This is a genomic window from Hymenobacter sp. BT559 (assembly GCF_017571525.1).
Lineage (GTDB): Bacteria > Bacteroidota > Bacteroidia > Cytophagales > Hymenobacteraceae > Hymenobacter > Hymenobacter ginsengisoli.
The window spans coordinates 114,649-170,403 of sequence record NZ_JAGETY010000004.1; the positions used below are offsets into that span (position 1 = coordinate 114,649).

The window sequence follows — 55,755 nt, forward strand, 5'->3', positions numbered from 1 at the left end:
ATTGAGCGGTTTATGGACATACGCCCCACCTTGCTCACGCGCTAGGTAACTTGTAGCGCGGACTTTGTAGTCCGCGTTTGCGCCTTCATGACCTAACCAAACGCGGACTACAAAGTCCGCGCTACAGTCTGCTGCGACCCTACCTCTACCCTGGCGCCGGCCAAAAACTCACCGTACCAGCGGCCCGAGTCTTTCACAATGCGCTCCTGGGTTTCGTAATCGACGTGCACCAGGCCGAAGCGCGGGCGGTAACCCTCGGCCCACTCGAAGTTGTCGGTGAAGCTCCAGGGGAAGTAGCCGTTGACCCGGATGCCCTCGCGGCGCGCGCGCAGCACCTGCCCAATGGCCGCCTGAAAGTAGGCTAGCCGCGCCGCATCGGGCACGCGGCTGCCCACCGGCTGGTCGGCAAAGGCCGCGCCCGACTCCGTTATATAGAGCTCGGGCGCGCCGGGGTAGGCGGCGTACTGTTTCAACATTTGGTAAACCGACTCCGGGAATACCTCCCACCCCATTTCGGTGGTGGGTGCACCGCGCTTGGCCGCCGGCACCAGCGCCGCCCCGATGAGCGGCAGCCAAGGCGCGGCGCGCACCACCTCGCGGGTATAGTTCTGGATGCCCCAGAAGTCAAAGTCGAATTTTAGGCGCTCCGCATCGCCCGGTTTTTGGTAGCGGCGCAGCAGCCAGCCGAGCGTGGGCAGCTCGGCCGTGGGGTAGCCTAGCCCCAGCGTAGGCTCTACAAAAAGCCGGTTGAGCACGGCATCGACGCGGCGAGCGGCGGCTTCGCTAGGGCCATGGCCCGGCCGAGCGGGCGTGACGTACGAACACGAAAACGTAGTGCCGATGCGCGCCGTGCCCGGCAACGCGGCCCGCAACGCCCTGCCGCCCTCGGCCTGAGCCAGCGTGGCGTGGTGGGCCGCCGCCAGAAACGCCGGCAGACTACGACGGCCCGGCGCGTGAATGCCCAATAGGTGCCCGGCGCCCACAAATACCATGGGCTCGTTGAGCACCATCCAGTGCTGCACGCGGTCGCCGAGGCGACGGGCTAGCACCTGGGCGTAGTCGGCTAGCCAGTCGGCCACGGCGCGGTTGGTCCAGCCGCCGCGCTGCTGCAGGGCTAGCGGCAAATCCCAGTGGTATACCGTGAGCCAGGGGCGCAGGTCGCGTTCCAGGCAGGCGTCTACGAGGCGGTCGTAGAAGTCGAGCCCCCGCCGATTGATGGCACCCACGCCCTCGGGCAGCACCCGCGGCCACGACACCGAAAAGCGAAAATCCGTCAGCCCCAGGCCCTGGGCCAGGTCTAAATCCTGCTCGTAGCGCGTGAAAAAATCGGTACTCACCCGCGCGTGCTCGCCCCGCGCAATGGCCCGCGGCCGGCGCGTAAACTCATCCCAGATGCTTGGCCCCTTGCCTTGCTGCTGCCAGGCGCCCTCCACCTGATAGGCCGCGCAGGCGGCGCCCCAGTGAAAATCAGGCCCAAAATCGGCCCGCGAATAGCTGCTGGGCGTGGTAGCAGGGAAAAAAGCCGGGGGCAGTGCTAGCGGGCGCTGAATAGTGAGGATAGTGTCGTCGGGCATCAAAGCAGAACCAGCCAGCGGCCGGAATAAGTCACAAGAATACAGAAATATGCGGCCGCCGGCTAGCCGGAGCGACACGGCTAGCCACTGGGGCTAGCCTATAATGCGCGCCGCCTGCCGTGGCCGCGACACCCCTAGCTGCTCGGCCAACAGCTGGTCGAGGATGGCGCCGGTGCGGTCGGGGTAGTCTACGGGCACGGGGCGGCCACGGTGCAGCCAGTCGTCGATGTGGTCGAGGTGCTTGTCTTTGAGGCCGCGCACCACGGGCACGCCCATGTCGGCCAGGGCAGCGGCGTTGCACTGCTGCTCGTACTGCTGCTTCATCGGGATGACAAGCAGTTTTTTGCCCAAGTACAGCGCTTCGGCAGGCGTTTCGAAGCCCGCGCCGCACAGCACCCCCCTAGCCCGGGCCAGGCTCTGCAGAAAGTCGCCACCGCTTACCGGCCACACGCGCACGTTGCCGTAGTCGGCGGGCTGCTGGCTATGCTTCGAAAATACCTCCCACTGCACCGTGCGGCTGAGGTAGCGCAGGCGCTTAACCAGCGTTTCTTCGTCGAAGGCCGGCAGGTACACCGTGTAGTGTCCTTCATCGGTGGGCGCCAGCTCGCGCACCTGCCGCCGAATGACGGGCGTGCTGATGCCGGGCGCATATTCCTGAAAGTGAAAGCCATACTGCGCCGTGCTAGGGGCGTAGTGCCGCAGCACGGCCCGGCCGGCCGGGTCCTCGTCCTTGGGCCGGGGCGCGGCGGGGTGCAGCACGGCGCTTTGGTGGCTCAGGGCCACGCAGGGGCGGTGGCGCAGCCGGCAGGCCCAGGCCGACACGGGTTCAAAGTCGTTGAGTACCAAGTCGTAGCTTTCCACCGGCAGGTGCCGAATATCGTGCACAAACCCCGCCGAGTTGAACTGCCGGAAGGTCTTCACGAAGTTGATGCCGCCCTTCTTGCCAAACAGAAAGCCCATGCCGCCCACCCGGTAGCGGATGGGAAAAGGCAGCGGCAGGTCGGCGGGGGGGCCGCTCACCAGCAGGTCGAGCTGGCCGCCCAGGGCCGCCACGCGGGCTTGCAGCAGCGGTACTATATCGAGGGCGCGCATCAGGTGGCCGTTGCCGGTGCCCTGAATGGCGTAGAGAATGTTCATGCGCTATTTCAACTTAAACTCGGCCAGCAGGCTTTCGAGCAGCGCGGCGGGCGCGGCGTCGGCGGCAAGGTCTTCAGCCTCAGGCAGGTCGCTCGCCTCGCCGGGCTGGGGCAGCATGCGCGGGTCGTCGGCGTAGCGGTAGAGGGCCCAGCCGGCGGTGTCGGTGTATTCGAGGGCGGTCAGGTTTTCGACCCAATCGCCCGAATTTAAATACGTTATATCGCCCTGCACCGTGGCTAGGGTCTTGATTTCGGGCTGGTGAATGTGGCCGCACGCCACGTAGCGGTAGCCCTGGTCGGCGGCGATGGTGGCAGCCGTTTGCTCAAAGTCGCTAATGAGGCTCACGGCGCTTTTCACCCGGTCCTTCACGGCCTTGGACAGCGCCACTTTGGGCCGGCCCAGCTTATGCAAGCCAAAATTCACCACCCGATTGAGCAGGATGAGCAGGTCGTAACCCTTGCCGCCGAGGCGGGCTAGCCAGCGCGAATGCCGCATGGTCACGTCAAACACGTCGCCGTGAAACAGCCAGGTGCGGCCGTGGGGCAGGTCGAGCACCAGCTTATTATCGAGTTGAAAGTGCCCGAGCTTAAGGCCCGCAAACTTGCGCAGCAGCTCGTCGTGGTTGCCGGTGAGATAGTAGATGCGGGTGCCCTTGGCCGCTAGCCCCGCCAGGTAGCGCACCACCCGCATGTGCGACGGCGGCCAGTAATTTTTAGAAAACTGCCAGATATCGACAATGTCGCCATTCAGCACCAGCACCTGCGGCCGGATGCTTTTGAGGTAGCGCAGCAGCTCGGGGGCGTGGCAGCCGTAGGTGCCCAAGTGCACATCGCTGACCACGGCCACGCCGAGGTGACGCTTTTTGAGCCGGCGCGGAGTGGCCGGCAGGGCGGGCTCAGTAAGCTCCCTCATGCGGCCGATGGATACGAGAGGCCCGGGAAGCTGGCGCGCAGGCGAGCCTTGGGGCGCCGGGGCTTCGTGGGCGGCCCAACCGGAAAGGCGCCGGCCGCGCTGCCCAGCGCCGAGCGCAGGCTGCGCCGCAGCGGCCACCCGAGCACCAGCCACCAGCCCATGGCTAGCAGCCACACCAGCCCCGCGCCGGAGGGCTGCCAGTCCAATAACAAGCGCTTGACTTCCGCGAGTTTTAGCATACCCCAAAGCTCCTTCGGGCATATAAAGTCAGCGTTACGAGCGCGTTACACTTACGTCACTATTTAACTCTGGGGCGGGTATTTGCGGCATAGCGCGGTAGGTTTGGCGTGCATTGCCGTTCTTTGTATCGTCGCTATTTGATTTCCATTCAGGATTATTTATCTTCTCCGCAAAATGCAATTTACTTCTACGCTACGTACTGGGTTGGTCTTGGCTCTGCTAGGGGCTGCTACCGCGGCCCACGCCCAAAGCCCTAATGGCCCCGCCCGCAAGCGCTACCTCTTTGCCCAAAAAAATCCCGAGTGCCCGGTGGTAGCCAACGTCACGAAGAATACCGACGAGGACGCCGACATCACCGGCACCTATACCCACGTCTGCTATCGCTCGAATGAAGAGATGCAAGCCGAAATAACCGAGCTGCGCAAGATTCACGATTGGGCCGACTCAACCTACCAGCGCCGGCTAGGGGCCCTGCCGGCCGGCGGAGCGCTCGTGCTCGACATTCGCCGCCAAGGTGCCAAAAACGCCGACCCTTCGCTGCTCACGCTATCGGCGCGCACCAAGGATGGCAAGGAGGTTTTCACGGGCACACCCAAGGCGGGTACCGGCCGCTTCTACGGCCGCGACCTCTACCAAAACCACCAGGTAGTGCCCTTCATCAAGCTCGACCCGGCCGCTGGCCCGCTCACGCTCATCATCACGGATACGCGCCTGCGCCAGCAATTCGAGTACCAGCTCACGCCGCAGTAACACGACGCTCCTGTTATAAAAACCGGGTCATGCTGACGAAGGAAGCATCTCATTCGCATCGTTGGGGCAACTACCCTAGCGGCACGAGCGAGATGCTTCCTTCGTCAGCATGACCCGGTTTTTGCTACGGCTTATACAGCTACGATTTATGCAGCTGCGCCCACTGCACGGCCAGCATCGTTTTGGCATCTTGAATTTTCTCCTTAGCCAATTCTTCGCGCGAAAGCCGCACGATTTCGATTTGCTCGTGCTCGGCGGCTAGCCCCCCGCCCTGGCCGGTTTGGCGGCTTACCTCGGCGTAGTACACGGCGATGGTTTCGGCACTGGTGCCGGGCGAAGGCCACATGGTCACAATTTCGGTGAGTTTGTCAACGTCATAGCCCAGTTCCTCGTGCAGTTCGCGGCGCACGGCCGTTTCGGGGCTCTCGCCTTTGTCAATCATGCCGGCGGCTATTTCGAGCAGCTCGCGCTCGGCGCCCACCCGAAACTGCCGGGTAAGCACGTACTGCTGGCGCTCGGTATCGAAGACTAGGGCCGCCACGGCGTGGCCGGGGGCAAACTGCTCGCGGAGCAATTCTTCGCCGCCCTGCGTTTTAAGGGTGAGCTTGTTGAGCTTAAAATGGCCGTCGTAGGCGCGCTCGCGGTGAACTATCTGCATGGCTTGGAGATTTAAGCGGTACCTTTGCCGCCGAAGGCAGCCTGGCAATCGGACCAGCTGCCCGCCGTAAGTATACGGCCGCTAGCCCGCCGCGTCGTGGTTTGTGCGTGAGGCGCGGGTTTTTCCCTCCTATTTTCTTAGTACTTGCGCAGGCAGCCGATGGCCTCCGCCCCGGCCACCACCCACCGGGCGGGTGGCTCCCACCTTCATGACCTTTAACGACCTCAACCTGATTGAGCCCATCCTGCGCGCCCTAAGCGAGGAAGGCTACACCACCCCCACGCCCATCCAGCAGCAAGCCATTCCGCAGGTGCTCGAAGGCCACGACCTGCTCGGCGTAGCCCAAACCGGCACCGGCAAAACGGCCGCCTTCTCGGTGCCGATTCTGCAGATTCTGCACCAGACCGCCCAAACGCAGAAAGCCGCCCAAGGCCCCCGCGGCCGCGTGCGTTGCCTCGTGCTCACCCCCACCCGCGAGCTAGCCATCCAGATTGGCGAGAGCTTTAAGGCCTACGGCCGCCACCTGCCGCAGCTGCGCTCGACCGTCATCTTCGGCGGCGTGGGCCAAAACCCGCAGGTGCAGGCGCTGCAGCGCGGCGTCGAAATCTTGGTAGCCACGCCCGGCCGCCTGCTCGACCTCATGAACCAGGGCTACGTGAACCTGCAGCACCTCGAAGTATTCGTGCTCGACGAGGCCGACCGCATGCTCGACATGGGCTTCATCCACGACATCAAGCGCATTCTGCCCAAGCTGCCTGCTGGCCGCCAGAGCCTGTTCTTCTCGGCTACCATGCCGAACGTTATCAAGGAGCTTTCGGCCACCATCCTGCGCCCCAACCCGGTGCAGGTAGCTGTGACGCCCGTATCGAGCACCGCCGACACGGTGACCCAGTCGGTGTTCCTGGTCGATAAAAACGACAAGCCCGCCCTGCTTCGCCACGTGCTCAAGGACCCCGCCATCAAGCGTGTGCTGGTCTTTACCCGCACCAAGCACGGCGCCAACAAGGTGACCGAAACCCTGGAGAAGGCTCAGATTACGGCCGAGGCCATCCACGGCAACAAGAGCCAGAACCACCGCCAGCGCGCGCTCAGCAACTTCAAGGCTGGCACAACCCGCGTGCTAGTCGCCACCGACATTGCCGCCCGCGGCATCGACGTGGATGAGCTGACTCACGTTATCAACTACGAAGTACCCAACGAGCCCGAAACCTACGTGCACCGCATCGGCCGCACGGGCCGCGCCGGGGCTTTTGGCACAGCGTTTACATTTGTAGAGGAAGAAGAGCGCGCCTATCTGCAAGACATTCAGAAGCTTATTCGCAAGCAGATTGATGTCGATAAGGAGCACCCTTACACCACGACCAGCGTAGCCCCGGTATCGCTGAATGGCAACGAGCGCATTATCCGGCCCAAAGGCCCGGCTGGTCGCCCGCCCCGCGATGGGCGTGGTGGCAGCGGCGGCCAGGGCCGCAGCGGTGCCCCACGTTCCAGCGGCTCTACCTCAGGGGGTGGCCGCAGCGAGCACCGCGGCGGTGGTCGCCCGCAGTCATCAGGCGGTGGCGAGCGCTCGGGTGCTTCGAGCGGCGGGCAGCGTAGCAGCCGGCCGTTTCAGGCAGGACGTAGTGGGGGCGGCGAAGGTGGCCGCCGGTCGAGCTAACTCCAGCACTTCAAAGGGCCTGGCTGCTGAACCAGCCTGGCAGTAGTATTCCGGTAGCCGCGTGGCCAAAGTCGCGCAGCTACCGGAATATTTTTTGGCGGCAGGAAACAAAACTAGCCTGGCTAGGCTTCTTTGGGCGGCTATTGGCCACTACTTTAACGCTGTTTTCCTGACTTCCTAGCCTCATGACTTCCCGCGTTTCCCTCCCGCTTATTCAGGCCCTGCGCGACACGGCCCGCCGCCTGGCCACCGAGGCTCCGTACCAATGGGGCCACATGGGCAGTTGCAATTGCGGCCACCTGGCCCAAACCATTACCCAACTCACCAAGGCCGAAATTCATGCCCAGGCCCTGCAGCGCTACGGCGACTGGGAGCGTCAGCTTGTAGACTACTGCCCCACCAGCGGCCTGCCCTTCGACCAGACCATCGATGAGATGCTGGCCCTGGGCTTCTCGCGCGAAGACCTCACCCACCTCGAAAAGCTGGGCGACCCGGCCGTGCGCCACGCCATTCCATTTGAGCGCCGCAATGCCCTGCGCCATAACCAGCGCGACGACGTAGTCTTGTACCTACGCACCTGGGCCGGCCTGCTTGAAAGGCAATTGGTGGCTAACGTGCCTATACCTGTCTTAGCGGAACTCACCCTAGCGGAGGCCTAATCCAGCCCGTTTCTCCATAAGCACAACAAGCCAAAGCCCCGACCACGCACGCTGCGTAGTCGGGGCTTTGGCTTTGGTAGTTTAGGCTACTCCTACCGCATGGCTGGAGCGGCAGTGGTTAGTAGTTAACGTTGCTACGCTGGGCTTCGCGATAGCCTTCGGTGCGGTGGGCCCGCTTGTAGGCCGCATCGGCGCTAGGGTCTTTCTCCGCATCGGGGGCCGTAGTGCAGGCAGCGGTCAGAAACAGGGCCGCGCTGGCGGCCAGCAGCAGGGAGTAGGTGCGCAAGCTTTTCATGCCGCGAAGGTAAGGCCCGGCGGCCTAACATGGAAAGCGGAGCAGCGTATAATTTCTTAAAGCCACTGCGATAACAAGAGTGTCGAAGGTTAAAGCTAGCCCCCGACTACTGGTACTGGCTTACTTAGCCCGGGCTGTTCGAAGCCCCATTTTAGTATCATTTACAATTGAAAATGGGACTTGAATCCAGCATAACCCAGCACTTATAGTCTAGTACAGCGTCTACCTACCACTCATAAAAAACACCTTGCAGCACTAGCCCTAATAGCTGTCTACCTTGGAGCTGTACAACACGCTTAGAAGCCCTAAAAGGCAGCTACTAACTGCAGAGCTTACTGCCAGCTTGCCTATGTTTTTAGCGCACTTATTTTAGCTTTTTCTTATACCAGGCGATGGCAATAAGATTAGCAGCACAATAAGATGTGGTTTATCTGAAATCAACAGAAAGACAATAGGACCAAAAAAATAAACAGTCTAGCGATTTCCAAAGTAAAATATGTTTCACTTAAAGTTGATATTATCACGTAATTTCTTCTCAAACACAACATGTTATGATAATCAATATACCTCTTAAACACGCTAAAGTTCAGAACAAAGACAGGTAGTACTTATTGGCTATCCTATGATACTATTCCAACTGCCGACCCATCGTATTATTGCTACCATATACGCTGTTTTATACTAATCAGCCAACCTAGAACTAATTGTACTGAAGCGTCACGAAGACAAGCAAAATTCATTAGCTCTCTCCTAAGCAAGTGCTAATGTAGCAAGCAGCCGCTATTAGCTCACTTTTCTAGCCATATTAGTAGCAAATCTCAAGCTCTGGGCTAGCCCCAATACCCAAAGCAGATGGCCAGCTTCTACACATTCTACAGAAAGCAGGATGCGTAAGAGCTGGCCTAGTTGGCATACTATTTACGAGCGTGGAGTTGCGCTTGATGCGCACTCGCCAGCAGTAGTTTTAACTATTGCTCGGGCTGGTAGTCGGCGAAAGAGCCGTCGCGATAAAAGATGACGATGCGCCGAATGGCCTTGCCTGGCTCAGCCAGAAAGGGAAGCAGCGCAGTTTCGGAGGCAGCCGGAGCAGGTGGGACTACAGGCGCCGGGCTGACCGGAGCAGGCGCGGGCACGGATGGCACTGGCGGCACCGCTAGCTCAGCATTGGCCGGCAGGGTGGGCACTACCACGGGTTGCGCCACGGGTGCAGCTACCGTAGGCGCCGTAGTACTGCCAGCAACTGCCTTGCGCAGTGCAGATGCTCGGAAAGGCTTAGGCGCAGCCGGAACGGGGGCCGCCGCTGGTGAGCTTGCCGGAGGTATTAAGGTAGCTGTAGGCGCTACTGCCGGAGTTACCAGCGGCGCATCTTGAGGCTCGATAACAGTTGCTGGCTCTTCGAGCGGGACTTCGGCGGCCACTACAGGAGCAGGTGGGGCTAGCGAGAGCGTTTCTGCCGTTTCCGGGGGCTGAGGTACACTGCTGGGAGCTGCTACAGGCGCTTGGGAGCCTACCATATCGCCGGTGCCGCTTAACAGCCAAGGCAGTGATAGCTCGGGGAAGGCGCTAATAATGCGTTGGACCACCTCCAGGCTGGGCTTGTTACGCTCGCTGAGAATATGGCTCATAACGGGCCGACCTACTCCAATGAGGTCTGCAAATTGAGTTGGCGTAAGCTGCTTATGCTCGAGTAGCTGCCGAATGCGGGTAACCATAGGTTTGAAAATTGCTTCACAAATGTGCGAAGTAATTTTCAAACCACGCTTCTACTTCATCACAAATACTAATTAACAAAAGTAATAGTAGATATCAAATAGGCCTGTTTACAGTTGTACTAAGCTAGAATTTAAGGAATTTTCTCGAGTTTAATAACCCGTACATTTGGCAAACAATCTTAAAATTCGCTGTATCTCACAATTGTGTGCAAGATTGGTGGCGCCTTAAAAAATATAAAGCGGCCCCACCAATCTGTATGGTGGGGCCGCTTTATGAATATGGCCGGCGCGCCTCAGCACCAGCTCTACAACGAGCTTTCTTTAATCGAAATACTCTCTGGCAAGTGCTTTATCGTGGCCGTAGATGTCGTCGCGGAAGTGCGCGTGGCCATTGGCATCAGCCCAGGCCGTGAGGTAAACCAAGTATACCGGCAGCTTCTCTTTGAGCGGCACATACTTCTCGTGGCGCTGCGCAATGGTGTCCTCGATGACGGCCTGGCTCCAGTTGGAGTTGTTGCGCAGCAGGTACGTGGCAAGCTTGATGGGCTCTTCTACACGCACGCAACCGTGGCTAAAGCTGCGCTTGGTTTGCGAGAATAGCTCGTCATGGGGCGTGTCGTGAAGATAGATATCGTTAGAGTTGGGAAAGATAAATTTCACTTCGCCCAAGTCGTTCTGGGGGCCCGGCCGACGGCGCACTGTGTACTTGAAGTTGTCCTGCGTCACGCCGGCCCAGTCGATAGTAGTAGGGTCTACTATGGTGGCTTTGCGGCCATAGCCCTTCACCACTTCCATATCGAGGCGGTCGAGCGTACCCTGGGGGTCGGCCTCCAGCTTAGCACGCAGCTCCTTGTCGATAATGCTGTAGGGCACGTTCCAATAGGGCGACAAAACTACATATTCCATTTTATCGGAAAACACCGGCGTTGCGGTCAGCGCTTTGCCCACAATCACGCGCATAGTGAGGGCTTCCTTGCCCTGCTCATATACCCGCAGCCGGTACTCCGGAATGTTCACGATGAGGTAGTCGGGCTCAAACTTTTTGGGTAGCCAGCGCCAGCGCTCCATGTTCAGGATAACCTGGTCGATGCGCGCCTGGATAGGTACATTAAGCTGGCGCAGCGTTTCACCATTTACCAGCCCAGTGGGCGGCAGGCCCAGGTCGCGCTGAAAACTTTTTACTGCTTCGACCAAAGTAGGGTCGTAGGTATTAGCAGCGGGCGAGGCAGTAACGTTGTTTACGGGCTGGGCCGTAGCCGCCACGTTAGCCGGCGTCTGGCCAGTGGCCTCGCCGCCTAGCAGGCGCTGGCGCAGCAGGCCCACCACGGGCAGTGTCTGGCCCGGCTTGAGGTGCGTAGTGCCCGGCAGGGTGGGCCAGCCCCCGGCGGCCTGGCGGGCGCGCAGCAGGGCTAGCGCCTTCTTGAGATTCGTGTATTCGGGGTGCAGCGGCGCGAAGTCGTAGTAGGGATAGGTGCTTTCCCGCTCACGCAAAATGGTCATCAGCGCGTGGTCGAGCTTGATTTTATTGCGCTTCACTTTCCAGGCGTCGTTCTTGGTATCGCGGGGGTTAGCCACGCCGCGATAGTAGTCCGAGGCCCAGGCGAAATAGCTGCCCGACAGGGTCACGTCAAGCTGGCGCTCCAAATGGTTACGGCGCGCAGTGTCCTGGCCCACGCTTTTGAACTGGGCTAGCAAATCCGTTATCTTCTTGGTGTCATACCGCTTAGGGTCGAGACCATCATCCTTTGCTTTACTTACTACGGTAAGGAAGGTGTTGGCCTGCGGGACGAGCTGGTGCTGCCGAAACCACCCTAGCCGGAACTGCCGTTCACGGTAAAACTTGCGCGCCCAACGCTCCTGCGCCTTGAAGCGGGCATCGGCCTGCATGGTCCGGATAACGAATACGCTGTCGAGGTGCGGCTCGGGGCCATCGGTGTGGTTGGTAACGGCGGTGCCGGTTTTGGAGCTGGCCTGGCTGGTTTGCTCGCTCTGGCCGTTGCACGACACGAGCAGGCCGGGCAGGCCAAGCAAGCCCAGAAACAGGGCGAAGGTTAAGAAATGAAGACGAAGCTTTAAATGCATCAGAAGGGAAAAAATGGGCGGCGAGCGGCCGGTTGGCAAGTGCCAGCCGGCCCGGAACGCGGCGCCAGATGACGAAAGAATGAGCCCGTTTTACTGAGCCGCTGCCGGGCAGGTTGTGCCAGGCCATTCTACGCCAACGCAAATAACGCGCCTAATGTAATAGAAACCGTTAGCCAAACTAATCGGCGCCGCGTACTTTTTCCGGGTCGGGCGGCTAGCCCCTATTGCGCTGTTAAGGCCACCTGGTCGCGGCCGAGCAAGCAGGCCCCGGCTAGGCCCGGCTCAGCTGACCGCTTTTTCGCCTTCACTTTTTTCTCTATTGATGCCAACACTTCCTGCTACGCTGCCGCAGCCTAACGCTGCACTGCCCCAGCCACCCGACCCGCACAGCTATGCGCAGGGCCCCGCGTTGCGCCACCTGCGGCTCGCGCTCACCGTCGACTTTGCTCGGCGCGAGTTGGCCGGCGCCGCTACTTGGCTGCTGGCCGAGCCCCTGGCTAGCGCAATCCAACTGGTGCTCGACACCCGCGACCTGACCATCGAAAGCGTGCACTCGGGCGAGGATGCCAGCGGGGCCGCCCTCCCCTACACCCTAGCGATGCCCGATGCCGTGCTAGGCCAGGCCCTGCGCGTGGAGCTGCCGGCGGGCGCGGCGTCGGTGTGCATCCGGTACCGCACCAGCCCTGAGGCGGCGGCCTTGCAGTGGCTGGCCCCAGCCCAGACGGCGGGCCAGCACCCGTTCCTGTTCACGCAGTCGCAGGCCATCCTGGCGCGCACGTGGCTGCCCTGCCCCGACTCGCCTGGCCGGCGCTTCAGCTACGAGGCCGCGGTAGAAGTGCTAGGGCCGGAGCGCGGCCAGCTGCTAGCCCTCATGAGTGCTGCCGACAACCCCCAGGCCACCGCGCCCGATGGCCGCTACCACTTCCGGCAGCCGCAGCCAGTGCCGGCCTACCTGCTGGCCCTAGCCGTGGGCCGGCTCGACTTCGCACCACTGGGCGAGCGCACCGGCATCTACGCCGAGCCGGCTACACTGCCCCAGGCAGCACACGAGTTTGACGAGCTAAACCGCATGGTGCAGGCAGCCGAACAATTGTATGGCCCTTACCGCTGGGGAAGATACGATTTACTTGTGTTACCATCGAGTTTTCCATTTGGTGGAATGGAAAATCCGTGTTTAACATTTGTTACACCCACCATACTGGCGGGCGACCGCAGCCTGACCAGCCTGGTAGCCCACGAGCTGGCCCACTCGTGGAGCGGCAACCTGGTTACAAATGCAACCTGGAATGACTTCTGGCTAAATGAAGGCTTTACGGTGTATTTCGAGCGCCGTATTATGGAGCAACTCTACGGCCGGCCCTATGCGGAGATGTTGCAGGTGCTGGGCGAGGCCGACTTGCAGCACACCATTCAGGAGCTAGGCTCTACTAGCCCAGCCACGCACCTGCGCCTGCACCTAGCCGGCCGCGACCCCGATGACGGCCTCAACGATATTGCCTACGAGAAAGGCTGCCTGCTGCTCCTTACCCTGGAGAAGCTAGTGGGCCGCGTCCGCCTCGACGCCTTTATTACGGAGTACTTCGCGCGGTTCGCTTTTCAGAGTATGGACACCGACCGCTTTGCAACCTACCTCAGCCAGGCCTTGCTCACACCGGCCGAGGCTAGCCAGCTCAACCTGCCGGCCTGGCTCGACGGCCCTGGCCTGCCGCCCGGCGCACCAGTAGCCCGGTCGGCGCGCTTCGCCGCGGTCGAGGAGGCCCTGGCCCGGCTAGCCGCTGGCGCGGCCCCCGCCGAGCTGCAACCTATAACTACGGAGTGGAGCAGCCAGGAGTGGGAGCATTTCTTGCGCGGCCTGCCCCCTACCCTTTCTGCCGCTGACCTCGGCCAGCTCGACACGGCCTTTCACTTCACCACCTCGGGCAATGCCGAGCTGCTGGCTGCCTGGTTTCCGCTGGCGCTGCGGGCGGGCTACGCGCCGGCCGATGCAGCGCTCGAAAATTTTCTGCGGCACGTGGGGCGACGCAAGTTTTTGGTGCCGCTCTACCGGGCACTACTGGCCACGCCCGGCGGCCGGGCGCGGGCGCAAGCCATCTACCGGTTAGCCCGGCCCAACTATCACTCGGTAGCTACGAGCACCCTCGATGAGCTAGTGGGCCGCTCGGCCTGAGGGGCGGCCCTAGCCCGGCCCGATTTTAGTTGCTCAGCTTTGGGCCCGGCGGGAACGGGGCTAGCCCCGTTTCCGCGACCGTACCTTTGTCCTCTTCCAATCAGACTAGCCAGTTACCGTTGAAACATCTTATTCCGCACGGCAAGCTCATCGCCATTGGGGGCAATGAGGACAAGGGCACCTACCCTACCGTTCGCAGCAAGCGCCAGTACTACCTGAATTTTTTTGAGCTCGGCATTCTCAAGCGCGTCGTTTCGGAGTCGGGCAAGCTCGACCCGCGCATTGAGGTCGTGACCACCGCTTCCATGATTCCGCAGGAGGTGGGGCCTATTTATACGGCCTCGTTTGCCATGCTCAACTGTCACAACGTGGGCATCATGGACATTCGCACCCCCGACGATGCCCGCCAGCCTGAGTACCTGGCCCGCCTGCTGGCCGCCGATGTGGTTATGTTTTCGGGCGGCAATCAGTCGCGCCTGCGCGAGATGTTTGGCGAAACCGATTTTCTCGATACGCTCACCCGCCGCTACTACGCCGAGCCCAACTTCGTGATTGCCGGCACCAGCGCCGGGGCCATGGCCATGTCGCAACACATGATACGCGGCGGCTCGGTGCCCGATGCCTTATTAAAGGGCGCCGTGAAGATGGGCACCGGCCTGAGCTTATCACCGCCGGCCATCATCGACTCGCACTTTGTGAAGCGCGGGCGCTTCGGCCGCCTCATCGAGGCAGTAGCCCTCTACCCCAAGCTCATCGGTATCGGGCTGGGCGAAGACACCGGCGTGCTCATCACCGAAGGCCACCTGGTCGAAACCATCGGCTCGAACCTCGTTATTATTCTAGATGGCTACGACATTGTGCACAACAATGCCGCCGCGGCCAAAAAGGGCACCACACTTTCCGTCGAAAACATCAAAATGCACGTGCTGGCCAAAGGCAACGTGTACTGCATGACCGAGCGCAAGTTTTACGTAAGCAAAGAGGCCGCCATGAAAGCAGCCTGCTAGCCTGGCTACTCCTTATATAATAGTCCTCCCCCAACGCCGCCCAGGTAGGTGGCTTTTGAGGGAGGACTGTTCTTCTTAAGAGGCTTTAGTAACTAGCCACGCCAGGCGGGCCCTAATAAATAGCCACCAGCTCCTCGCCCGCCGCGTTGCGGCTAGCCCGGTACATGCCTTCCGAGTTGAAGGGCAGCGCCACGTTGCCATCGGCGTCTACTGCAATAAGGCCGCCTTCGCCGCCCACCGGGGCCAACTTGTCGTGCACGACCACCCGGCAGGCCTCGGCCAGGCTCAGGCCCTTATACTCCATCAGGCACGCCACGTCGTAGCCCACCACGGCCCGCATAAAAAACTCGCCGTGCCCGGTGCAGCTGATGGCACAGCGCGTATCGGCCCAGGTGCCAGCCCCGATGATGGGCGTGTCGCCAATACGCGAGTAGCGCTTGTTGGTCATGCCACCAGTGCTGGTAGCAGCGGCCAAATTACCGTGCTGGTCGCGGGCAACGGCGCCCACGGTGCCTTTTTTCCAGTTGGGGTCGATAGCTGAAGGGGGGCTAGCGGCGTGGTCGAGCTGCACGCGGCCCGCGGCAATGGCCTCCTGCAATTGGTCGAAGCGCTGCTGGGTGAAAAAGTATTCGAGCGGCTGCATGGGCAAGCCGTGCTCGCGGGCCAGTTCGTCGGCCCCTGGGTAGGCTAGCAGCACGTGCTCGGTCTGCTCCATCACCAGGCGCGCCGCCCGAATGGGGTTTTGCACCGCGCGCACGCCAGCCACCGCGCCGGCCCGGCGGGTGGCCCCGTCCATAAGGGCGGCGTCCATTTCGTGGTGGCCTTCATGGGTAAATACCGCCCCGCGCCCGGCATTGAAGAGCGGGCAGTCTTCGAGCGTACGCACGGTGGCCTCTACGGCATCAAGGGCCGGCGCACCCTGGGCTAGCAGCGCCGTGCCAGTGGCCAGCGCCCCGCGCAAAGCCGCTCGGTATTCGGCCTCCAAAGCAGGCGTGAGCAAGGCCCGAACCAATGTGCCAGCGCCTCCGTGCAAAGCAAGAGCAAACATATTCTTATTTACTAATTAAGTAAGTTTCTGGCGCAAGAACGGCACTTTCTGCGCTTCACAGGGGTTTGCATAAGGCAGCACACGTAATAATTTATTACGTATCAGCTATTTGCCTTCTCTACGGCGCGCTATTTTTTTTAGCTAAGAGCCAGGTAAGTTGCTGATAATTGTGCGCGCAAATGCGTTTTAGTGGTGCCAAAATCCGGCGGCCTTCGGATTTTTTTCGTAGGTTTGACCTCTAGTTTTCTTCATTCCAAAATTCCCCTTTCCGATGGCATACGACGTAACCGGCCGCCTGCACGAAATCTTTGACGAACAGCAGGTAAGCGAAAAATTCCGCAAGCGCGAGTTCGTCCTCGAAGTGCAGGATGGCCAATATCCTGAGCAAATTAAGTTTCAGCTGGTGCAGGACAAAACCGCCCTCATCGACCCCTTTAAAATGGGCGACGAGGTGAAAGTGACGTTCAACCTCCGCGGCCGTGGCTTCAACAAGAATGGCCAGATGCTGTACTTCACCAACCTCGAAGCCTGGCGCATCGAGCCGGCCTCGGGTGGTGCCCCGGCTGGTGGCGGTGGTTCGTCTTACGGTCAGCAGCAGCCCGCTGCTCGCCCGGCCCAAAACCAGAACCCCAACCTGCGCGCCCAGCCTTCGGCTCAGCCCATCGCTGGCGACGACGACAACGACTTGCCCTTCTAGACCGCAGATTCAAGCGGATTTCGCAGCTACGCCTGCTAATGCAGGCTGGCTGTTAGTTTTTTCGGTTCGATTTGTTAAGTCAGGCTTTTGAGCTTGCTGATAGCATTCAATTTGTGCCGCTTCCTTCATCGGGGGCGGCACATTTGCGTTATGGGCTACGTTTACTCCCTATGAACTTACGCGCACTTATCAGCCAGGGTGAAGGCGAGCGGCTCGAATTCAAGAAAAAAACTACTCATCCTACCCGCATTGCGCGTACGCTGGCCTCGCTGGCGAATACGCACGGGGGGCAGATACTGGTGGGCGTCGATGATGACGGCCGCGTGGTGGGCGTGCGCGATGCTGAGGAAGAAATGTTTGTGCTACGCGACGCTGCCCAGCATTACATCGACCCGCCGTTAACACTGAATTTTCAGGAAATCGAAACCGAGGACGACCTCATTGTATTGATAGTGGATGTGGCAGAAAGCCAAAACAAGCCACACAAGGCCCAGATAGCGCCCGGCGAATGGCGCAGCTACGTGCGCGTGCGCGATGAAAGCGTGCAGGCTAGCTCCCTCACGGAGAAGGTGCTGGAGCGCCAGCAACCCGAAGCGCGCCTCGAAAAAATCCCGCTGAATAAAGACGAGCTGCGAGTGCTCGACTACCTCAAAACCAAGTACCCACGCATCACGGTGGCCGAGTACACCAAGCTCATCAACGTGAGCCGCCGTCGGGCTTACCGCACGCTTATCAAGCTGGTGCTACACGGCTACCTGCGCTACCACGATAAAGAAAAGGAGCCGTACTACACGCTCTAAACCGCAGATTCAAACGGATTGCGCAGCTACACCTGTTAACGCAGGCTGCCTACGCAAACCTTAAAACAAGAAAGCCGCTTTGTGAGCGGCTTTCTTGTTTTAAGCAAAAGTTACCTGTTTCGGCGCAAACGGCGCGCGCAGCGCTGTAACGAGCATTCGCGTAGTCAGGCTACGTTAGCAGGTGTAGCTGCGCAATCCGTTTGAATCTGCGGTTTAGTCCTGCTTGCGGGCGCGAGCGGCTTTCTTTTCGTCCTTCTCGGCTTTCTTTTCTTTGGGCGACTTAGTAGGCTCTTTCTTTTTCTCTTTGCGGGCGTCTTGCGCTTTTGCCATGAGTGAAAATAGGTTGGGGTGGAAGGGTGTAAAAAACAAGCGAATGCAAACTAGAACTGCCAGAACGCCAGCCTAACGCACGCTTTACAGCCAAAAGTATGGGCTAGCTAGCGGGCAAGGCGGGCCAGTAGCGCTCGCGCAAAATGCGCAAGTGGTGCGCCTCGTGCCCGGTAATAATATACAGCAGCGCCCGCACCGAGGTTGCCCCGCCATTGGCGCGGCCGGCGCGCTCCAGCTGCCCACCATTCAGCCCACTAAAGAAGGCAAGCGTAGCGGCGCGCACGGCATGGTATTCGGTTAGCAAGTCGCTCATCGAGCGGTCATTGGCCTCGCTGTTAGCGGCAAACTCGTTTTCATCAAAACCGGGCAGCTCCTGCGCGTCGGCGCGGGCAAAGCGTAGGGCACGGTAAGCGAAAATGCGTTCGGCATCGGTAATGTGCACCAGCACCTCCTTGGGCGTCCATTTGCCGGGCGCGTAGCGCATCAGGGCCTGGCTTTCGGTGAGGCCGGCCAGCTCGCGGTGCACCTCGGCAGCCTGCTGGCGCAGCTGGGCCAGCGGGTCGGCCTCGGCGGGCACCAGGTCGATATAAGCCTGCGTATAAGAAAGATAGGTGCCGGGCGCCGGGCGCCCTTGCGTGATGGATGGTGTAGTCGCCATAGTGGCAAAGGTAGCCGCCGGCCGCAGATACTGAAATTTGTAGCGCATAGCCCCTAGCGGGCGCCTGGTGAGGGGCTGTCCGCCCAGCCGCCAGCGGACCGGGCGCAACTCCCTGGCAGCCACTTCGGCGGGTGCTAAGGCGTTGATGCCGAAAGCCCAGCGCAGAAAATCGGGCATAATTGTGCCCCAGGTATCAGGGTGATGGTGGCCGCCCGGCACTTCTACGTAGCGCGCTGCGGTGGCAGGCAGCCCCTGCCCGGCTAGGGCCGCCAGCAAGTCCAGGGTGTCGTCGATAGCGTCGATAATACCGTTATTATTACGGTCGCTGGTTTCGTCGTCGGTGCCGGTCTGCAGCCAGAACTGCTGACCGAGGCTAGCCGGCCGGGCACGCACCAGGCTGTGCATCAGGCGGTCAGCATCGGTATAGCCGTCGGCTAGCCCCCTCCCCCGCCACCAAAAGGAGCCGCTGAATACGCCGGCTCTCCCAAACGCTTCGGGGTGGTGCCAGGCCAGGTCGAAGGCCATGAGGCCCCCTAGCGACATGCCGGCCACGGCCGCCTCGCCTGCCTCGGCGCTGGCGTGGTAGTGGGCCTGCACGTAAGGAAGTAATTCCTTGAGCATAAAGTCGGTGTAGCGCCCGGCGCGGCTGCCGCGGCCCAGGTAATCGGGGCGGGCGGCCACGCCGTATTCCTGCAGGCGGTCGGCGGCATGAATGGCCACCAGCACAAACGGCCGCACCTCACCGCGCCGAAACAGCCGGTTGAGTGTAGCTGGCAGATGCAAGCGCGTCAGGTCCTGGCCATCATTCAGGTAGAGCACCGGATACGGCTCAGCGGCCCGCACCGAAAAGCCCGGTGGCAGCACCACATCGAGCCGCACCACGCGCCCCAGCGCCACCGAAAATAAGTATTCGTCGCGCCGTACCACCACCGTAGCGCCACGCGGCGATTGAAACGTTGTCACTGCCATTTCTATGCAAATAAACACGGCTAAGTGCATTCTGCTAAAATCTTGGCCGTTCGGTTTTTCTGCTTAGTTTGCGGCCGGTTCACGCGGGCGCCTCATCCCCGCCGGGCCTAGCACTTTGCACGAAGAATACCGCCGCTTCTACTCCCAGCACCTGGGCTTGGACATGGAAATGCTGGTCGTAGGCGACTACGGCTACCCCCTCATCGTCTTCCCCACGTCCAACGGCCGCTACTACGAGGCCAAGGATTTTCACCTGGTCGATTCCGTTCGCTGGTTTGTCGAAAACCGCCTGCTTAAGCTCATCTGCATCGATAGTGGCGACAAGTGGAGCTGGTATGCCAAGCACCTGCACCCCGGCACCCGCGTGCACAACCACGGCCTCTACGACCGCATGGTGAGCGAGGAGTTGGTGCCGCGCCTGCAGCAAGAGTGCCAAGTCGATAAAGTAGGCGTAGCGGGCTGTTCGCTAGGGGGTTACCAGGCCCTGAATTTTGCCTTTCGCCACCCTAATCAAGTTGCCCATATGTTCTCGATGGGGGCGGCCTTCGACATCAAGATGTTTCTGGATGGGCACTACGACGAGCAGGCGTACTTCCACAATCCGCCCGACTATATGCCTAATGCCCAGGATGCTAATTTCCACCAGATGAATATTATTCTGGGCACGGCCGAGCACGACTTCTGCAAGGATGCGAACTATCGCATGTCGGAAATTCTATTGCGCAAGGGCATTCCGCACCGCCTCGATGTGCGCCCGCACGGCACCCACGACTGGCCAGTGTGGCGCGATATGTTTCCCGAATACGTCTCTACCATCTTTTAGCCAACTGTTTGCGTACACCCTACCGTTGTTAGCTTACTTACCAACACCCTAGCAGCTAAATTCTTTTTCCTATGAAAAAAATCGGCATCTTGTTCGGCCAGGAAAATACTTTTCCGCAGGCCTTTGTGGACCGCGTTAATCAAAAAGCCGTTGACGGCATCACCGCCGAGTTCGTGCGCATCGAGGAGGTCGAGCAGGCCGTAGCTTCCGATTATGCCGTCATCATCGACCGCATTTCGCAGGATGTGCCTTTCTACCGCGCCTACCTCAAGAACGCCGCCCTCACCGGTACGGCCGTGATTAACAACCCGTTCTGGTGGAGCGCCGACGAGAAGTTTTTCAATAATGCCCTGGCCGTGCAGCTAGGGGTGCCGGTGCCCAAAACCCTGCTGCTACCCAGCAAGGCCCGCCCCGATGACACCAACGAGAACTCCTTCCGCAACCTAGCCATGTTCGACTGGCACAAGGCGTTTGAGAAAATCGGTTTTCCGGCCTTCATGAAACCTCACGCCGGCGGCGGCTGGAAGAGCGTGTATAAGGTAGACAACCCCGACGAAGCCTGGCGCGCCTACGACGAAACCGGCCAACTTGTGATGCTCTATCAGGAAGCTGTTGATTTTGAGGACTATTTCCGCTGCTACTGCCTAGGCGGCAAGGATGTGCTCATCATGCCCTACGAGCCGCGCAACGCGCCCCACCAGCGCTACCAGACCGAGATGAAAACCCAGGGCGAAGCCGGCGAAAAGCTGCTTGCTACCATTAAGGACTACACCCTACGCCTGTGCCAGGGCCTGGGCTATGACTTTAATACGGTGGAGTTTGCGGTGCGCGGTGGCGTGCCGATTGCCATTGATTTCGGCAACCCAGCTCCCGATGCTGACCTTAATTCGGTAGGCCCCGAGAATTTTGAGTGGGTAGTAGAGCATGCTGCTAAGCTCGCCATTGAGCGCGCCCAGGCGCAGAAAGCTGGCCAGGACAACCTCACCTGGGGCACCTTCGTGCAGAAGTCGGCCCGCCAAACGGCCATTGCCTCCACCGATGGTACCGTAGAAATAGGCGCTGCCGTGCACGAAACCAACGACCTGGGCACCAATCCGCCCAAGGCAGCCCAGCCAGCCAAGAAGGCGGCCGCCCCCAAAAAAGACGCTAGCCCCGCCCCCGTTGCTCCGGAAGGCGAAGTGCCCAAACCCGCTAAAAAAGCCCCAGCGGCCAAAGCGGCCCCTGCCGCCTCAGCACCCGCTAAGCCAACAAAATCAGCGGGCAAGAAATCGTAACCGTCTTTGTTTAAATAGGTATACTTCGAAGGGGCTGCCATCACTGCTTGGTGGCAGCCTTTTTTGCGGCCTTTCTCTTCCTATTTATTATCCAGGTAAACTTCGCCCACCTTCTCTCGCTAGCTACTTATGCCACGGCCCGTTTTTACCCTCGGAATTGAGGAAGAATTTCAAACTATCGACCCGATTACGCGCGACCTACGCTCGCACATGTCTAAAATCGTAGAAGATGGTAAAATAACCCTGCACGAGCAGGTGAAGGCCGAAATGCACGAATCAGTGGTGGAGGTAGGTACCACTATTTGCAAGAATATTCACGAGGCACGCGAAGAAGTGGTACATCTGCGCCGCCAGGTAATCGAACTCGCCGACCGCGTGGGGCTCAAAATTGCGGCTGCCGGTACGCACCCGTTTTCGCGCTGGCAAGACCAGCCTATTACGCCGGACGCCCGCTATGATAAAATCGTGGAGGAACTGCAGGAAGCGGCCCGCTCCAACCTGGTTTTTGGTATGCACGTGCATATTGGCATCGAAAACCGCGACCTGGGCGTGTACATGATGAATGCGCTGCGTTATTTCTTACCGCACTTATTTGCGCTTAGCACCAATTCGCCGTTTTGGGAGGGGCGCGAAACGGGATACAAATCTTTTAGAACCAAGGTTTTCGAGCGTTTTCCACGCACGGGAATTCCCGGATATTTCACAAGCGCTTCGGATTATGATGAGTTTCTGGCCCTGCTGATAAAAACCGGCTGCATCGACAATGGCAAAAAAATATGGTGGGATTTGCGTCTCCATCCATTTTTCGACACCATCGAGTACCGCATCTGCGACATGATGATGCGCGCCGACGAAACCATTGCGGTGGCAGCCGTGATGCAGGCCCTAGTGGCCAAGATTTATAAGCTGAAATGCCAGAATCTAAATTTCCGCCTCTACCGCAGCGCGCTCATCAAAGAAAATAAATGGCGCGCCGCTCGCTACGGCATTGATGGCCGTTTAATTGACTTTGGCTCGCAGGAAGAGAAGCCGGCCCGGCAGCTGATACTGGAACTCCTCGATTTTGTCGATGATGTTCTTGATGACCTGGGCAGCCGCCACGAAGTCGAATACATCCTCAAAATGCTGGAAATGGGCACCGGGGCCGACCGGCAGCTAGCGGTATTCCAGCAGACGGCTGACCTGACCAAGGTAGTCGATTACATTTTGCAGGAAACTACGCACGGCCTGTACTAGTTGATAGCAACTTGCCGTCCCGAAATTACTACCGCTATTTACGCTTGGCTGGCTACATTTTTTGTCTTTCTTAAGTGCCCACTTTTATTATTATGAATCAATTTAAAGTTGCTATTCTGGATATGTACAATAATTTCCCTAACGAAGGAATGCGTTGTATCCGGCAGCTACTACACCGCGCCGAGCACGACAGCCAGGTTAGCTTTCAAGTAGATACTTTTAACGTCAGGGCCAATAATGAAGTACCTGGGCTGGAGTACGATATTTATATTTCCACTGGCGGGCCGGGCAGCCCACTAGCCTCTACCGAGCCCTGGGAGGCTCCTTATTTTAATTTTATTGACGCGCTGTTTGCTTATAACAAGCAGACCGAGCGCAAAAAGCATTTATTGCTGATTTGCCACTCCTTCCAATTAGTTAGCCGGCATCTAGGCCTGGGAGAAGTCGGTAAGCGCAAGTCCACCTCTTTTGGGGTGCTGCCGGTGCATTTAACAGCGGCGGGCCACCATGACCCGGTTTTTGCGAAGCTGCCCGAACCATTTTTTGCCGTCGATTCGCGCGATTATCAGTTAACCGATTTACATCCCGGGCGCTTGCACGATTTGGGGATAGAAGTGCTGTGCTTAGAAAAAGAGCGTCCGCACGTGCCCCTGGCCCGCGCTATTATGGCTCTTCGATTTTCACCCGAGGTAATTGGCACACAGTTTCACCCCGAGGCCGATGGCGAAGGAATGCTCCGCTATATGCTTACCGACGAGCGTAAGCAGCAGGTAATCAACGCCTATGGGGAGGATAAATACCACGAAATGGTGCGCCTGCTAGGCACACCGGGCACCATAGACGTTACGGAAAGCACTATTATACCCACCTTTTTACGGCGGGCCCTGGCAGCATTGCGTGAGCCCGCGCTGGCCTAGCCTTTCATTTCACCATGCAAAACATTGGCGCGGCTCTCTTGAATCGCGCCAATGTTTTTTCATTTTGCCCTATTGCTGTCATGATTCCTGCTCCTCGCCATTTATTTAATGCGGCTTTTACGCCTGAAAGCTACCACGCTATGCTCGCCAATATTGACCAGCAGCTGCCGGGGCAGCTCGACTTTCGAGTGGCTGAAACTCCGGTGTTTGTGCCAGCCGCCTTGCGCGATAAGCTTATCGAGGCGGGCCGGGCTATTATTAGGGTTATTCAACAACCCGATTTTAAGCAGCGCACCGAGGCCGCCATTCCGGCCAGCCAGCGCGTGCCCAACGAGGATGCGCACGCTGAATTTCTGACCTTTGATTTTGCGGTGTGCCGCGATGCAAGTGGCGAGCTGGAGCCTCAACTTATTGAGATGCAGGGCTTTCCGTCGCTCTATGCCTTCCAGGCTTATTTGCCGGAGATGTTTACGGCGCATTACCCTATTCCTCCCACAGTATCCCCCTTTCTTGAGATACCCGATGCTGAAGCGTACCGCCAAAATTTAAGAAATTTATTAATTGGCGATAAAAATCCTGAAAACGTCATCCTGTTGGAGCTATTTCCGGAAAAGCAAAAAACCCGAATTGACTTTGCGCTAACCAAAAAATACTGGGGCATTGAAGCAGTTTCCTTACCAGACATTCGCAAGCGGGGCCGCCAATTGTTCTATGAGAAGGATGGCCGCGAGATTTTTATTGAGCGCATTTATAATCGAATTATTTTTGATGAGCTTGACCGTTACCCCGATTTAAATCCAGAATTTAATTTAACCGATGACGTGGACGTTGAATGGGTAGGGCACCCAAACTGGTTTTTTCGCATTAGCAAGTACACGTTGCCCTTAATAAGCAGCCCCTTTGCGCCCGCCAGCTACTACCTGCACGAGCTGGCCGAGTACCCGCGCGATTTGGAAAATTATGTTTTGAAACCATTATTTTCCTTCGCTGGTGCGGGTGTTCGGCTACATGTTACGGCCGCCGACCTGGATGCGCTGCCGGATAAACAGAATTATCTGCTACAGCGCAAAGTGACCTATGCGCCAGTAGTGCAAGCGCCCGACGGGCTGGTTAAATGCGAAATTCGCCTGCTTTATACCTGGCCGCACAGTGAGCCGCAACCCACGCTGGTAGCGGGGCTAGCTCGCCTGAGTCGGGGCGAAATGATAGGCGTCGATTTCAATAAGAATAAAGATTGGGTGGGCGGAACCACACCGTTATTTGAAAAGTAGCATTTTGTTATTTTAAAGCAGAGGCCAACTATGCAGGTAGCACTGCGTATCAGGCAGGTATTGCCTTACTTTCACGCATTATTTTATGTCTACTCTAGCTCAGCGCGGTCTCCGGATTTCTAAAAATGCCATTTTCAATTTATTCTTGAATCGGGCCGCCAAATTATTAGGCAAGCCGTTCAAGGTACTTACTGTTCTCAACGAAACAGCTGATAAGCTAGCTGACGAAAATAGTAAAGACAATAAGTTCAAGCAGCTTTTTGCGGTGGCGCTGACGGTGGTTAGAATGGTTCGCAGCTACATCAATGGCGACTATCGCCAAATCCCAACTTCTACCGTTGTTTCGGGGCTAGCAGTACTGCTTTATGTGTTGAGTCCGATTGATTTAGTCCCCGACTTTATTCCTGTTGTTGGTTTTCTCGACGACCTGAGTCTGGTTAGCTGGTTCGTTGGCAAGTTCAACGGTGAAATTATTCGCTTCCGCGACTGGGAAATGCAAACTGCTCACCTTACGGCTTCAAATCCGGCCCAGGGCGACCCCTCGCTGCCCGTAGTAGCAGAGCTTGGCCACTCCTAATTATTTTCAACTAATTGCAGTTAGCCAGGCGCTAGCTATTTAGGTATCCCTGCTTTGCTACTTATTGTTAGCGTTCTTGACTCCTATGCCTGCCTTTGCCGTTTCCATACGCCTCCCGGCTTCTTTTAACCAGGAATTTTTAGCTGTTATTCCGAAGCACCGGGCATTTATTAATAACCTGCTATCGGAGCACGTTATTGAAGCTTACGCAATAAGCGCTGACCGCGGCCGGGGCTGGGTTATTATTAATAGTGAAGACGAAGCTACCGTGCGCACTATTGTCGAGCAGTTTCCTTTGCATCCTTATTTCCAGGCGGTAGAGATTGACGAGCTTTTACTCTTTGATAACGCCTCTGCTCGCTTTCCGCACATCAGCCTGAATTAACAGCTGTTTTTATCCTCATTTTTATAGTGCACTAGTGTTTCGATTTCCTCTCGCTTTTCTGCTGGCCACTGGCGCACTTTTTCAAGGCTCATCTGCTACGCCTGCGAGCACTATTACTACCGCACAGCTCACAGCGCGCCTCACAACGGCTATTCAGGCGCTTAAATCGCTGCGCTGCAATGCCGAGGCGTGCGAACGCATCGACAAGAAGCTAGTGGCTGATTACACGGCCATGAAAATTACGTTCAGTCCTTACCGCGTTTATTTAAAGAACCGCAAAGGAGTGGAGGTGTTGTACGTGACTGGCCAGAATAATAATAAAGCGTGGGTGTACCCGGCGGCCTTTCCGTACATCACCCTGAGCCTGGACCCAACTGGCTCGCTCATGCGCAAGGGCCAGCATCACACGGTATTACAAGCCGGCTTTGGTATGATAGCCGACTTACTAGCCGGCCCCGACGGCCACGGTGACAATGCCTATACCCGCTCGTTTCGCTACGCGGGCGACAGCACGGCGCAGGGCCAGCCAGCTTATATTCTGCGTTCCGACTACCCGCAGTTTCGGTACGTAGCTTACCGGGTTGGCAAAAACGAAACTATTGCTTCAGTAGCGGCGCGCTTTAGCTGCGGCGAATACCGCATTATAGAGCGCAACGACCTGAGTGTAGACAGCAAGCTAACCGAAGGCCAGGTGCTTCAGGTGCCCAATGCCTATGGCCGGCGCGTTATCGTAGTGGTTGATGCCAAAACCTACTTACCCGCTTCGGTGACAGTTTACGATGACCAGGGGCTGTATGAAAAGTATGCTTTTCTGAACACAGTGGCCAACCAGCCCATTCCACTGGCTGAGTTCAGCACCGATTATAAGGGGTATAAGCTGTAAAAGCGCCTAGCGGCGCATCGTTTTCTCGATGGTGTCCCACATGGCCGGCGTCAGAGCTTCGAGCTTATTAAACTCGCCGGCGCCGTTGAGCCACTCGCCGCCGTCGATGGTCACGACCTCGCCATTGATATAGGCCGAGAAATCGGACACGAGGTAAGCTGCCAGGTTAGCCAGCTCCTGGTACTGGCCCACGCGCTTAAGCGGCACGCTGGCGGCCGGGTCAAGCTGGCTGGCCAGGGGCTCGGGAAACAGCCGGCTCCAGGCCCCTTCGGTAGGAAATGGGCCGGGCGCGATGGCATTCGAGCGGATGCCATACTTGGCCCACTCTACGGCCAGCGAGCGGGTCATAGCCAGCACGCCGGCTTTGGCAGCCGCTGAGGGCACCACGTAGGCCGAGCCCACCGAGGCATACGTAGTTACAATATTAAGAATGGTACCCGGCTGCTTCTCGGCAATCCAACGCTTACCCACGGCCAGGGTGCAGTTGTAGGAACCGCGCAGCACGATGTCGACAATGACATCGAAGGCTTTGTGGCTAAGGCGCTCGGTAGGGCTAATAAAGTTACCGGCCGCATTATTAAGCAGTACATCCACGCGGCCGAACTCTTCGTAGGTTCGGGCCAACATGGCTTCTACCTCCTCATACTTGCGCACGTCGCAGGCCAGGGCCAGCACGCGGCCACCGGTCTGCTGGCGCAGTTCGGCCGCAGTTTGCTCCAGTACGGCGAGTTTGCGGCTGGTAATAGTGACATTGGCCCCTAATTGCAGGAAATAAGTCGTCATGGCCCGGCCCAGGCCCGTGCCCCCACCCGTTACAATGATGGTTTTGCCAGCTAGGGCATTATCACGCAGCATGGGTTGGGCAAAGGGGTTGGTCATGGTTTTGGGGAAAGGCTGGCGGGCTGCCAACGGCTAAGGCGCCCGAAGTTAGGTAATAGCTTCTACACTGTACAGCTTTACTTGGTTTATGTGCAACTTGCATCCTTTTAGCATAGAAAACTAGTATTCGATAATCATCTTTATGTCTATTAATCCCGTTGCGAGTGCAGCTGCCCCTGCCTCTACCGTAGCTGTATTGGGCTGCGGTTGGTTGGGCCTGCCCTTGGCAAAACACCTGCTGACGCAGGGCCACCGGGTACTGGGCACTACTACTTCGGCCGAGCAGCTTCCGCTGCTGGCTGCTGAAGGCATTGAAGGCCATTACTTTAAATTAGGCGCCGAGTTTTCGGCCGCCGACGAAGAGCGCCTGACGGGCATGCTAGGCCAGGCGACTACCCTGGTACTGAACGTGCCGCCGCGCGCCGCCATAGCTGGCGGCTACCCGCAGCTCCTGCGCCCGGTGCACCGGGCCGTGGCCGCCGCGCACGTGCAGGCCGTGCTGTTTGTGTCGACCACGGGCGTGTACCCCGACGAGGCCCGGCCGATGCGCGAAACGGATGCCATCAGCACCCGCGACGCGGCTTCGGATGTGCTGCGCACCGAGGGGCACTTTGTGCCGCGCTACGGGCAATGGCAGAGCACCGTGGTACGGCTAGGGGGCCTCATTGGGCCAGGCCGGGCGCCGGGGCGCTTCCTGGCGGGCCGCCGCAATTTGCCGCAGGGCGATGCACCCACCAACCTGCTGCACCTTACCGATGCGGTGGGCGTGCTCAGTAGCATCATCGAACACAACATCTGGGGGCACACTTTGAACGTGTGTGCCGAGCAACACCCGCTGCGACGCGATTTTTATCCGGCCGCCGCCACCTATCTGGGCCTGGAGCCGCCGACATTCTTGCCCAATGGCGGCGGTAGCAAACTCATCGATTCGAGCCGTCTGCGCGACTTGGTGCCCTATACTTTTCAGCACGACGACGTGCTGGCGGCCCTGCCCTACTGCTAGGCCCAGCGGGCACGCAAAATCGCCCAAGGTATCTTTGCAGTATGTCATTGCCTGCCTCCACTGCCGCCCGCCCCGCCCCACCGCCCGTAGTAGCGGTGCTGGGCGGCGGGGCAGCGGGCTTTTTTGGGGCCATTGCCTGCGCCGAGGCTAACCCCGGTCTAGCTGTTTTTTTGCTTGAGAAGAGCCCTAAGCTGCTGAGCAAGGTGCGCATTTCGGGCGGTGGTCGGTGCAACGTGACGCACGCCTGCGAGTCGGCGGCGCAGCTGGTGCAGCACTACCCACGCGGGGGCCGCCAGCTGAAAGAAGCATTTCGACATTTTGGCGTGGCCGACACCATTGCCTGGTTTGCTAAGCGCGGCGTGGCGCTCAAGATGGAGGCCGATGGCCGCATGTTTCCAACCACCGATAGCAGCGAAACCATTGCCCGCGCTCTCGAAGACGCTGCCCGCCGCGCTGGCGTGCGCGTGCTCACGCGCACGGCGGCCGAGCAGATTACCGCTTCGCCAGAAGGTGGTTTTAGGCTGGCACTCAGCGGCGAGGGCAGCGCGGCGCTAGGCCCCGAGCTACACGTGAGCCGGCTGCTGGTGGCCACCGGCGGCAACCCTAAGTCGGCGGCTTATGACTGGCTGCGGGCGCTAGGCCATACCATTGCTGAGCCGGTGCCGTCGCTGTTCACCTTCAATGTGCCGGCCTCGCCCCTACGCGAGTTGCCGGGTGTGAGCGTGCCGCACGCCCGGGTGGTGTTAGCCGGTGAAAAGCTGCAATACGAAGGCCCTTTGCTAGTGACGCATTGGGGCGTCAGTGGCCCGGCCGTGCTCATGCTCTCGGCCTGGGGCGCCCGGCGCCTGCACGAGCTCAGCTACCACGGCACGGCCCTGGTGAGCTGGGTGCCCGCCCACACCGACGAAACGCTGCGCCCCTGGGCCCAGACTTTTCGCCTTGAAAATGGCAAGAAGCAGGTGGCAGCGCACCCGCAGTTTGGCCTGCCCACGCGGCTCTGGCGCACGCTGGTGCTGGAGGCTGGCATCGGCCCTGAAACGCGCTGGAATGAGGTGCCCGCCAAGGCCCAGAACCGCCTGCTGGAGCTACTGCTGCGCACGCCGCTGCAAGTGCAGGGCAAAACCACACACAAGGATGAGTTTGTAACCTGCGGGGGCATTCCGCTCAGCGAAGTCAACCTCACTACGTTTGAGAGCCGCCGCGTGCCAGGCCTATACTTTGCCGGCGAAGTGCTTGACATTGATGGCATTACCGGGGGCTTTAACTTTCAGGCTGCCTGGACGACGGGCTTCCTGGCCGGGCAGGCCCTCGCGAAAGTTGGAGCCCTAGCGGCTTAGCGCTCAGGCTAGCCCGACCGGAATAAAAAGGGGCATCTTCAGGCAGATTGTAACCCTATGGGCAGTTGGCTAGTAAACTCCTCACCTTTCCAACTTAAATTCCCTTTTCCTGTCATGGAAGCCAAAGTCACCCAAACCGCCCTCAACTCGCTCATCACCGTTCTCAAAGATGGCCAAAAAGGCTATGCCGACGCGATGGTCGACGTGAAGGACCAGCACCTGAAAGAACTATTCAAGAAATATTCGGCGCAGCGCGCCAGCTACGTTACCGAGCTGGAAAACCAGATGTTCAAGCTCGACCTCAAGCCCGATACTGACGAAGGCTCGTCGGTGGCTGGTGCTATTCACCACGCCTGGATTGACCTGAAAGCTGCTGTAACCGGCCACGACAACCACGCCATTCTCGCCGAGTGCGAGCGCGGCGAAGACGTAGCCAAGAAAGCCTACGAAGAAGCTTCTAAAGTGCAAAACCTGCCCAGCGAGCTAAAGTCGATTATCGACAAGCAGGCTCAAGGCGTAAAAGCGGCCCACGACGAAATCCGCGGCCTGCGCGACTCTTCGAAGTAAGTCTGGACCACGGATTCGAGCGGATTTTTCGGATTACTCGGATTTTGTGGCCGTACTCTCCAGAATAAGAAAAGGCCACCCTAGCGGGTGGCCTTTTCTTTTGTATGTTCTATTGTAAGCAAGCGGCCACAAAATCCGAGCAATCCGAAAAATCCGCTCGAATCCGTGGTCCAGACTACTCGTCGTAGTTATCGCGCTTGCCTTTGTAGCCACCGCCGTAGCTGCTACCGCCGCCCTGGCCACCTTTGTAGCCGCCACGCTGGTAGCCAGCACCTTGGCCACCCTGACGGTCGCCGTAGCTGCTACCGCCCTGGCGGTTGCCGTAGCTGCTGCCACCATCGCGGTTGCCTTTGTAGCCGCCACCGTAGGAGCTGCCACCGCCTTGGCGGTCGCCGTAGCTGCCGCCGCGGTTGTTGCTGCCGTAGGGCGGGCGACCACCTTCGCGGCGTTCGCCACCACCGAAGCCACCGCGACGCTCACCGTCGCCGAAGCCCCGACGCTCGGGGCGGTTCAGGCCTTCTTCTTTAGCTGCGGCATCCTGCACCGGCGTAGCGATGCTGAACGTAACCGGCTGGCCCTGAATGCTGCTGCGGCCTAGCTGGGTTACTACCTCATCAGCAAATTCGGCGGGCACTTCCACAAAGCTGAACTTGTCGTAGAGGGCGATGTCGCCTACTTTATTGCCTTGCAGCCCAGTGTTTTCCGAAATCAATTCAACTACATCGCGGGGGTGCAGACGGTCCTTCTTGCCCATGCTGATGAAGAGGCGCGTGTAGCCGGGGCGGCTAGCCCCACGCTCGCGGCCAGCGTCGAGGCTTTGCTCGGCGCGCTTGTCTTCCTTCATCGTCATCTTGAGCAGCGCGGCAGCGATGTCAAGCGAGGTAATATCTTCGCTCTGGTCGAGCAGGCGTTGCACGCGGCCTACGTATTTGTCGAGGTTGCCTTTCTCAATCACTTCTTTGATTTGATTGAGGAACAGCGTAGTTTTTACTTCCGACACGTCGGCGAAGCTCGGCACTTGCTCCAGCTTGATATCAGCCTTGGTGAAGCGCATGATGTCGCGCAGCTTGTAGATGTCGCGGCCACTCACGAAGGTGAAGGCGCGGCCACTCTTGCCGGCGCGGCCCGTGCGGCCGATGCGGTGTACGTAGTATTCCTCGTCGGCGGGCAGGTCGTAGTTGAATACAGCCTCCACGTTGTCTACGTCGATACCGCGGGCGGCTACGTCGGTCGCTACCAGGATTTCGAGCGTGCTCTTGCGGAATTTATCGAGCGTGTTCTGGCGCTGAGCCTGGCTCATGTCGCCGTGCAGGCCGTCGGCAAAGTAGCCTTTGGCTTGCAGGTCCGACACAATCTCGTCTACCATGCGCTTCGTGTTAGCGAAGATGATGGTCGACTTGAGGTTGTACATATCAAGTACACGCGTGAGCACGTCCTTTTTTTGCGGGCCGCGCACCTCGAAGTAGCTCTGCTCGATGTTCGACACCGTCATCTCCTTGTGGTTGACCTTTACCGTCTGCGGGTCGCGCTGGTATTTTTTGGTCATCTCCAGGATGGGCTTGCTCATCGTGGCCGAGAAAAACACCGTCTGGCGGTTTTCGGGCATCTTGCTGAGCACGTACTCGATGTCGTCGCGGAAGCCCATGTCGAGCATTTCGTCGGCCTCGTCGAGGATGATTTTGGTGGCTTTGTCGAGCTTCAGCGTGCCGCGCTCAATGTGGTCCATTACGCGGCCAGGCGTGCCGATGACGATTTGCACGCCGCGCTCCAAGGCGCGGAACTGGCGGTCGTAGCTGCTGCCGCCATAAATCGGCACTACGGCTAGGCCCTTCTTATACTTACCCAGCTTCTGGATTTCGCCCGAAACCTGCACCGCAAGCTCACGGGTGGGGCAAAGCACAATTACTTGTACATCACGGCTTTCGCCGTTTACACCCTCAATGGCGGGGATAGAGAAGGCGGCCGTTTTGCCGGTGCCCGTCTGGGCCTGGCCGATTACGTCTTTGCCGGCGAGCAGCACCGGAATAGCGGCCGACTGAATGGGCGAGGCTTCCTCGTAGCCCATTTCGCTGATGGCGCGCTGTACCTCGGGCGAGAGGTTGAGCTCATCGAAGCGGATTTTGGCTTTGTCGGTGTTCTTTTCTACTGTCGTAGGTTCCATGGTTGGAAGGAAATGGGTTGCTAGGCCACCTGGTTTTCCAAAACCTGGGTGACCTGGGGAATGAGACTACGCTCTGAAAACAGCCGGCTCAACAGCGGCGGCGCTTCTTTCCCCCTCAACCTTCCTACTAACGACAAGGCGGAAAAATACGACCGAACTAAACGGGAACTACTCGGCAGCCTACTTCTAAACTCTGGGCCACCCCGGCCACTAAAATGGGGCCGTTCTCAAATGCGGGTGCAAAGGTACGCATTTTAGTTGAAAAAGGCTACTGTGAAAGCGATAAATCTTTTCCCTCCACCCAGCTAGGGTAGAGATGCATCCCTCTATCTCCTCGCTGAAAGGCCTCGAACGACACCTAGGAAATACCCAGACCACACCCTCGCGGCGCACTCGCCGAGACGTAAGGAGGCGCCTTTACACTAGCTGGGCGCACAAAAAAAGCGCCCTCCCGCGTGGGAAGGCGCTTTCTGCTAGCACGAAAGGTGCGGCTACTACTAGAGCAGCGACACTTTTACCGCGTTCGGGCCTTTACGGCCTTGGGCTTCTTCGTACTGAACTTTGTCTTTCTCTTGTAGCGTCTTGGCGTCTACTAGGTCGGTGACGTGGACGAAGATGTCTTGGCCAGTCTCGTCGTTTTTGATGAAACCAAAGCCTTTGGTCTCATTGAAGAATTTTACCGTTCCGGTCGGCATAATAAAAAAAATTTGGGAGTGTCGTCAAAGCCCGGCGGCAAGCTGGGGACCTAAGATGCTAACACACCGGAGCGGACCGGAACAGCACCACAGGGCCTTGAGTTGCGCCAAAGATAGACAAAAACCCCGAACTTCGTTTATCTTCTAAAAAAGTTATGGACACGCCCGCCGCCCCTACCCACGCTTATACTCACACCTTTACCGTAGAGGCTAGCGACATCGACCAGCTCGGACACGCCAACAACGTAGCCTACGTGCGCTGGGTGCAGGATGTGGCCGCCGCGCATTGGCACCACCTCTACCCACCCACTGCCGAGCTGCCACCCCAGGTGTGGGTGGTGCAGGAGCACCGCGTGCGCTACCTGCGCTCGGCCTACGCCGGCGACGAGTTGCGCGCCAGCACTTGGGTAGCCGATGTAAAAGGGGCTAGCTCGAAGCGCATGACCCGCATCGAGCGCGTAGCCGATGGGCAGCTACTCTGCGCCGCCGAAACCCAGTGGGTGCTGCTGGATGGGGCTAGCGGCCGGCCAAAGCGGGTACCAACACAATGGGTAGAACGGATGATGACCCTTAGAGACAGTTTCTAATGTTTACGAAAAAAATTATTTTGGTGCTGCGTATAAGAAAACTCTATTAATCATTATGGTATCATATGATATGCCTCCTTTCATAAAGTGGTTTCGCAGAAAAAAAGTAAGTTCGTAAACAAGCCGCTTTTGATGATAACTTGTAGTCAGCGCGTATTTATTAATAACAAAAGAAGTTGTATCTTTATTCACAAATGTTTTTGATATCAGATTCTTTCTATTCGATTGAAAAGCAGATAAATTCATGCTATAGCTGATATTATTTTTCGTCGCCAATACCTTGAAGTAATTGTAGTTCAAATGATTGTATCTGCCTTGCTTGAATACAGTAGTGAGTTCGTACGCTTTACCACGTAAATTTTTACCAATAAATATAGAATCATTATCAACATCTGCTTTATTAAATACAATAATCGGTAAAATTTGAGTCAATTTATTTTTAGCGTGAGTATTCTCAACAATATTAGCAGCACTTAATTGATTATCAAATGACTTTTTATTGTCGCAAGCCGCTAATATAAGCAGTAGAGATATATTTAACATTAATTTCATATATTTATTTTTATAAATACAAAGGTTCACTAATGCCTGCCCCCTTCCGCATCTATTCCGCGTCTGCCGGCTCCGGTAAGACGTACCAATTAACAAAAGAATACCTGAAGCTGGCGCTGGGCTACCCGCAGCCGGCCGACCCTACGGGCGAGCGCATTTATAAGCCCGATTATTTTAAGAGTATTCTGGCTATCACCTTCACCAACGACGCGGCGGGCGAGATGAAGGAGCGCATCGTGGGCGCGCTGCGGCGCTTCACACAAGATACTGAGGGCAAGCCGGATGCTTTGTTAGTGGAAGTAGCCGCCGAGCTAGCCCAGGAAAAGCAGTTGCCACCGCACCTGCGCACGCCGGCCGAGTGGCAGCAGGAAGTGCGGCGGCGGGCGGCGGCCACGTTTAAGCTGGTGCTCTACCACTACGCCGACTTTGCGGTGAGCACCATCGATTCGTTTGTGCAGCGCATTGTCACGGCGTTCACGCGCGAGCTAGGGCTGCCCGCCACCTTCGAGGTGGAGCTGGATACCGATAGCGTGCTGCGCTCGGCAGTGGCCGCGCTCATCGACAAGGTGAACCGCGATGCGGATAGTAAACTGCTGAGCCAGACACTGGCCGACTACGCGCTGGGCCAGGCCGAGCAGGGCCGCAACTGGAATAAGTTGCCCGACGAGCTGCTGGATTTCGGCCGGGCGCTCTTCAACGAGAGCGTGCACGAGGCCGTGGCCCAGCTAGGGCAGAAAACCATGGCAGACTTCCGGGCGCTCGACCAGGATATTCGGACCCGGCAGCGCGAGGCCGAAGAGGCAGTGCAGGCCCAGGCCGACCGGGCGCTGGCAGTTCTGGCGGCGGCCGGTATCGAGGCCGAGCACCTGGCTAGCGGCAGCAGCGGCATCTATGGCCACTTTACGAAGTGGGAGCGCTGGCTTAGCCCGCCCGAAAAAGACGGTATTTTTCCGACCGCTACGGCCCGCAAACCGATTGAAAGCGGTAAGTGGTGGAGCGAAAAAGGCAAGAAGGCTGGTCTGGTGCCTGCCATTGAGGCAGCGCAGCCAGTGTTAGAAGACGCATTCGGTGAGCTGCTGGCCCTGCGCGAAAAACACCTACCCAGCTACGTGCTACTAGGGGCGTTGCAACCATTTTTATTTCATGCTTCGCTGCTGAGCGAATTAAATAAGCTCGTTGAGGAAATTAGCCGCGAGCGCAACGTGGTGCTGATTTCAGAATTCAACCGGCGCATCGCAACCATCGTCCTCAACGAGCCGGTACCGTTTATTTATGAGCGGCTAGGCGAGAAATACCGGCATTTATTAATTGATGAGTTTCAGGACACGTCGGTATTGCAGTGGAATAATTTATTACCGCTGGTAGAAAATGCGGTGGGCAATGGTGGCCTTTCGCTAGCTGTGGGCGATGCCAAACAGGCCATTTATCGCTGGCGCGGCGGCGAATTAGAACAGATTTTGCGGCTTTATCAAAACGACACAAATGCCTTGGTAGCACGCGCTCAGGATGCGGATATGCAGCGGCTGCTGGAAGACCGTTACTACACGCTGCAGCAAAACCTGGAGCCACATTCACTAGCCATTAATTATCGGAGCGAGCCGGCAATAATTAAATTCAATAATAATTTTTTCAGCTACGTGCGTGAGCGCAGCGGTGAGCACGATGTAGTACAAGGCATTTTCGAGCCGGGTTTTCGGCAGGAGGTGCCCGGGCGCAAAGGCGAATTATTTGATGGTGAATTTGATGAGCTACCTGGCCACGTCGAATTATTGTTTACTAAAGATGATGCGCCCGCCCGGCGCTACGACGCGACCATCGGCACTTACCTCGATGCGCCACTGCCGGGCTACGCTCCGGAGGCGCTGCTCGACTACGCCGAAAGCACCTGCTACCTGGCATTGCAGCTTGTGGAGCAGGCCCTGGCCGATGGCTACCACCTGCGCGATGTGGCCGTGCTATGCCGCACCCGCTGGCAAAGCCGGCTGCTGGCTAAGTTCTTGAAGGAACGGGGGTTTCCGATTATCTCAGCCGACTCGCTAGCCCTTCAATTTGCCGAAGTGGTGAACCTGGTGGTGGCCGTAATGCGCGTGCTGCACCAAAGCCACGACACCCTGGCGCGGGCCGAAGCACTGCTGCTTATCGATAAAGTGGTTCGCCGGCTAGCCCCTACCCCGGCGCGCGCGCGCCACATTGCCGAAGTAGCCAATGCTATTGAAAGCGGCAAGCCGTTTTTTGATGAATTACGTAGCCTCGGTTTCGACGTAGAAGAAGCTAAGACCGGCAACCTCGGGCTGTACGAATTAACCGAAAAACTGCTGGGCCTTTTCGGTCTGCTAGGGGCTAATGCAGAGAGCGATTATTTATTTCGCTTCCTGGATTTGACGCTCGAATTTAGCCTGAAATACGGTAATAATTTAGGCAATTTCCTGGCGCATTGGGACGAGCGCAAGGGCTCGCTCAGCATTAATGCGCCGGGTGGGGCCGATGCCATCACCATTACGACCGTGCACAAGGCCAAGGGGCTGGCGTATGGCATCGTTATCGTGCCATTTGCCGACTGGGGCTTGGTGCCACGCACCGACACACTGCTCTGGGGTCGCCTCGAAGCGGGTGAAAAACCGTTGGCTGAGCTGCCCGATGTGGCGGTAGTGCGCCTGAATAAAACCCTGACTTATACACCCCTAGCCGAACAGGACGCCGATGAGCGCGAGAAAACGCTGCTCGATGGCCTCAACACGCTCTACGTGGCCTTTACCCGGCCCCGGCACCGCCTCTACATCCTGAGTAAAACACCTGCCGAACCCCGCAAAACCACCGGTGAGCTACCGCTCACTGCGGCGGCTGCACCCGAGCCGGCTGCGGCCCAGGGTCCCGCCCGCGATGTAGCCGACCTGCTGGCCGGCTACTTGCGCCACCTGGGCCGCTGGCAGCCCGAGGGCACTAGCTTCGTGCTCAATCCGGGCGCGGCAGCTAGCCCCACTACCAGCCGCGAATCGACAAAAGACCACAACTTTCGGCTTGTCAACCTGACTTCGACGCCTTGGGATGAGCGCCTGAAGCTGCGGCGCCACGCCACGACGGTATTTAATTTTGACGAGCAGGAAAAACTGGGCGAGCTGAACCGCAAGCTGCACTACGCCTTGCGCCGCCTATTGGCCGCCCGCGACCTGGGCCGCACGCTGCGCCAGCTTGTGGCCGAAGGGATTATTAATCAGAAAGAGCGCCCCGAATTAGAAACCCGCTTGAAAGCTATTCTCGCGGACCCAAGGCTAGCCCCCTATTTTGCTGACGACCTGGCTGTAGAGACCGAGCGCGAAATATTAATTGGCGGCCACACGCAGAGAGCTTACAAGCCCGACCGCATTGTATTTGGCCCCGGGACTAGCCGCGCCGAGCAAACCGTGACCATGCTCGATTTTAAATTGCCGCCCCCGCAGGATATTCATAAAATCCGGCTGCGCGACTACGGGAAATTATTCCGGGAATTGGGCTACGAAGATGTGCGTGGAATAATTTATTATTTTGAATCGGGCGAAGTGGTGGAGGTGTAAGCGCCACACATAGTTACCTTTTCTTACCCTTTCGTCAACCGGTCAGACGGCTAAAAGCCGTCCGACCGGTTTTTGCGTTTTCTTTCTTACTAGCTTCACTAGGCTATTTTCTTTTGTCCGTTCAGCAGCCTTTTGATTGCCCGCACGGCTTCGGGCAGGGCTAGCACGGCAGCGGCCGTGGCGGCTACGGTGCTGGCCTGGCAATAGAAGCAGAGCTTTTTGTTTTCCTGCCACTCTTCGCGGCCCAGCTGCACGTTGGTAACCAGGTCGATAAGAGTCTTGCCGAGCAGCGCCACCGGTAGCCAGGGCTGCTGGGCGGCCCGCTCCTGCCCACCGGCCGAGGCCAGCATGGCCGTGATGCCCGCCGTCACTATCATGGCCGGGGCATCGGGCATTTGCAGGCGCTTGTAGCCGTAGTCCGACGCATCAACTTTATCGGAATCGAAAACGGCCAGCGGCGGGTCGGGCAGGTGGTGAATAATGCCGGTCTGGTAGAGCGTCACTATCTGGCCAGCAGCGGCAGTCACGAACGACAGGCCGATTATCCAGCGGCGGCGCGTGAGGTCTGGGCTCTGGCCCAGGCGCAACTGGCGCGAGAGCTCGGCGGGGGCTAGGGTATACATGGTGGAAAAGGGACGAAAAAGGATGATTGAACTGTTAGGCGGTACGCCGGCCTAGCGGGCGGGGTTATGGCCGGCCGTACTATTGCGGCCGCAAGCGGCCGGGCGCAACACCCGGCGGCCCTCCCCCGTCTTATACCTCGGCGACTGCTTTCCGCGTCCCGTTATTCTTTGCTGATGCTTCCCAACCAACTTGCTACCTGGCCGCGCCTCGCACTGGCGGCCTCGCTCCTTTCTACCGCTGGCTGCCGCGTGGCCCAGCCAGCAGCTACTACCGTGGCTCCCCCCGCTACGGCTAGCACACCCGCCGTAGCGGCAGCGCCCGCTGTGCCAGCTGCTCCTGTTCCCGACGCGGCCGCTCCGGCCACCCCTAGCACGCCGGCCGGCCCTACTGTGGAGGAAGCCGCCAAAGCTCAGTGGTATCTCAATGACCCCCAACTCGATAAAGTACCCGGCGTGGGTGCCACCCGCGCCTATGCCGAGCTGCTGAAAGGCCGCACGCCCGCGCCGGTGGTAGTGGCCGTTATTGACTCAGGCATCGACACCGCCCACGTAGACCTCAAGCCGGTGCTGTGGCGCAACCCCGGTGAAATTGCGGGCAATGGCATCGACGATGACCACAATGGCTACGTGGACGACGTGCACGGCTGGAATTTTATCGGCGGCAAAGACGGCCGCAACATCTCGGTCGAAACCCTCGAATCGACGCGAATCGTGGCCAAGTACGGGCCGCGCTTCGCGGGCAAAACCAGCGCCCAGATTAAGCCTGCCGACCGCGCTACTTACTCGCTTTATTTAAAAGCGAAAAAAGCTTACGATGCCAAGCGCAAGGAGCTAACCAGCGAGCTGGCCCAGGCCGGCCAAATGACCGGCCCGCTCACCCAGATGACCGCCGCCCTTAAGGAAAAGCTAGGGGTCGAAAAGCTCGACACGGCCACTATGCGCCAGGCCGCCGCGCGCATTTCCGACCCCGATTTTAAGGGGTTGCTCACCTCGCTCTACCAGAACATGAAGCAAGGCGGCATCGGCGATACCGACGCACTTATCAGTGAGCTGAATAATGAGCTAAAAGACCAGCGCGAGCAGCTGGACTACAGCCTCAATACCAAGTTCAACGCCCGGGCGGAGATTGTGGGCGACAACCCCGACGACGTAACCCAGCGCAACTACGGCAACAACGATGTGCAGGGCCCCGACGCGTTGCACGGCACCCACGTGGCGGGCATTATTGCGGCGGTACGCACGAATAATATTGGGGTACAAGGCATTGCCGGTGCACCGGTGCGGGTAATGAGCGTGCGGGCCGTGCCCAACGGCGACGAGCGCGACAAGGACGTGGCCAACGCCATTCGCTACGCCGTGGACAACGGCGCGCAAATCATCAACATGAGCTTCGGCAAGGAATTTTCGCCCCAGCGCCCGGCCGTGGAAGCCGCTTATAAATATGCGGCCAGCAAAAACGTGCTGCTGGTGCACGCCGCCGGCAACGAAGACGACAACCTCGACGTGACGCCCCACTACCCGGCCTCGTTTTACCTCGATGGCTCGACGCCTCCCAACCTGCTCACCATTGGGGCTAGCGGGCCCACCAACGACGAAAACCTGCCCGCCAGCTTCTCCAACTACTCCAAGCGCCAGGTTGATGTATTTGCGCCGGGCGTGGGTATTTTCTCCACCTTACCGGGCAATAAGTACGGCTCGGAGAGCGGCACCAGCATGGCTTCGCCCGTCACGGCCGGCGTGGCCGCCGTGCTCAAGTCGTACTACCCCGGCCTCACGGCTATCGACCTCAAGCGCATCATCCGGCAGTCGGCCCAGGTGCACCACACCCAGGTGCTGGTGCCCGGCGAAAACGGCAAGAAAGCCGATTTCAGCACCCTCTCGGCCACTGGCGGCATCGTTGATTTATTCACCGCCTTACAGCTGGCAGCCCAGACGGAGGGAGCTAAAAAGCCGTAATTCTCGGCAGTAGCCCAGCTTTCTGCGTAATGTTGGGTATGCTTCCTCAATTATTCATCTTGGAGCGCCTGCGGCGGCTGAAGGCCAGCCAACCCGCCGCAGGCGCTGCTCCGGCCGCTCATCCAGCCATAGCCGACGCGCATCTTCACACGCCTAGCCACGAGCCCGAGCCGTGGCTGCGGGCGCAAGGGCGCAACTTACTGTACCTGGTAGCGGGCGTGTTTTCGGCCGCGCTGGGGCTGGAAGCGTTTATTCTGCCCAATGGCTTGTTCGACGGCGGCGTAACGGGGATATCGCTGCTGGCGGCCCGGCTTATTCACCTGCCGCTGTCAGTTTTCCTGGTAGTGCTCAACCTGCCCTTTATCTGGCTAGGGTACCGGCAGTTGGGCAAGGCCTTTGCCATTCGCGCGCTGTCGGCCATTTTGGGGCTGGCCATTGTCCTAGTGGTGGTACCCTTTCCGGTCATTACCCAGGATAAGATGCTGATTGCTGTGTTCGGCGGCTTCTTTCTGGGGGCGGGCATTGGGCTGGCCATGCGCGGCGGCGGCGTGCTCGATGGCACCGAAATCCTGGCTGTGTACCTCAGCCGCAAAGCCAGCCTGAGCGTAGGCGACTTCGTGCTGGTGCTCAATATTTTAATCTTCATTGTAGTAGCCCTGGTGCTGTCGGTCCAGACGGCGCTCTACTCTATACTCACCTACCTGGCCGCTTCCAAAACCATCGAGTTTGTGGTCAATGGCATTGAGGAATATACCGGCGTTACCATCATTTCGGAGCACAGCGATGCCATTCGGCGCGCCCTCACCGAGCGGCTAGGCCGGGGCGTCACGGTATATGCCGGGCACCGCGGCTACGGCTCGCGCGGCGAGCAGCCCGACCCGATTGATATTGTATTCACGGTAGTGACCCGCCTCGAAGTAGGCCAGGTAACGACCGAAGTAAACCGCCTCGACCCGCGGGCCTTTATCATCATGCACAGCGTGAACGACGCCAAGGGCGGCATGGTCAAGAAGCGGGCGCTGCACTAGGGCATGGGGCTAGCAGCTTGGGAGGGTAAGAGGAAAAAAGCCAGGCCTACGAGCGTAGTAAAAGCGCTTATTATCTCGCTTACCCTCCCAAACTGCTGCCCTCATACCCTCACACCCTAATGCAGTGCCGGCTTGCCCTTTTACCTTTACGGCATGTCTGCCTCTTCCTCTGCCATTACGCTTTCCGGTATTTTCATCTACCCCGTTAAGTCGCTGGGCGGCATCAGCCTGCCGGCGGCCGAACTGACGCCCCGGGGCCTGCGCCACGACCGCCGCTGGCTGATAGTAGATGCGCGCAACCGCTTCATGACCCAGCGCGAGCACGCCGAGATGGCGCTGCTGGCCGTGGAGCCGGCCTACAACGGCTTTTTATTGCGCCACCGCCAGCGGCCCGAGCTGCTGCCGCTCTACATGCCGTTTGAGGCGCAGCCCGACAAGACGCTGTTTGTCACCATCTGGGATGATATGGTGTGGGCCTGGCGCGGCACGCCCGAGGCCGATGCGTGGTTGAGCGAGGCCCTGGGTCAGCCTTGCAAGTTGGTGTATATGTCGGACATGGTGCGCCGCGATGTGGAGCCCGACAAGCCAGAGCTGAACCCAGCCGGCACCGTCGTCAGCTTCGCCGACGGCTACCCCTACCTGCTCGCCACCGAAGAATCATTGGCCAAGCTCAATGCCCAGCTTGAGGAGCCGGTACCCATGAACCGCTTTCGGCCCAACCTGGTAGTCAGTGGTGCCCTAGCCGACGCCGAGCTGAGCTGGGCCGGTTTCAGCATTGCGGGCCAGCCCTTCCGGTCGGTGCGCGGCTGCGGGCGCTGCATCGTCACGACCATCGACCAGGCCACGGCGCAGCAAAACCCGGCCGGCGAGCCCCTGCGTACCCTGGCCACCTACCGCAAGCCCGACCGCAAGGTGCTGTTTGGCCAAAACGTGACCGGGCCGGCCAGCGGCCGCATCGAGGTCGGCGACGCGGTGGTGCTGGGCTAACCTCAGCGGCGCGGCTGCGTTAGCCGGAGCCATGAACCTGGACCTCGCTTTCGTATTAGATTTTTTGCGCCGCCTGGCGGCCAACAACAACACGGCCTGGATGCAGGAGCACCGCGCCGACTACCTGCGCGCCCGCGGCACCTTTGCGGCGCTCGTGGCCGAAGTGCTGCGCCGGGCCACGCCCGCCATCCCCGGGCTAGCGGGCCTCACGCCGGCGCAGGCTATGTTCCGGCTGCATAAGAACGACCGTAGCCAAACCGACCCCGAGCCCTACAAGCGCCGCCTGGGCGCGGGCCTGGTGCCCGGCGGGCGCCACGCGCTGCGCGCCGGCTACTTTCTGGCCCTGATGCCGGGCGGCGGCTCGTGGCTGCGCGCCGGCCGCTTCACTCCCACCCCGGCCGAGCTGGCCGCCATTCGCCAGGAAATCCACTACGATGGCGCGGGCTTTCACCGCGCTATTGAAGACCCAGGCTTGCTGCAACACTTCCCTAGCGGCCTGGATAGGAGCGCGGAGCAGCTCACGCGCCCACCGCGGGGCTACCAGGCCAGCGACCCCGACCTGGCTTTTCTGCGGCTCAAGAGCTTTGGCGTGGTCCGGCTGCTGGCCGATGAGGAGGTGCTAGCCCCCGATTTTATTGACCGGGCCGTGGCCGGCATGCTGGCGGCGCGGCCGTGGGTCGATTTTTTGAATGGTGCGCTGGATGCGTAACTAGCCATAAAAGGCGTCATGCTGAGCTTGACGAAGCATCTCTACCGAACAACCCAATTGGCGCGGCAGAGATGCTTCGGTAAGCTCAGCATGATGCCTTTTATAGTGCAAAGAAGACTTATTAAAACAAGCCAAACAGCTTGCCGTTGATGCGCTCAATGATGCCCCCCAGGTCTTCGGGGCGCTTCACGTAGTCGAGCTCGTTCACGTCGATAATGAGCAGTTTGCCTTCCTTATAGCTGGCAATCCACTGCTCGTAATGCTCGTTGAGGTTCTTGAGGTATTCGATGCTGATGGAGTTTTCGTAGTCGCGGCCGCGCTTCTCAATCTGGCCAATGAGCTTGGGCAGGTCGGCACGTAGATACAGCAGCAAATCGGGCGGATTGACGAGCCCTATCATGGTCTCAAACAGGGCGTAGTAGTTCTGGTAATCGCGCTCCACGAGCTGCCCCGACTCGTGCAGGTTGGCCGCGAAGATGTGGGCGTCTTCGTAAATCGTGCGGTCTTGAATCACGCTTCTGCCCTCCTGCACCAGCTCCTTGATGCGCTGCGTCTGGCGGAAGCGGCCGTTCAGGAAATACACTTGCAGGTGAAAGGCCCAGCGGGGCATATCGGCGTAAAAATCCTTCAGGTAGGGGTTGTCGTCCACTTCTTCCAGAAAGACATCCCAGCGAAAATATTGGGCCAGCTTGTGGGCCAGCGTCGTTTTGCCGGCTCCGATATTGCCAACGATAGCAATGTGCATGCGATAAAAAACTTAAGCGGACGAAATGCGGACGCCAAAGGTACGGGCTGCCGTCAGCCCGTGCGCTAGCCCCTTCGGGCGGCTAGCAGGTGGGCTACTCGTTCACGCGGTCCTTCACGCGGCGGGCGCCCTGCAGGGTGCGAAACTCGCCCTGGTAGCTGCGTACGCTGAGGCGGTCTTCGAGCGGCAGCTCTTTGCGCACCGCCTCGTAGCGGCTATTGAGGCGGGCGAGGGCATCGCTAGCCTCGTCCCAGTCGCGGGCGCTCCACTGGCGGCGCTGGGCGCGGGTGGCCTCTATAAAGCGGCTGTATAAGTCGGGTAGCTGGCTGGCGGGCACGCGGCTCACGTCGATATTTTCATGCAGATACTTAGCCAGCACGGGGTCGGCATTGGCGGTGGTAGCCACGCGGCGGGTGGTAGCAGCGTTGCGCGGCTCGGAGGCGTGCGGGCGGCCGCCTATCAGGTTGCCGCGGCGCAGCAGCTCTTCCTGGGTGGTGGTTTGGGCGGCGACGGCTAGCGGCAGGGCGGCCACTAGCAGGGCCGCCGAGACGGAATGGACGAACAAGGTGAGCTTTGTCATGGGAAAGAATGCGAAAGGATGGAGGCAAAATGCCCTGCCAAATGCGGGCCAAACGGATTTTTCTAACGACCAGGGCTAGCGTTGCGTATGCGCATACAATGCAGAAGTCGGTTTTTTGGCCGACCTTCGCCTGCTTCATCGTTGCTTATGCCTACCCGTTCTGCCCCGGCCCTACCGGCCACGCCCCTGCACATTCAGCCTGCCACCGAGCAAGATATTCCCACCATCATTGAGTTGGCTGAGGCGACTTGGGAGCCGACTTACCGCTTCATCATCTCGAAGGAGCAGATTGACTACATGTACCGCGTCATCTACACGCCGGCCTCGCTGCGCCGCCAGATGCGCGAGCAGCACCACCAGTTTTTGCTGGCGTATGTAGAGGGGCACCCTAGCGGCTTTGCTTCCTACTCCGAGAAGCCCGAGGGCGTGTATCACCTCAATAAAATCTACGTGCTGCCCTCGCACCAGGGCCAGGGCCTGGGCCAAAACCTGGTAGAGGCCGTGGTGAGCGCCGTGCGCGAAGCCGGGGGCAAAGCGCTGGAGCTGAACGTGAACCGTCACAACCCAGCGCTCGCCTTCTACGAGCGCCAGGGCTTTGCCCAGCACCGCGAAGAAGATATTCCCATCGGCCCATACTGGATGAACGACTACGTGCTGCGCAAAGAGCTGTAAATCAACCGATTTTCTTTACTCACCTTTTATTTTTCCAGAAATGGCTACCAAACTAACGGTTCTTTCCAACGGCTCGCTGCGCGTGGAAGGCGAAGACATTCAACTCGTAGACGCCCAGGGCAATGCCTATGGGCTAGGCGGCCGCGAGCGCATCAGCATCTGCCGCTGCGGCCTCAGCAAACAAAAGCCTTTCTGCGACGGTTCGCACAAAGGCCACTTCGAGCACGACGCCACAGCGTTTGATTTGCCCGCGCCCAAGCCGGCGGTGTAGAGTAGCTGCCCAGCGCAAAAAAGGCCGCCGCCCCAATTGGAGCGGCGGCCTTTTTTTCATTTAGCTGGGCGCGGCGGCCAGCTCATTTAGCTGCGCTACCACCGCATCGGGGTTTTCGACCTCGATGATGAGGCGGGCGAAGTGTTCATCTGTTAGCTCGACTACCACCGTGTTTTCCTGGTGCTGCACATCCAGAAACGCGGGCTTGTTATCGACCGAGCCTACTAAATAGAAGGTGCCCGCTTTGAGCAGGCCGGGAATGTGTGTGCCCGGCGCCCGAAAGCCCCAGGTGTGGGCTGCCTCGGGGTCGTGGCGGGCGCTCTTGATATTGGCGCGCGGTATGCGCAGCTCACTGCGAAACGCCCAGAGCTTGTGCCAACCCTCGACGGTAAAAACAACGGTATCTCCTTCGGAATGAACAACGACCATGGTACAAGAACAGTGAGGGTAAGGTTGGCTTTATCGCCCAGCTTGCTAAGCCATTACAGTGTGCGTGCCCAGCGTTCTGGGGCCTAGCATCAGCCACAGGTTCAGGCGCACAATATCGCCCATCGAATCGCAGCTGCTGAACTGGTGGGTGCGGTGGTAGCGATTGAGGTTGCTTTTGAGCTCCTCCACCTTGGCCAGGGGGGCTAGCTCCTGGCGGCGCATCACATCGAGCAGGGCTTTGAGGCGGTGGCGCTCGGCGCGGGCCCGGCGGGCCATGAGCGTGCGCTCCTCGGCCTGGTACTGGCGCAGGGTGCTGGGCTTGAGCAGGCGGGCGCACATTTCAACCACGGCGTGGTTGTCCTTGAATGACTGCGGCAGGTACATGGCCCGGCGGCCCTCGTAGCTCTGCTGGTCGAAGTCGATGGCCCGCACCCGGTATTGCTCGTCTTCAAAGTCGGGCGTCACGTCGATGACGTAATTGTAGGCCCGCATATCGCCGAGCAGCCTGGCAAAGCAGCGCTCGTTGAATTTCACAAACTCCTTGGCGATGCGCACTTGATTGAGGTGCGGCTGGTTGAGCCGGAGCCGGATAAAATCGTCGCCGGGAATACCGGCAATGTGCTCCTCAATGAGCGTATTGCCGCTGTCAACCAAGTAGTTCATCGAGTTAGGCGACAGCAAATGCTCCAGCTCCAGGCCGTAGAGACGCGAGGCATCGGCCTGCTTCACGTAGAAATAATCGTAGTTGTCGTTGAGCTGGTTGAGAATGCGCACTCGAAACGGGTGCGAGTTGCCAAAGCGGCAGTAGTCGATGCGGTCGGCCAGCAGGTCCTTGGCAAACGACAAGTCGCCGGCCGTTTTGAGCAGCGCATACACCTGCACTAGGCCCTGGCTGAGCTCGGCCAGGGTGCCGGGCTCATAAAATACCGTTTCCCAGAGCGTGTCTTTGCCCGTGCGGTCGAGCAGCGCAAACGAGCCCGTGAAGCGCAGCAAATCGGCGTAGCGCACCGGCAGCGGGGCCTCGCGGTCGTAGTCGCGCAAGTACTGGCGCAAGGCCGGCGTGAGCGGATAGCTGGGCTTTTTACGGGAGATATCCATTTTATCAATGGGTAAATGGGCGAATGAGTGAATGGGTAAATAGGCGGAAAAGCATTCGCCCATTCACTCATTCGCCCATTTACCCAATGGCTAGCCAGCTAGCTCATTCACCAGCTCCACGTACTGCTGGCGGGCGGCGTCTTTGCTGAGGCCGGCCAGTTGGTGCCAGGCATCGTATTTGGCAATGGCCTTGAAGTCGAAGCCGCCGGGGCGCGGGCCGGTGGCATCGCCCTCAGTAGCCTGCTTGTAGAGGGCGTAGAGCTGGAGCAGCACCGTATTGCTGGGTTTGGCGGGCAGTTGCTGGGCGCGCTCGGCGGCGGTCTCAAAATCTTGCTGGGTCGTCATGACAGAAGCTGGTGAAAGAATATAGGGTAGTTGAAGGTAGATGAAGCTGCAAACCTAGCGCTAGCCCTGGCATTTTGCTGCCAGCAATTTTATGCCTGCGCCAAGCTGCCAGATACTCATTCTACTACCGTGCGGCAGCGGTCTAGGTTACGAGGCCGCGCCGCAACACTGGGGCCCAGGTGCCACGTAGTCCCGATTTGTAGCCGGCAGCCCAGTCTTTATTCTATCCTTATGAAGTCCACCCCTTTTCCGACCGACAGCACGCCCCTCGTCAAGCTTTTTTTGCAGTATAAGCTCACGCTGGCCCTAGCCGAAAGCTGCACCTGTGGCCTGGTGGCCGCCCAGCTAGCCCCCGCCGAAGGCGTGAGCGACGTGCTGCTGGGCTCGGTGGTGACCTACCACGCGCTGGCCAAGCAAAAGCTGCTGGGTGTGAACCCCACTACCATCGAGCTATACTCGGCCGAAAGCCAGCAGACCACCAACGAGATGGCCCTAGGCCTGCACAAGCACTTGCCCGAAGCCGACGTGTGCGTGGCCGTTACGGGCCTTTGTGGCCCCGGCCCTTCGGCCACGCCCGACAAGCCCGTGGGCACCATATTCGTAACGATACTGGTCGACGGCCATGCCCACGAGTACCGGGTGCTGCTGAAGGGCGACGCCAGCAGCATGCGCCAGCAGGCCGCCGACTATATCTACCAGCAGCTAACCGAGCTGCTCAACCGCTTGCAGCCCATGGCCAAGCAGAAGGCTTCGCAGCAGCACGTAGGCAGCGCCGCACATAAGTAAACGAAACTGGCGCAGGTACGAGTAGGCAAAAGCGGGCGCACGCGTAGCTTGCGGGGCATTTCTTACCGCCTTTACCCCACCTGCCTATTATGCCCATTGTTACCCGTACGCTTTTGCTGCTCACCTCGCTAGGCCTGGCTAGCCCTGCCTTTGCCCAAAAAACGCTGCTGCACTGCGGCCGCCTGCTCGATGTGCGCAGTGGCCGCCTATTGAGCCAGCAAACCATCGTAGTCGAAAAAAATCGCATTACGGCGGTGCAGGCCGGCTACACCGCCGCCAGCGGCCCGCAAGACCAGGTTATCAACTTGGAAAGCAAAACGGTGCTGCCCGGCTTCATCGACTGCCACGTGCACCTCGAATCGTCGCCGAGCCGCAATAGCTTCCGGGAGAAATTCACCCTCAACCCCGCCGACGTGGCTTACCGCGCCGAGGCCAATGCCTTGGTTACGCTGCGCGCCGGGTTTACCACGGTGCGCGACTGTGGCGGCTCGGGCGTGAATATTGCCCTGCGCAAGGCCGTGGCGCAGGGGCTGGTGCCGGGGCCCCGCATCTACACGGCGGGCACGGCCATTTCGAGCACCGGCGGGCACATGGACGATACTGACGGCCTCAGCGACGACCTGATTGCGCGGTTTCACCCCGGCACGGCCGAGGGCGTGGCTAACGGCCCCGACCAGTGCCGCCAGGCCGTGCGCGAGCAGTTTCGGCGCGGCGCCGACCTCATCAAAATCGCCAGCACCGGCGGCGTGCTCGACCTGAGCAAGGACGGCAGCGGCGCCCAGTACTCGGAAGAAGAAATCCGGGCCATCGTGCAAACGGCCCGCGACCTGGGTATGCCCGTGGCCTGCCACGCTCACGGTGCCGAGGGCATTAAGCGGGCCGTGCGGGCGGGCGTCACGAGCATCGAGCACGGCTCGCTCCTCGATGCCGAGGCCATGCAATTGATGGCCAAAAACCGCACCTGGTACGTGCCCACCATTATCGCCGGCAAGTCGGTGGCCGACACGGCCCGTCGCCACCCCGATTATTTTCCGCCCGTAGTAGCGGCCAAGGCCCTCAGCATCGGCTCGCAGCTGCAAGCCACCTTCGGTAAGGCTATCAAGCAGAACGTGCGGGTGGCCTTCGGCACTGATGCGGGCGTGTACCGCCATGGCCAGAATGCGCTAGAGTTTGGCTACATGACTGAGGCCGGGCTGGCGCCCATCGACGCCATCCGCGCCGCCACCCTCAATGCCGCCGAGCTGCTCGGCGACCCCCAAAACCTGGGCACCCTCGAAGCCGGCAAATACGCCGACATCGTAGCCGTGGAGGGCGACCCGCTGCAAACCATCGCCACGCTCACTAGGCCCACTTTTGTGATGAAAGAAGGCAAGGTGTACGTGGGCCAGTAGCAACGTAGCGCGAAGCTTCCGCCCTGTGCGCGAGCGCAGCGAGCAACTGGCGCTAGGGCCATCCAATCGTCCTGCTCGCGCATAAGGCGGAAGCTTCGCGCTACTGTTTACTTCACTACCTCTACTTTCATCCCAACGTCTTCGACCGGCCACTTGTCGCCGGGGTCTACTTTCACCTGGTTGATTTTATCGACCACGTCCTGGCCCTCGATAACTTCGCCGAAGACCGTGTACTTGCCATCGAGCGAGGGCACGCCGCCCTTGGTGGCGTAGGCCCGCACCTGGGCCGGCGTGAGGGGCCGGCCGGCGGCCGCGCGGCTTTGGTAAGGGGCTAGCTTCTCGCCCACCACGAAATAAAAATCGGTGTTCGACGAGAGGTGCCCGGGGTTTTTATCGTCGTCGTAGCGCGCCATACCCAGCGCGCCCTTCACGTGGAAGTGCTGGGGCCGGATTTCGGGCGGCAGGCGGTAGGTACGCAAATGGATGGTGCGGGGCCCGCTGGTTTGGCCGCCCTGCACGGCAAAGCCTTTCACCACGCGGTTGAACACCGTTTCGTCGAACACCCCGCGCCGGGCCAGCAGCAGGAAATTGGCTTTGTGGATGGGCGTATCGTCAAACAAGTGCACCCGGATAGTGCCCAGGCGCGTCTTTATCAGCACCTCCGAGCCAGGGTATTGGCGCACATAAGCGAGCAGCGCGGCGGGCGCGGTGCTATCGGTGAGGGCCGCGATGTCGGGGCCAGGCGCCACGGGCTTGGCCGGGGGCGGCGGGGCGGTGGCGGCGGGCTTGTCGGTGGGGCTGCAGGCGGCCAGCAGGGCTAGCGGCAAGCCGGCGGCGAGTGGCAAAACGTTTTTTACCTGCATCAGCTAGGGCATAGAAAATGAACGGGAGCAGCGCAGCTTCTGCAAGCCTGCGCCACTCCCTGAGCTGGCTACCACGAAAAGGCCGGCTTGGTTTTCTGCTTGTCGGTACCGGCAGGGCCTTTGGTTTTCACCTTCACCTTGGGCGCGGCGGCCGGGGCTGGCGCGGGGCTAGCCGCCGGGGTGGGCGCAGCTACGGGCTCGGGCGGGGGCGGCGGGGCAGCTTCGCCATCGGCGGCTTTTATCTCATCGGGAGCGGCGGCTTTCTGCTCTTTTTGCTGGGCTAGCAGCAGGTTATCCTGCGCTAGTGTATTGGCTTTCCAGGCCTTGAGCTGCGTGGTGAGCCGCTCCTTTTCTTCCTTGCCCAGCTTGGGCGAGGCCATCAGCGTGTTAAGGTCGGGGCGGCCAGCTTCCTGCCAGGCCGTCAGCCACATCGACGCCACCATCGGCGAGGCTCCCTTGAGGCGGAAGGCTACCATGCCGCCTACTTCCTTTTCGTAGGCATCGGCAAAGGCATCGGAGTAGCGGCGCTGGGTGCGCCCAAACCGATGCGAGAAGGTGTATTTGGTTTGGGGCGTAAAGCGCTTGGCCGTCTTGGCTTCGAGGTCGTAGGTAGCCGTGAGGAAGCCATAGCTGGCCTGAATAACGCCCCACATGGCGGCTAGGGGGTCTTTTAGCAACTTACCCTCTTCCCCATCGAGCTTGTAGTCTTTCAGGAAGCGCTCGGGCAGCTGGCTTTCCCAGAGCGCGTGCAGGCCGGTCTGGCCCGAGAGCTGGCCATCGTAGTTGACGGTGGTGTGCAGGGGCACAAACGCATCGGCAGTGTAGTGGCTTAGCTCGGCCGAGTACTTGATGATGCCCGTAGTGTCGCGCTGCCGGAATGCTTCAACCAGGCGCGCCTTCGTGTCCATCACGGTCCAGGGCACGGTGCCGTACTTCTTGAGCGTGTCGGCCGAAAATTTCTCTACTGCTTCCTCGTAGTTGTGCGGCACCTTGGCGAAGGGGTTGTCCTCCGAGTAGTGGTCCATATCGATGAAGTGCTTGGGCCCCTCGGTGGGGTCCTGGCCGCGGCGCTCGTCGGGGGCAGTGCTCAGGCGCACCAGCGCGGCCATGTGCCGGAAATAGAAGGCCTGCATGGCGGCTGGCAGCTCATACACTGCCACTTGCGTGATGGTGCGGTGCCCCACAAAGCCCCAGGCGTGGGCGGCCGGGGCGGCCGGGCCTAGCAAGGTGGCAGCCAGCCCCAGGCTCATAAGTAGTTTTTTCATTTCAATAAAGGGAAGTAGCACATTGCTAAGCCGGATACCCAACGGCCCCGAAGTTCGGGCCGGGCCGGCACATTTCCAGCACGGGGAAGGTGCAAATGGCCCCCTAGCCTACTTAGCAAAAATTCATCTTCTAAAATGCCTGAATTTTACACACGCTTTTTTCAACCGGTCCAGCTTATCCCTGCGTAGAAGGGACACATTCCCACCTTACCATTTTCACTCATGGCTACTACCACCAAAAAAGGCAATACCGGCGACCACCACCGCACTGCCGCCGCCCACCACACCGCTGCCGCCAAGCACCACACCGAAGCTGCCAAGCATGCTGATAGCGGCCACCACGAAAAAGCTGCCCACCACGCCCACACCGCCAGCGGCCACGCCTCCAGCGCCACCGCTAGCTCGCGCCGCGCGGCTAAAAATCACGCTGCCGACCACAGCGACAAATAGTTTTTGCGTATCTTAGATGCGAAGCCGCAAGGCTTCTGGCTGTAGCGACTGCAAAAGCCCGGTTTCCGCAAGGAGGCCGGGCTTTTTCGGGGGCTAGCGGCTCCTTTTGCTAAGCCGTAAGCCAGCAGGTGGCCTCACCTTCCTCCGTAAACAAGCGCAGGTAATAAGCACAGTCGGGGCCCTGAAGTAGCGTACCGTCGGCGCACTTACCGTTTCGGTGCGCAGGGTAGTTGCCCGCGTCGGCGATACCAGAAAAGCCAGCCGCAGCCGCTCGGCCAGTGCGGCCATTACCCGGGGCGGCCACTCGGATACTACCCACTGCGCTGCCTTGACCGGCGGAGCAGGCCGACGCTGAATATCGAGCAGCCAGCGCCAGGTATGGTGGGCTTGGCCAGTAGCGAGCAGGTCGCTGTATTCTTCCTAAAAGTTTGGCAGTTCCTCATCGGTGAGCCAGCGCATAATGAGCATATCAAGGTCGGGGCGGCAGAAACCTGCGAGGCGGTGGCACCAGCCATAGAGGCAAAAACAATTATGGTCCGGCCGCTTATCACCAACCGGCCCCAAGTATTTTCGGCCGCATTGCGGGGGCTAGCTATCTGTCTTACAAATAGCTTAATTGCTGCTTTTTATGCCCACGCTGTTTTGTGAGCTGCTGCCTTGCTGCCTTACCAGCCAAACGCCTATGGCACAAGTGCCGCCAAGCGTTAAAGACACCATAGCTACCCGCTACCAACCACCGGCGCACAATCTGGAAGGCTAGCACAAAAAAAGCCTGACCAATACGGCCAGGCTTTTCGTCGTTTAGTACTGTTGCAAAAGGCTTACCAAATGCGCGAGCGGTCTTGGGTAGCGCGCACCATCTTGTTGCCGTCTTTGCAGCCGAAGGCCTCGTAGAACTCGGGCATGTTCATCAAGGGGCCGTTGGTGCGATACTGGCCGGGCGAGTGCGGGTCGGTCTGGATTTGCTGGCGCAGAGCCTCGGGACGCTGGTTGCCGCGCCAGATTTGGGCAAAGCCCAGGAAGAAGCGCTGGTTGGGCGTGAAGCCGTCGATTTTCTGGCCGCCCTTGGCCTCGGCCGTTTTCTGGAACGCCTGGTAGGCGATGGTGAGGCCACCGATATCGGCCAGGTTTTCGCCCATCGTCAGCTTGCCGTTTACGTGCACCGAGTCGAGGGGCGAGAAGGCGTCGTACTGCTTGCCCACCATGTCGGCCTTGGCCGTAAACTTCTCGTTGTCCTCCTTGGTCCACCAGTCTCGCAGGTTGCCCTTGGCATCCGAGCGGCGGCCCTGGTCGTCGAAGCCGTGGGTCATCTCGTGGCCGATTACCGCGCCAATACCACCGTAGTTCACCGCGTCATCGGCTTTGGGGTCATAGAACGGCGGCTGCAAGATACCAGCCGGGAACACAATCTCGTTCATGCTCGAGTTGTAGTAGGCGTTCACCGTGGGCGGCGTCATGCCCCACTCGCCCCGGTCTATCGGCTTGCCGAATTTCTTGAGGTTGTCCTCGGTGCGCCACTCGGCGGTAGCAAACAGGTTTTGCAGCGCGCTCTCGCGGGTGATTTTCAGCTTCGAATAGTCTTTCCACTTGTCGGGGTAACCGATTTTCACCGCAAAGGCATTCAGCTTCTCAATGGCTTCCTTCTTGGTGGCCGGGCTCATCCAGTCGGTGGCCATAATGCGCTCGGCGTAGGCGCGGCGCAGGTTTTCGACCATTTCCTTAGCCTTAGCCTTAGCAGCGGGCGAGAAAGCCTGGTCCACATAGAGCTGGCCGAAAGCCTCCCCTAGCGCGCCGTCGGTGGCACGCAGGGCGCGCTTCCAGCGCGGCTGCTGCTGCTTGGCACCGGTCAGCACCTGCTGAAAGCGGAAGCTGGCGTCGCCGTAAGCTTTGGGCAGGGCCGAGGTCACGCCCTCCACCAGGTGCCAGCGGAAGTACTGCTGCTGGTCGGCAATAGGAGTATTGGCCATCAGCGTGTTAGCCGCCGCCAAGTATTCGGGCTGGCCAATGATAAGGTCCTGGGCGCTGCCCAGGCCGCTTTCCTTCAGCACCAGCGGCAAGTCCAGGTTGGGGTAGTCCTTAACTGCCTGCGCCACCGACACCTTGTTGTAGTTCTTAATTCGGTCGCGCAGGTCCACGCGGCCGCGGCTAGCCTGGGCCATCTTGGTTTCGAGGGCCAGCACGGCGTCGGCGTTGGTAGCGGCCAAGCTGGGCGCATCACCCAGCAGTTGAAACACGCTCGTCATGTAGGCCTTGTAGGCAGCCCGGATGGCTTTCGAGCGGCCATCGTCCTTCAGGTAGTAGTCGCGGTCGCCGAGGCCTAGCCCGCCCTGCCCCATGCGCACGGCATACTGGGTGCTGTTCTTGCTATCCTGGCTCACGCCGAAGCTGTACCAGCCGGTGCCGTACGACTTGGGGTCGGCCATGTACTTCTGAATGTCGCCCAGGTTTTTGAGGCCGGCAATCTGGTTCAGGCGCGGCTGCAGATACTTCAGGCCCGCAGCTTCGATGGCGGCCGAATCCATGGCCGCAGCGTAGAAGTCGCCCACCTTTTGCTCGTTCGAGCCGGGCTTGGTGGTGCGCGCGTTGGCAGCCGCCTTCACCAAGATATTTTTTTCTACTGCGATGTTGCGGTCGGCCAGCTCATTAAAGGCGCCCCAGCGGGTTTCGGAGGCCGGCACTGGGTTGCTTTTAAGCCAGTTGCCGTTGGCGTAGTGGTAGAAATCGTCGCAGGGATTTACCGAATGGTCGATGTTGGCGAGGTTGATGCCAACGCCTTTCTGGCCAGGGGGGCCAAATGCGGTAGCGGCGGCCAAGGTGCCGAGGCCCAGGGTAGCCAGCGCCAGCCGCGAAAAAATAGTTGAGGACATAGAGAGGATTGGGTAGGAGAAAAAAGGGAAAGACGAACTTAGCCATAATAGATGTAACTGCCGCTTCACAGTTGCATCACGCTGCGCTAATGGCTAGCGTAGCAAGAAAATTTTTGCACAAAAAACCCCGCTTCAGCCTGAAGCGGGGTTTTTGGCAGTTTATCACTTGTCCTTGCGGGTGCCAGGACTATTTGCGTGGGCTAGCCTACCAGATGCGGGCCTGCTCGGCGGTGGGCCGCTCCATCTTGTCGGTGGGCTTGCAGCCGAAGGCCTGGTAGAACTCGGGCATGTTCATGAGCGGGCCGTTGGTGCGGAACTGGCCGGGCGAGTGCGGGTCGGTGAGCACTTGCTGGCGGGCCGCCTCGGGGCGGATGTTGGTGCGCCAGATTTGACCCCAGGCCAGGAAGAAGCGCTGGTTGGGCGTGAAGCCGTCAATCTGCTTGCCTTCTTTGGCCTCCTGCGTCTTCTGGAAGGCCTGGTAAGCGATGGTGAGGCCGCCGAGGTCGGCCAGGTTTTCGCCCATCGTCAGCTTGCCGTTCACATACACCGAGTCGAGGGGCGAGAACTTATCGTACTGCTTGCCTACCATCGCGGCTTTGGCGTTGAATTTGTCACCGTCCTCTTTGGTCCACCAGTCGCG

The 55,755-nt window shown here is 59.3% G+C and carries 54 protein-coding genes (2 of these 54 cut by a window edge); 30 read left to right on the plus strand and 24 right to left on the minus strand.

All coding sequences use genetic code 11. From position 1 onward, the window contains the following. Positions 1–45, plus strand: partial view of a hypothetical protein gene (locus J4D99_RS06885; RefSeq protein ID WP_208130978.1) — the 3' portion only. It extends 594 nt beyond the left edge of the window; only the last 45 of its 639 coding nucleotides appear in the window; its start codon lies beyond the left edge, outside the window; it ends in the stop codon at positions 43–45. Positions 46–107: 62 nt separating this feature from the next. On the opposite strand, the gene J4D99_RS06890 is transcribed toward J4D99_RS06885, so the two are convergent. The 4 genes from J4D99_RS06890 to J4D99_RS06905 form a co-directional block, all read right to left on the minus strand. Next, positions 108–1,574, minus strand: coding sequence for a GH1 family beta-glucosidase (locus tag J4D99_RS06890; protein WP_208130979.1), 1,467 nt, complete (start codon positions 1,572–1,574; stop codon positions 108–110). A 93-nt stretch (positions 1,575–1,667) separates the two neighbouring features. Further along, positions 1,668–2,711 carry a glycosyltransferase family protein gene (locus J4D99_RS06895; RefSeq protein ID WP_208130980.1) on the minus strand — a complete coding sequence of 348 codons (1,044 nt, stop codon included), beginning with the start codon at positions 2,709–2,711 and terminating at the stop codon, positions 1,668–1,670. 3 nt (positions 2,712–2,714) lie between these two features. Then, positions 2,715–3,623, minus strand: a complete 909-nt coding sequence (locus J4D99_RS06900; RefSeq protein ID WP_208130981.1) for a UDP-2,3-diacylglucosamine diphosphatase — start codon at positions 3,621–3,623, stop codon at positions 2,715–2,717. Beyond that, entirely contained in the window at positions 3,620–3,862 is a 243-nt protein-coding gene (locus J4D99_RS06905) for a hypothetical protein (RefSeq protein WP_208130982.1), read from the minus strand. Before J4D99_RS06905 ends, J4D99_RS06900 begins: the two co-directional genes overlap by 4 nt. Before the next feature lie 175 nt (positions 3,863–4,037). Here J4D99_RS06905 and J4D99_RS06910 point away from each other — a divergent pair, with 175 nt between their 5' ends. Continuing rightward, complete coding sequence (locus tag J4D99_RS06910; RefSeq protein ID WP_208130983.1) at positions 4,038–4,613, plus strand: hypothetical protein; 576 nt, start codon at positions 4,038–4,040, stop codon at positions 4,611–4,613. Between the two features lie 139 nt (positions 4,614–4,752). Here J4D99_RS06910 and J4D99_RS06915 read toward each other — a convergent pair whose 3' ends face one another. Then, a complete protein-coding gene (locus tag J4D99_RS06915) occupies positions 4,753–5,271 on the minus strand; it encodes an NUDIX domain-containing protein (RefSeq protein ID WP_208130984.1) in 519 nt (172 codons plus the stop codon). A 208-nt stretch (positions 5,272–5,479) separates the two neighbouring features. Between J4D99_RS06915 and J4D99_RS06920 the strand changes: the two genes are divergently transcribed. Next, positions 5,480–6,928 carry a DEAD/DEAH box helicase gene (locus J4D99_RS06920; RefSeq protein WP_208130985.1) on the plus strand — a complete coding sequence of 483 codons (1,449 nt, stop codon included), beginning with the start codon at positions 5,480–5,482 and terminating at the stop codon, positions 6,926–6,928. Between the two features lie 185 nt (positions 6,929–7,113). Then, positions 7,114–7,587: a hypothetical protein gene (locus J4D99_RS06925; RefSeq protein ID WP_208130986.1), complete on the plus strand. Its 474-nt coding sequence runs from the start codon at positions 7,114–7,116 to the stop codon at positions 7,585–7,587. A 118-nt stretch (positions 7,588–7,705) separates the two neighbouring features. Here the strand turns inward: J4D99_RS06925 and J4D99_RS06930 are convergent, their stop codons facing one another. The 3 genes from J4D99_RS06930 to J4D99_RS06940 form a co-directional block, all read right to left on the minus strand. After that, the gene (locus tag J4D99_RS06930) at positions 7,706–7,882 is read right to left on the minus strand and encodes a hypothetical protein (RefSeq protein WP_208130987.1); all 177 of its coding nucleotides are present in this window, start codon (positions 7,880–7,882) and stop codon (positions 7,706–7,708) included. 968 nt (positions 7,883–8,850) lie between these two features. Next, a complete protein-coding gene (locus J4D99_RS06935; RefSeq protein ID WP_208130988.1) occupies positions 8,851–9,594 on the minus strand; it encodes a helix-turn-helix domain-containing protein in 744 nt (247 codons plus the stop codon). 321 nt (positions 9,595–9,915) lie between these two features. After that, complete coding sequence (locus J4D99_RS06940) at positions 9,916–11,676, minus strand: L,D-transpeptidase family protein (protein WP_208130989.1); 1,761 nt, start codon at positions 11,674–11,676, stop codon at positions 9,916–9,918. Positions 11,677–11,998: 322 nt separating this feature from the next. Here J4D99_RS06940 and J4D99_RS06945 point away from each other — a divergent pair, with 322 nt between their 5' ends. Together J4D99_RS06945 and J4D99_RS06950 are read left to right on the plus strand one after the other, a co-directional pair. Continuing rightward, a complete protein-coding gene (locus tag J4D99_RS06945; protein WP_208130990.1) occupies positions 11,999–13,843 on the plus strand; it encodes a M1 family metallopeptidase in 1,845 nt (614 codons plus the stop codon). A gap of 119 nt (positions 13,844–13,962) precedes the next feature. Further along, a complete protein-coding gene (locus J4D99_RS06950) occupies positions 13,963–14,850 on the plus strand; it encodes a cyanophycinase (protein WP_208130991.1) in 888 nt (295 codons plus the stop codon). 112 nt (positions 14,851–14,962) lie between these two features. Here J4D99_RS06950 and J4D99_RS06955 read toward each other — a convergent pair whose 3' ends face one another. Beyond that, complete coding sequence (locus J4D99_RS06955) at positions 14,963–15,898, minus strand: isoaspartyl peptidase/L-asparaginase family protein (protein ID WP_208130992.1); 936 nt, start codon at positions 15,896–15,898, stop codon at positions 14,963–14,965. Between the two features lie 271 nt (positions 15,899–16,169). On the opposite strand from J4D99_RS06955, the gene J4D99_RS06960 reads away from it, so the two are divergent. Together J4D99_RS06960 and J4D99_RS06965 are read left to right on the plus strand one after the other, a co-directional pair. Then, positions 16,170–16,595, plus strand: coding sequence for a DUF3127 domain-containing protein (locus tag J4D99_RS06960; protein ID WP_208130993.1), 426 nt, complete (start codon positions 16,170–16,172; stop codon positions 16,593–16,595). 170 nt (positions 16,596–16,765) lie between these two features. Then, positions 16,766–17,395 carry an RNA-binding domain-containing protein gene (locus tag J4D99_RS06965; protein WP_208130994.1) on the plus strand — a complete coding sequence of 210 codons (630 nt, stop codon included), beginning with the start codon at positions 16,766–16,768 and terminating at the stop codon, positions 17,393–17,395. Positions 17,396–17,828: 433 nt separating this feature from the next. Here J4D99_RS06965 and J4D99_RS21775 read toward each other — a convergent pair whose 3' ends face one another. Further along, complete coding sequence (locus J4D99_RS21775; protein ID WP_309509558.1) at positions 17,829–19,346, minus strand: alpha/beta hydrolase-fold protein; 1,518 nt, start codon at positions 19,344–19,346, stop codon at positions 17,829–17,831. Positions 19,347–19,467: 121 nt separating this feature from the next. Between J4D99_RS21775 and J4D99_RS06980 the strand changes: the two genes are divergently transcribed. From J4D99_RS06980 to J4D99_RS07015, 8 genes are all read left to right on the plus strand, one after another. Next, positions 19,468–20,175, plus strand: a complete 708-nt coding sequence (locus J4D99_RS06980) for an alpha/beta fold hydrolase (RefSeq protein WP_208130995.1) — start codon at positions 19,468–19,470, stop codon at positions 20,173–20,175. Positions 20,176–20,246: 71 nt separating this feature from the next. Further along, positions 20,247–21,449 carry an ATP-grasp domain-containing protein gene (locus tag J4D99_RS06985; RefSeq protein WP_208130996.1) on the plus strand — a complete coding sequence of 401 codons (1,203 nt, stop codon included), beginning with the start codon at positions 20,247–20,249 and terminating at the stop codon, positions 21,447–21,449. Between the two features lie 129 nt (positions 21,450–21,578). Then, positions 21,579–22,685 (plus strand): carboxylate-amine ligase, encoded by a 1,107-nt coding sequence (locus tag J4D99_RS06990; RefSeq protein ID WP_208130997.1) that lies wholly within the window; start codon positions 21,579–21,581, stop codon positions 22,683–22,685. A 92-nt stretch (positions 22,686–22,777) separates the two neighbouring features. After that, positions 22,778–23,602: a type 1 glutamine amidotransferase gene (locus tag J4D99_RS06995; protein ID WP_208130998.1), complete on the plus strand. Its 825-nt coding sequence runs from the start codon at positions 22,778–22,780 to the stop codon at positions 23,600–23,602. 80 nt (positions 23,603–23,682) lie between these two features. Continuing rightward, a complete protein-coding gene (locus tag J4D99_RS07000; RefSeq protein WP_208131207.1) occupies positions 23,683–24,873 on the plus strand; it encodes a hypothetical protein in 1,191 nt (396 codons plus the stop codon). Positions 24,874–24,958: 85 nt separating this feature from the next. After that, positions 24,959–25,450 (plus strand): YkvA family protein, encoded by a 492-nt coding sequence (locus J4D99_RS07005; RefSeq protein WP_208130999.1) that lies wholly within the window; start codon positions 24,959–24,961, stop codon positions 25,448–25,450. An 85-nt stretch (positions 25,451–25,535) separates the two neighbouring features. Further along, on the plus strand, positions 25,536–25,835 hold the full coding sequence (locus J4D99_RS07010; protein WP_208131000.1) for a YciI family protein: 300 nt from the start codon (positions 25,536–25,538) through the stop codon (positions 25,833–25,835). A gap of 34 nt (positions 25,836–25,869) precedes the next feature. Further along, positions 25,870–26,718, plus strand: coding sequence for a LysM peptidoglycan-binding domain-containing protein (locus tag J4D99_RS07015; RefSeq protein ID WP_208131001.1), 849 nt, complete (start codon positions 25,870–25,872; stop codon positions 26,716–26,718). 6 nt (positions 26,719–26,724) lie between these two features. Here the strand turns inward: J4D99_RS07015 and J4D99_RS07020 are convergent, their stop codons facing one another. Next, on the minus strand, positions 26,725–27,597 hold the full coding sequence (locus tag J4D99_RS07020; RefSeq protein WP_208131002.1) for an SDR family oxidoreductase: 873 nt from the start codon (positions 27,595–27,597) through the stop codon (positions 26,725–26,727). Between the two features lie 223 nt (positions 27,598–27,820). Between J4D99_RS07020 and J4D99_RS07025 the strand changes: the two genes are divergently transcribed. From J4D99_RS07025 to J4D99_RS07035, 3 genes are all read left to right on the plus strand, one after another. After that, complete coding sequence (locus J4D99_RS07025) at positions 27,821–28,600, plus strand: Rossmann-fold NAD(P)-binding domain-containing protein (RefSeq protein ID WP_208131003.1); 780 nt, start codon at positions 27,821–27,823, stop codon at positions 28,598–28,600. 41 nt (positions 28,601–28,641) lie between these two features. After that, positions 28,642–29,937, plus strand: coding sequence for a BaiN/RdsA family NAD(P)/FAD-dependent oxidoreductase (locus tag J4D99_RS07030; RefSeq protein ID WP_208131004.1), 1,296 nt, complete (start codon positions 28,642–28,644; stop codon positions 29,935–29,937). A 114-nt stretch (positions 29,938–30,051) separates the two neighbouring features. Beyond that, positions 30,052–30,504 (plus strand): PA2169 family four-helix-bundle protein, encoded by a 453-nt coding sequence (locus J4D99_RS07035; RefSeq protein WP_208131005.1) that lies wholly within the window; start codon positions 30,052–30,054, stop codon positions 30,502–30,504. Between the two features lie 175 nt (positions 30,505–30,679). Here J4D99_RS07035 and J4D99_RS07040 read toward each other — a convergent pair whose 3' ends face one another. Together J4D99_RS07040 and J4D99_RS07045 are read right to left on the minus strand one after the other, a co-directional pair. Continuing rightward, on the minus strand, positions 30,680–32,665 hold the full coding sequence (locus J4D99_RS07040) for a DEAD/DEAH box helicase (RefSeq protein ID WP_208131006.1): 1,986 nt from the start codon (positions 32,663–32,665) through the stop codon (positions 30,680–30,682). Positions 32,666–33,162: 497 nt separating this feature from the next. Continuing rightward, positions 33,163–33,360 (minus strand): cold-shock protein, encoded by a 198-nt coding sequence (locus J4D99_RS07045; protein ID WP_173113349.1) that lies wholly within the window; start codon positions 33,358–33,360, stop codon positions 33,163–33,165. Between the two features lie 155 nt (positions 33,361–33,515). Here J4D99_RS07045 and J4D99_RS07050 point away from each other — a divergent pair, with 155 nt between their 5' ends. Beyond that, entirely contained in the window at positions 33,516–33,947 is a 432-nt protein-coding gene (locus tag J4D99_RS07050) for an acyl-CoA thioesterase (RefSeq protein ID WP_208131007.1), read from the plus strand. A gap of 15 nt (positions 33,948–33,962) precedes the next feature. Here J4D99_RS07050 and J4D99_RS07055 read toward each other — a convergent pair whose 3' ends face one another. Beyond that, complete coding sequence (locus J4D99_RS07055) at positions 33,963–34,499, minus strand: hypothetical protein (RefSeq protein ID WP_208131008.1); 537 nt, start codon at positions 34,497–34,499, stop codon at positions 33,963–33,965. 32 nt (positions 34,500–34,531) lie between these two features. Between J4D99_RS07055 and J4D99_RS07060 the strand changes: the two genes are divergently transcribed. Then, complete coding sequence (locus J4D99_RS07060; RefSeq protein WP_208131009.1) at positions 34,532–38,050, plus strand: UvrD-helicase domain-containing protein; 3,519 nt, start codon at positions 34,532–34,534, stop codon at positions 38,048–38,050. Positions 38,051–38,148: 98 nt separating this feature from the next. Here the strand turns inward: J4D99_RS07060 and J4D99_RS07065 are convergent, their stop codons facing one another. Beyond that, positions 38,149–38,673 carry a vitamin K epoxide reductase family protein gene (locus J4D99_RS07065; protein WP_208131010.1) on the minus strand — a complete coding sequence of 175 codons (525 nt, stop codon included), beginning with the start codon at positions 38,671–38,673 and terminating at the stop codon, positions 38,149–38,151. Between the two features lie 174 nt (positions 38,674–38,847). On the opposite strand from J4D99_RS07065, the gene J4D99_RS07070 reads away from it, so the two are divergent. The 4 genes from J4D99_RS07070 to J4D99_RS07085 all read left to right on the plus strand — a co-directional run bounded on the left by J4D99_RS07070 (position 38,848) and on the right by J4D99_RS07085 (position 43,353). Then, the gene (locus J4D99_RS07070) at positions 38,848–40,629 is read left to right on the plus strand and encodes a S8 family peptidase (RefSeq protein WP_208131011.1); all 1,782 of its coding nucleotides are present in this window, start codon (positions 38,848–38,850) and stop codon (positions 40,627–40,629) included. A 38-nt stretch (positions 40,630–40,667) separates the two neighbouring features. Then, complete coding sequence (locus tag J4D99_RS07075; protein WP_208131012.1) at positions 40,668–41,657, plus strand: YitT family protein; 990 nt, start codon at positions 40,668–40,670, stop codon at positions 41,655–41,657. Positions 41,658–41,810: 153 nt separating this feature from the next. Next, positions 41,811–42,644 carry an MOSC domain-containing protein gene (locus J4D99_RS07080; RefSeq protein WP_208131013.1) on the plus strand — a complete coding sequence of 278 codons (834 nt, stop codon included), beginning with the start codon at positions 41,811–41,813 and terminating at the stop codon, positions 42,642–42,644. 31 nt (positions 42,645–42,675) lie between these two features. Continuing rightward, positions 42,676–43,353 (plus strand): DUF2461 domain-containing protein, encoded by a 678-nt coding sequence (locus J4D99_RS07085; RefSeq protein WP_208131014.1) that lies wholly within the window; start codon positions 42,676–42,678, stop codon positions 43,351–43,353. Positions 43,354–43,474: 121 nt separating this feature from the next. On the opposite strand, the gene J4D99_RS07090 is transcribed toward J4D99_RS07085, so the two are convergent. Further along, positions 43,475–44,098, minus strand: a complete 624-nt coding sequence (locus J4D99_RS07090; protein ID WP_208131015.1) for a deoxynucleoside kinase — start codon at positions 44,096–44,098, stop codon at positions 43,475–43,477. 94 nt (positions 44,099–44,192) lie between these two features. Beyond that, entirely contained in the window at positions 44,193–44,678 is a 486-nt protein-coding gene (locus J4D99_RS07095; protein WP_208131016.1) for a hypothetical protein, read from the minus strand. A gap of 147 nt (positions 44,679–44,825) precedes the next feature. Between J4D99_RS07095 and J4D99_RS07100 the strand changes: the two genes are divergently transcribed. Both J4D99_RS07100 and J4D99_RS07105 read left to right on the plus strand, forming a co-directional pair. After that, positions 44,826–45,350: a GNAT family N-acetyltransferase gene (locus J4D99_RS07100; protein ID WP_208131017.1), complete on the plus strand. Its 525-nt coding sequence runs from the start codon at positions 44,826–44,828 to the stop codon at positions 45,348–45,350. Between the two features lie 40 nt (positions 45,351–45,390). Further along, positions 45,391–45,621: a CDGSH iron-sulfur domain-containing protein gene (locus J4D99_RS07105; RefSeq protein WP_173113384.1), complete on the plus strand. Its 231-nt coding sequence runs from the start codon at positions 45,391–45,393 to the stop codon at positions 45,619–45,621. A 60-nt stretch (positions 45,622–45,681) separates the two neighbouring features. Here J4D99_RS07105 and J4D99_RS07110 read toward each other — a convergent pair whose 3' ends face one another. From J4D99_RS07110 to J4D99_RS07120, 3 genes are all read right to left on the minus strand, one after another. Next, a complete protein-coding gene (locus J4D99_RS07110; RefSeq protein WP_208131018.1) occupies positions 45,682–46,050 on the minus strand; it encodes a hypothetical protein in 369 nt (122 codons plus the stop codon). 45 nt (positions 46,051–46,095) lie between these two features. Further along, on the minus strand, positions 46,096–47,148 hold the full coding sequence (locus J4D99_RS07115) for a hypothetical protein (RefSeq protein ID WP_208131019.1): 1,053 nt from the start codon (positions 47,146–47,148) through the stop codon (positions 46,096–46,098). A gap of 90 nt (positions 47,149–47,238) precedes the next feature. Beyond that, positions 47,239–47,493, minus strand: a complete 255-nt coding sequence (locus tag J4D99_RS07120; protein ID WP_208131020.1) for an acyl-CoA-binding protein — start codon at positions 47,491–47,493, stop codon at positions 47,239–47,241. 231 nt (positions 47,494–47,724) lie between these two features. On the opposite strand from J4D99_RS07120, the gene J4D99_RS07125 reads away from it, so the two are divergent. Then, positions 47,725–48,279: a CinA family protein gene (locus J4D99_RS07125; protein WP_208131021.1), complete on the plus strand. Its 555-nt coding sequence runs from the start codon at positions 47,725–47,727 to the stop codon at positions 48,277–48,279. A gap of 89 nt (positions 48,280–48,368) precedes the next feature. Continuing rightward, positions 48,369–49,670, plus strand: coding sequence for an amidohydrolase family protein (locus J4D99_RS07130; RefSeq protein WP_208131022.1), 1,302 nt, complete (start codon positions 48,369–48,371; stop codon positions 49,668–49,670). A gap of 107 nt (positions 49,671–49,777) precedes the next feature. Here the strand turns inward: J4D99_RS07130 and J4D99_RS07135 are convergent, their stop codons facing one another. Both J4D99_RS07135 and J4D99_RS07140 read right to left on the minus strand, forming a co-directional pair. Continuing rightward, positions 49,778–50,515 (minus strand): peptidylprolyl isomerase, encoded by a 738-nt coding sequence (locus tag J4D99_RS07135; protein WP_208131023.1) that lies wholly within the window; start codon positions 50,513–50,515, stop codon positions 49,778–49,780. Positions 50,516–50,601: 86 nt separating this feature from the next. Continuing rightward, a complete protein-coding gene (locus tag J4D99_RS07140) occupies positions 50,602–51,798 on the minus strand; it encodes a zinc dependent phospholipase C family protein (RefSeq protein WP_208131024.1) in 1,197 nt (398 codons plus the stop codon). A gap of 222 nt (positions 51,799–52,020) precedes the next feature. On the opposite strand from J4D99_RS07140, the gene J4D99_RS07145 reads away from it, so the two are divergent. Next, positions 52,021–52,248 (plus strand): hypothetical protein, encoded by a 228-nt coding sequence (locus J4D99_RS07145; protein ID WP_208131025.1) that lies wholly within the window; start codon positions 52,021–52,023, stop codon positions 52,246–52,248. An 821-nt stretch (positions 52,249–53,069) separates the two neighbouring features. Here the strand turns inward: J4D99_RS07145 and J4D99_RS07150 are convergent. Together J4D99_RS07150 and J4D99_RS07155 are read right to left on the minus strand one after the other, a co-directional pair. Further along, positions 53,070–55,115 (minus strand): M13 family metallopeptidase, encoded by a 2,046-nt coding sequence (locus J4D99_RS07150; RefSeq protein ID WP_208131026.1) that lies wholly within the window; start codon positions 55,113–55,115, stop codon positions 53,070–53,072. A gap of 205 nt (positions 55,116–55,320) precedes the next feature. Next, positions 55,321–55,755, minus strand: partial view of a M13 family metallopeptidase gene (locus J4D99_RS07155; protein ID WP_208131027.1) — the 3' end only. Its footprint extends 1,620 nt past the window's final position; 435 of the gene's 2,055 nt are visible here — the last part of the coding sequence; the start codon falls outside the window, past its right edge — the gene reads right to left on this strand; the stop codon is at positions 55,321–55,323.

What these genes read in the sequence shown, in the direction of transcription:
- J4D99_RS06915 (WP_208130984.1), bottom strand. Translation starts at nt 5,271, where the DNA reads ATGCAGATAGTTCACCGCGAGCGCGCCTACGACGGCCATTTTAAGCTC.
- J4D99_RS07030 (WP_208131004.1), top strand. Translation starts at nt 28,642, where the DNA reads ATGTCATTGCCTGCCTCCACTGCCGCCCGCCCCGCCCCACCGCCCGTA.
- J4D99_RS07130 (WP_208131022.1), top strand. Translation starts at nt 48,369, where the DNA reads ATGCCCATTGTTACCCGTACGCTTTTGCTGCTCACCTCGCTAGGCCTG.
- J4D99_RS07125 (WP_208131021.1), top strand. Translation starts at nt 47,725, where the DNA reads ATGAAGTCCACCCCTTTTCCGACCGACAGCACGCCCCTCGTCAAGCTT.
- J4D99_RS06995 (WP_208130998.1), top strand. Translation starts at nt 22,778, where the DNA reads ATGAATCAATTTAAAGTTGCTATTCTGGATATGTACAATAATTTCCCT.
- J4D99_RS07070 (WP_208131011.1), top strand. Translation starts at nt 38,848, where the DNA reads ATGCTTCCCAACCAACTTGCTACCTGGCCGCGCCTCGCACTGGCGGCC.
- J4D99_RS07085 (WP_208131014.1), top strand. Translation starts at nt 42,676, where the DNA reads ATGAACCTGGACCTCGCTTTCGTATTAGATTTTTTGCGCCGCCTGGCG.
- J4D99_RS07065 (WP_208131010.1), bottom strand. Translation starts at nt 38,673, where the DNA reads ATGTATACCCTAGCCCCCGCCGAGCTCTCGCGCCAGTTGCGCCTGGGC.
- J4D99_RS06930 (WP_208130987.1), bottom strand. Translation starts at nt 7,882, where the DNA reads ATGAAAAGCTTGCGCACCTACTCCCTGCTGCTGGCCGCCAGCGCGGCC.
- J4D99_RS06960 (WP_208130993.1), top strand. Translation starts at nt 16,170, where the DNA reads ATGGCATACGACGTAACCGGCCGCCTGCACGAAATCTTTGACGAACAG.
- J4D99_RS06905 (WP_208130982.1), bottom strand. Translation starts at nt 3,862, where the DNA reads ATGCTAAAACTCGCGGAAGTCAAGCGCTTGTTATTGGACTGGCAGCCC.
- J4D99_RS06940 (WP_208130989.1), bottom strand. Translation starts at nt 11,676, where the DNA reads ATGCATTTAAAGCTTCGTCTTCATTTCTTAACCTTCGCCCTGTTTCTG.
- J4D99_RS07140 (WP_208131024.1), bottom strand. Translation starts at nt 51,798, where the DNA reads ATGAAAAAACTACTTATGAGCCTGGGGCTGGCTGCCACCTTGCTAGGC.
- J4D99_RS06910 (WP_208130983.1), top strand. Translation starts at nt 4,038, where the DNA reads ATGCAATTTACTTCTACGCTACGTACTGGGTTGGTCTTGGCTCTGCTA.
- J4D99_RS07090 (WP_208131015.1), bottom strand. Translation starts at nt 44,098, where the DNA reads ATGCACATTGCTATCGTTGGCAATATCGGAGCCGGCAAAACGACGCTG.
- J4D99_RS06895 (WP_208130980.1), bottom strand. Translation starts at nt 2,711, where the DNA reads ATGAACATTCTCTACGCCATTCAGGGCACCGGCAACGGCCACCTGATG.
- J4D99_RS06900 (WP_208130981.1), bottom strand. Translation starts at nt 3,623, where the DNA reads ATGAGGGAGCTTACTGAGCCCGCCCTGCCGGCCACTCCGCGCCGGCTC.
- J4D99_RS07040 (WP_208131006.1), bottom strand. Translation starts at nt 32,665, where the DNA reads ATGGAACCTACGACAGTAGAAAAGAACACCGACAAAGCCAAAATCCGC.
- J4D99_RS06955 (WP_208130992.1), bottom strand. Translation starts at nt 15,898, where the DNA reads ATGTTTGCTCTTGCTTTGCACGGAGGCGCTGGCACATTGGTTCGGGCC.
- J4D99_RS07095 (WP_208131016.1), bottom strand. Translation starts at nt 44,678, where the DNA reads ATGACAAAGCTCACCTTGTTCGTCCATTCCGTCTCGGCGGCCCTGCTA.
- J4D99_RS07150 (WP_208131026.1), bottom strand. Translation starts at nt 55,115, where the DNA reads ATGTCCTCAACTATTTTTTCGCGGCTGGCGCTGGCTACCCTGGGCCTC.
- J4D99_RS06945 (WP_208130990.1), top strand. Translation starts at nt 11,999, where the DNA reads ATGCCAACACTTCCTGCTACGCTGCCGCAGCCTAACGCTGCACTGCCC.
- J4D99_RS07120 (WP_208131020.1), bottom strand. Translation starts at nt 47,493, where the DNA reads ATGACGACCCAGCAAGATTTTGAGACCGCCGCCGAGCGCGCCCAGCAA.
- J4D99_RS07100 (WP_208131017.1), top strand. Translation starts at nt 44,826, where the DNA reads ATGCCTACCCGTTCTGCCCCGGCCCTACCGGCCACGCCCCTGCACATT.
- J4D99_RS06990 (WP_208130997.1), top strand. Translation starts at nt 21,579, where the DNA reads ATGCCACGGCCCGTTTTTACCCTCGGAATTGAGGAAGAATTTCAAACT.
- J4D99_RS07045 (WP_173113349.1), bottom strand. Translation starts at nt 33,360, where the DNA reads ATGCCGACCGGAACGGTAAAATTCTTCAATGAGACCAAAGGCTTTGGT.
- J4D99_RS07110 (WP_208131018.1), bottom strand. Translation starts at nt 46,050, where the DNA reads ATGGTCGTTGTTCATTCCGAAGGAGATACCGTTGTTTTTACCGTCGAG.
- J4D99_RS07075 (WP_208131012.1), top strand. Translation starts at nt 40,668, where the DNA reads ATGCTTCCTCAATTATTCATCTTGGAGCGCCTGCGGCGGCTGAAGGCC.
- J4D99_RS06935 (WP_208130988.1), bottom strand. Translation starts at nt 9,594, where the DNA reads ATGGTTACCCGCATTCGGCAGCTACTCGAGCATAAGCAGCTTACGCCA.
- J4D99_RS07060 (WP_208131009.1), top strand. Translation starts at nt 34,532, where the DNA reads ATGCCTGCCCCCTTCCGCATCTATTCCGCGTCTGCCGGCTCCGGTAAG.
- J4D99_RS07035 (WP_208131005.1), top strand. Translation starts at nt 30,052, where the DNA reads ATGGAAGCCAAAGTCACCCAAACCGCCCTCAACTCGCTCATCACCGTT.
- J4D99_RS07080 (WP_208131013.1), top strand. Translation starts at nt 41,811, where the DNA reads ATGTCTGCCTCTTCCTCTGCCATTACGCTTTCCGGTATTTTCATCTAC.
- J4D99_RS07020 (WP_208131002.1), bottom strand. Translation starts at nt 27,597, where the DNA reads ATGACCAACCCCTTTGCCCAACCCATGCTGCGTGATAATGCCCTAGCT.
- J4D99_RS06985 (WP_208130996.1), top strand. Translation starts at nt 20,247, where the DNA reads ATGAAAAAAATCGGCATCTTGTTCGGCCAGGAAAATACTTTTCCGCAG.
- J4D99_RS07105 (WP_173113384.1), top strand. Translation starts at nt 45,391, where the DNA reads ATGGCTACCAAACTAACGGTTCTTTCCAACGGCTCGCTGCGCGTGGAA.
- J4D99_RS07055 (WP_208131008.1), bottom strand. Translation starts at nt 34,499, where the DNA reads ATGAAATTAATGTTAAATATATCTCTACTGCTTATATTAGCGGCTTGC.
- J4D99_RS06920 (WP_208130985.1), top strand. Translation starts at nt 5,480, where the DNA reads ATGACCTTTAACGACCTCAACCTGATTGAGCCCATCCTGCGCGCCCTA.
- J4D99_RS06925 (WP_208130986.1), top strand. Translation starts at nt 7,114, where the DNA reads ATGACTTCCCGCGTTTCCCTCCCGCTTATTCAGGCCCTGCGCGACACG.
- J4D99_RS06965 (WP_208130994.1), top strand. Translation starts at nt 16,766, where the DNA reads ATGAACTTACGCGCACTTATCAGCCAGGGTGAAGGCGAGCGGCTCGAA.
- J4D99_RS07145 (WP_208131025.1), top strand. Translation starts at nt 52,021, where the DNA reads ATGGCTACTACCACCAAAAAAGGCAATACCGGCGACCACCACCGCACT.
- J4D99_RS07115 (WP_208131019.1), bottom strand. Translation starts at nt 47,148, where the DNA reads ATGGATATCTCCCGTAAAAAGCCCAGCTATCCGCTCACGCCGGCCTTG.
- J4D99_RS07010 (WP_208131000.1), top strand. Translation starts at nt 25,536, where the DNA reads ATGCCTGCCTTTGCCGTTTCCATACGCCTCCCGGCTTCTTTTAACCAG.
- J4D99_RS06890 (WP_208130979.1), bottom strand. Translation starts at nt 1,574, where the DNA reads ATGCCCGACGACACTATCCTCACTATTCAGCGCCCGCTAGCACTGCCC.
- J4D99_RS07000 (WP_208131207.1), top strand. Translation starts at nt 23,683, where the DNA reads ATGATTCCTGCTCCTCGCCATTTATTTAATGCGGCTTTTACGCCTGAA.
- J4D99_RS07005 (WP_208130999.1), top strand. Translation starts at nt 24,959, where the DNA reads ATGTCTACTCTAGCTCAGCGCGGTCTCCGGATTTCTAAAAATGCCATT.
- J4D99_RS07050 (WP_208131007.1), top strand. Translation starts at nt 33,516, where the DNA reads ATGGACACGCCCGCCGCCCCTACCCACGCTTATACTCACACCTTTACC.